Origin of the sequence: Macrococcus brunensis (assembly GCF_004359615.1) — a bacterium.
Lineage (GTDB): Bacteria > Bacillota > Bacilli > Staphylococcales > Staphylococcaceae > Macrococcus > Macrococcus brunensis.
The window spans coordinates 1-53,591 of the sequence record NZ_SCWA01000015.1 but is presented as its reverse complement, the minus strand read 5'-3'; the positions used below and the strand labels follow the sequence as shown (position 1 = coordinate 53,591).

Genomic DNA, 53,591 nt, shown 5'->3' with positions numbered 1-53,591 from the left:
TGATGAGAACAAAATAAAGAACATGAATTTCAAAATTCATGTTCTCTAAAAGATTTTTATTCAATTGCGATTCTTCTTTAATTATCAGAATAATCGTAGATTATTAAAGGAGATTTTCAGTGACCTCAGCCTGAGCTCTGTGTTTTTTTGAGGAGGAAAATAGATGGATAACATTAAGACAAATCTTTTTAAAATGCTCGATAAACGAGTTCAGAAAGTGACGACTTATACTGGCTATAATAAGGCAGCGCTTCAATTATTCCAGACGATAACAGCCTATATCGAGCAACTTAATCAGGAAATCAGTGCAAACGTCAAAAACAGTGAAGCGGTCAAAATTAAAGTGGAAGGTGGTTTAATTGAATGGCTCGGCATCTACTACCAGCTTTCTATGAATGAGTCAGGTACTGTTAATATCATTTCGATTGATCCTGTTACCAACGATACGCAGCGTATTGATATCATTATAGAATTAGACGGGGCATTATTTTCCAGCAAATTTAATACTAGAATAAGCGAAAATGAAGCGATTATACTGAAATTGCTCACTTCTCATGAACGATTTAATAATCTCGAGCTCTAATGTAATATAAATCACATTAATCACATCATTTTGAACGTTTCAGTACAGTCTGTCCATACTCCTTTTAAATACTATATATAGATGTATAATATTGTTGTTAACACTATATATTGTGAAAGAAGTGATTGGATGTCGCTGGAAACTCAAATGGAAAGATTACAGAATAAAGAGAAGTCCATTATTAACGAGAATGCTAACAAAGATTCAAATGTGTTCAACACGCTTAGAGATTTAACTGCAGGTACTGTTGCTAAATATTATGGATTGAAATGGCTGCCTGCACATATCAGAGAGTCTCATATCAAAGGTGAAGTTCATTTTCATGATCTGGATTATCATCCCTATATGCCCATGACAAACTGCTGTTTAATCAATATTGAAGATATGCTGAACAACGGGTTTAAAATAGGTAATGCAGAAGTAGAACCCCCTAAATCAATACAGACAGCTGCTGCCCAGATTGCTCAGATTATAGCGAACGTCGCCAGTAGCCAGTACGGGGGGTGTTCGGTAGATCGTCTTGATGAAATACTCAGTAAATATGCTGTCTTAAATGCTGACAGACACCATCAGGATGCAGTCACCTATCATATCAGTGAGATTGATTCATACGTAATGAACATGACCCGACGTGATGTATATAGCGCTATGCAATCACTTGAGTATGAAATTAATACACTCTATTCTTCGAACGGTCAGACACCTTTTGTGACTTTTGGATTTGGCCTTGGCACCGATGATTATAGTAGATTGATACAGCAGGCGATACTGGATATCAGAATAAAGGGCTTAGGAAAAGAGGCAGCGACAGCTATTTTTCCGAAACTGGTTTTCTCTTTAAAAAAAGGGGTTAACCTGATGCATGACGATCCTAACTATGATATTAAAAAGCTTGCTATTGAGTGTTCGACAAAAAGAATGTATCCGGATGTGCTTAATTACAAGGCTTTAACAGATATGATTGGTGACTTTAAAGTGCCGATGGGCTGTAGAAGTTTTCTAAACAGTTTTGAACAGAACGGTGAGTACATCAATAGCGGACGGTTTAATTTAGGTGTCACCACTTTAAACTTGCCCAGAATCGCCATCGATAGCGGAGGAAGTCTGGAAGTCTTTATGACCATACTGGAAGAGAGAATGCAAATAGTGAAAGACGCGTGTCTATATAGAATCAAAAGAGTGAAAGAAGCACGTCCAGAGAATGCGCCTATTCTGTATCAATATGGTGCACTTAGCAGACTTGATAATGGTGAAGAGATAGACCAGTTATTCTATAACAGAAGATGTACAGTGAGTGTGGGTTATATCGGCCTTTACGAGGTAGGCGTGCTGCTCTTTGACAACGACTGGGAGAGTGATGATGAAGCGGTCAGTAGCCTGGTCTCTGTTGTTAAATTCATGTATGAACAGACTGAGACGTGGAGCCATATGTATGATGTACAGTTCAGTGTTTATGGCACGCCTAGCGAGTCGCTGACTGATCGTTTCTGTCAGTTAGATAGAGAACAGTTTGGTGACATAAAAGATGTCACAGATAAAGGATACTATACTAATTCTTTTCACTATGATGTACGCAAAAAAATCTCTCCATTCCAGAAGATTCGCCTCGAGCAGTCATTTGCTAGATACTCGATAGGTGGCTTTATCCATTATTGCGAGTACCCTTCGCTGCACCATAATCCTCAGGCGCTTGAAGCTGTGTGGGATTATGCATATGATAAAATTGGATACCTTGGCACAAATCTGCCGATTGACCATTGTTATGACTGCGACTTTGAAGGTGAGTTTAAGCCGACAGCTGAAGGGTTTGTATGTCCTGAATGTGGTAACCATGACCCTTCACGAGCAGATGTTGTTAAACGAACATGTGGCTATCTCGGCAATCCGCTTAAGCGGCCGATGGTTAAAGGTCGTCACCAGGAGATTGCGAGTCGAGTGAAGCATTTATGAAATATGACGGAGAGAACAGAGTCGCTAGAATTATACCGGATTGTGTAACAGACGGTGAAGGCGTTAGAGTGAGCGTGTATTTAGCTGGCTGTCACTTCAGATGTCCTGGCTGTTTTAATGCTTCTTTATGGCGTTTTGATGCGGGAGAAGAATTGACCGATGAACTGCTTAACAGAATCATTTACTTATTGAGGCCGGACTATATTAAAGGTCTGTCTATACTGGGCGGGGAGCCACTTCAAAATCAGCTGGTATTGAAGCGTTTAATCCATGCTGTACGTTTACATTTTGGCAGTACAAAGGATATCTGGATATGGACAGGCTATATGAAAGAATATATCGAATACGATGATCAGTTAAAATGGATTCTAAGTGCGGCAGATGTGTTAGTGGACGGGCCGTTTGTTAAAAGGCTTAAAGCTGACTTAGCTTTTCGTGGTTCACTCAATCAAAGGATACATTATTTATCTAAAAATTAATATAACTATATTATGTAAACTTATAAGTTTAAAATTAAAGGTCACTACTGTAGTGACCTTATTTTATTCTAAGCCTTGTTGGACGTTTATTGAACTTTGATAGGCTTGCATAGTTGTGCCGCCATCCATATGACCAGGTGGAATTACACCACTAGCCACAGCTGCGTTGTAGGCTTGTCTTTTCTCGACCTCAGTATAATTACCGAACATAATCTGCTGAAGCTGATCTGCAGTAGTCACACTGCTAACTGGATTTTCTGTACTCAGTGACTCTGAAGAAGCTTCTTCAGTTGATAATGTTTCTGTAGTTGGCTCCTCTGTAGTAGGAGTAGAAGTGACAGGTATTTCTGTTGTTGGTAATGCTGTAGTTGGCAGTTCTGTAGTTACCTCTTCAGTTGAAACAGCAGGTGCTTCTGTCGTTGGTGGTTCAGTTGAAACTTCTGATGTCTGATTTTCCTGTGAATTACGCTTTTCAGCTTTTATTTGTCCGCGTTTTTTACTTTCTTCGATTGCTTTTTTAGCTTCACTTGAAATCTGATTTGTTTTAGTTTCTGCAGGTTCTTCTTTAGCGCCACAAGCAGTCAGGACAACTGCTGATGTACACAAAATAATCGATATTTTCTTAAGTGACATGCTTCAACCTCTTTTTCTTGGATTTAGATTTAGTTTATCATATCCAAATTGTTTTTTTACATGCTTTTATTCTTTTCAAAAATGATTGAAAATGACGGCTACTACATAAAGATCATAATGAACGGTCATACATATTTATAGTATCCATAATTGAAGTACCATTGCCAGCTTTTTGGTACAATAACATAGGATGAACAGTTAAAGGAGCATAAGATGAGAATTTTATTTATTGGAGATATAGTGGGATCAATAGGCCGTGATATGTTAAGTGAGCATCTCCCGCACTTAAAGAAGAAGTATCAACCTAACTTTACAATTGTAAATGGTGAAAATGCTGCACATGGCCGAGGCATCACCGAAAAGATTTATAAATCATTTATGACTCAAGGGGTGGACTTCGTCACACTTGGTAATCACACATATGGTCAGCGAGATGTCTATGATTTTCTCGATCAGGACATCAAGATGATTCGGCCAGCGAATTACCCGGCAGAAGCACCAGGTGTCGGAATGAAAATTGTTCGCTTCAATCAGGATAAGCTCGCTATCATTAATCTGCAGGGCAGAGCGTTTCTACCTGCTATCGATGATCCTTTTAAAAAAGCGGATGAATTAATTGAGATGGCGCGTAAAGAAACAAATCATATATTCGTTGATTTTCATGCCGAGACAACTTCTGAAAAAGGCGCAATGGGCTATTATTTAGATGGTCGTGTCAGTGCCGTTGTCGGAACGCATACACATATTCAGACATCGGATAACCGTATTCTGCCGCAAGGTACCGGCTTTATCACAGATGTGGGGATGACAGGGGATTATGACGGCATTCTTGGCATCAATAAAGATGAAGTGATTCACCGTTTTATAACAGGTTTACCCGTCAAGCATGTCCTGCATGAAACAGGTCGTGGTGTCCTGTCAGGTGTTTACATTGAACTTGATAAAGCAGGTAAAACAAAGAAAATCGAACGTATCTTAATCAATCCTGATCAGCCGTTTATCGGCCATTAGTATGAATTTAGTTCAAATACCCGCACAAGTCATGTGACTGTGCGGTTTTTCTGTTATATTGAGTGATGAGATAAATTGTAGGAGGATGAAAACTTGAAATCACAAATTTCATGGAAAGTCGGTGGACAGCAGGGGGAAGGAATTGAATCAACGGGTGAGATTTTTTCAACTGCTTTAAATAGACAAGGCTATTATTTATATGGCTATCGTCATTTCTCAAGTCGTATCAAAGGGGGACACACTAATAATAAAATCCGTGTCTCAACTACACCTGTTTACGCGATCAGTGACGATTTAGATATTCTCGTGGCATTTGACCAGGAGACGATCGATCTTAACTATCAGGAACTGACATCAGAAGGTGTTATTTTAGCGGACGGCAAATTCAGTCCTGAGAAACCGGAAGATTTTGAAGGACTGCTGATTGAAATCAACTTCACGGAAATCGCGAAGGAACTGGGTACTGCTCTCATGAAAAACATGGTTGCAGTCGGTGCGACTGTTCAACTTTTAGGTCTCTCACTTGAACCATTTGAAGAACTAGTAGAATTGATGTTCAAGAAAAAAGGCGATAAAATCGTTGCACTGAATAAAGAGGCATTGAAAAGTGGTGTCGCTGAAATATTGAAATACGGTGAAGAGATTGGTGACCGTTTTAATCTTGAAGACAGTGATGGCGTCGGTCATCTCTTCATGATTGGTAATGAAGCCATTTCACTAGGTGCCTTAGCAGGCGGCGCTCGTTTTATGGCTGCTTATCCGATTACACCTGCCTCAGAGATCATGGAGTATATGATTGATAAGCTGCCTAAATTTAACGGTACGGTCATCCAGACAGAAGATGAGATAGCGGCTGCTGTAATGGCGATTGGTGTCAATTATGCCGGTGTCAGAGCGTTCACAGCGTCAGCGGGTCCTGGTCTGTCACTCATGATGGAAGCGATCGGTCTTTCAGGTATGACAGAACAGCCGCTCGTCATCGTCAACACAATGCGCGGCGGCCCGTCAACAGGTCTGCCGACAAAGCAGGAACAATCCGATTTAATGCAGATGATCTATGGTACACATGGTGATATTCCGAAGATTGTTATCGCGCCGACTACTGTTGAAGATGCCTTTTATTTATCAATGGAAGCCTTTAACCTTGCTGAGGAATATCAATGTCCGGTTATTCTCTTAAGTGACCTGCAGTTATCACTCGGTAAGCAGACGGTCCCTGAGCTGGATTACAACCGCATCGATATCCGCCGCGGCAATATTGTCAGTGACGTACCGGATGCAGAGACGAAAGATTACTTCAAGCGCTATGAAGTGACAGAAACAGGTGTCTCTCCACGTACATTGCCTGGAACGAAAAACGGCATCCATCACGTAACAGGTGTTGAGCACGCTGAAGATGGTAAGCCATCTGAATCACCTGTTAACCGTATTAAACAGATGGAAAAACGTATGCGTAAAATTGAAGCGCTGAAAATTGAACAGCCTGTTGTAGAAAGCGGGGGTCACGCCGACGCTGATATCCTTGTTATTGGTTTTATTTCTACTCATGGTGCGATTGAAGAAGCAATGATGCGTACAGATCTTAAAGTCAACCACATGCAGATCAGACAGCTGCACCCGTTCCCGACAGAAGAAGTACAGTCTGCGCTTGATAAAGCGAAAAAAGTCATCGTAGCAGAAAACAACTATCAAGGTCAGCTTGCTCAGATCATCAGAATGAATACACAGCATCAGAATAAAATAACTAGTTTCGTCAAATATGACGGAACACCATTCCTGCCGCATGATATTGAAGATAAGATCAATACAGTGGTGAATGAAGGAGTCGACAAATAATGGCAACATTCAAAGATTTCAGAAATACAGTAAAACCTAACTGGTGTCCGGGCTGCGGAGATTTCTCTGTGCAGGCCGCTATCCAAAAAGCAGCAGCAGGAGTCGGCCTTGAGCCGGAGAACCTCGCTGTTATTACCGGTATAGGCTGTTCTGGCCGTTTATCAGGGTATATCAATTCATACGGCTTCCACAGCATTCATGGTCGCGCATTACCGCTTGCTCAAGGTGTGAAGATGGCCAACCAGGAACTGACAGTCATCGCTTCTGGTGGTGACGGAGATGGTTTCGCGATTGGTATGGGTCATACGATTCATGCGCTGCGCCGTAACATTGACTTAACTTACATTGTCATGGATAACCAGATTTATGGACTGACAAAAGGACAGACTTCACCGAGTTCAGCGCACGGTTTTGTGACGAAGACGACACCTAAAGGCTCTATTGAAAAGAATGTATCGCCTCTTGAACTGGCAATCACAAGTGGTGCAACATTTATCGCACAAAGTTTCTCATCAGATATTAAAGAACTGACGGCGATTATTGAAGCGGGTATTCAGCATAAAGGATTCTCTTTTATCAATGTTTTCTCACCATGTGTCACTTATAACAAAATTAATACGTACGACTGGTTCAAGGAAAACCTGACTAAAATCGCTGACATTGAAGGTTACGACCCTACTAATAAATCTCAGGCGTTATCAACCGTAATGGAGCATGACGGCCTCGTGACAGGTATTGTCTATCAGGATACAGAGACACCAAGCTACGCAGAACAGATCGACGGCTATAGCCCGAATTTATCTCAGGCAGAGATGAAAATTACACAGCCCGAATTCAATGATCTTATGTTACAATTTAAATAAATCATAAAAACACTAGGGGAGCTTCGTGCTGAGACTGGATTTTATCCTAAACCCTTTTAACCTGGTCAGATAATGCTGACGGAGGGAAGTGTCTCAAACACAACCTCAGCAGGTTGTGTTTTTTTAATGGAGGAAAACTGATGAAGAAATTATTAGTAGGCGCAAGCTGTCTAATCTTATTAGCAGGCTGCAGTGATCAAGGCGAGAAGAAAGATTCAAAAGAACTGAAAAAAGTAACACTGATGCTTGACTGGACACCTAACACGAATCACACAGGTATTTACGTGGCTAAAGACAAAGGCTATTTTAAAGAACATGGTCTTGACGTAACGATTAAAACACCTGGAGACGTGACAGCAGACCAGCTCGTTGCTGCCAACAAAGTTCAGTTTGGTATCAGCGCGCAGGAACAAGTTACTCAGGAACGTACGGAAGGCGTGCCGGTCAAATCAATCGGAGCGATTATTCAGCACAATACGAGCGGGTTTATGAGTCTTGCCTCTAAAAATATTAAATCACCTAAAGACTATGCCGGTAAGACTTATGGCGGCTGGGGTGCGCCGATTGAGAAACCGATTATTGATGCCGTTATGAAAAAAGACGGAGCAGATGTTAAAGACGTCAAAGTCGTCAATATGGGTAATACCGATTTCTTCACAGCCTCTAAGAAAAATATCGATTTTGCCTGGGTTTACTATGCCTGGACCGGTATTGAAGCAGAGACACGCGGCGAAAAAGTCAACATGCAGTATTTAACAGATTACGACAAAAACCTCGATTACTATACGCCGGTCATCATTGCAAATGAAAAATATATCCAGTCTGATAAGGAAACAGTCGATGCCTTTATGGCGTCTGTTCAGGAAGGCTACGAGTTTGCGATTAAAGACCCAAAAGCAAGCGCTGATATTTTACTTAAAGAAGCACCTGAATTAAAAGAGAGTAAAGAACTGGTTTATAAGAGTCAGGAATACTTGAAAGATAAGTATCAGGACGATGCAAAAGAGTGGGGCGTACAGGATAAGAAAGTCTGGGAGAACTTTGCACAGTTTATGAAAGAGAATAAAATCATTAAAAAAGATTTCAATGCTGAAGAAGCATTTACCAATGAATTTGTGGAGGGGAACTAATGGCTAATACATTGATGAGCATCCAGATTATACCGAAGACACCGAACGGTGAAGATGTGATTCCTTATGTCGATAAGGCCATTGAAATCATTCAGGCGAGTGGTCTGCCTTATGTCGTGAATCCGCTTGATACAACAATAGAAGGGAATATGCCGGAACTCCTGCAGCTCATTGAAGAGATGAACAACAAGATGATGGCTGAAGGTATTGTCAGTGTCATCTCTCAAGTCAAGTTCTATCATGCTGAAGTTGCATCGATGACTGAACTCGTCAAAAAATACAGATGAAATACTATTTAAAGTTTACTCTTTTTATTGTGGTGCTGCTGGCACTATGGGAAGTGCTCGTACGACTACTCAATGTAGACAGTTATACACTACCAGCACCGAGCGCTATTGCATCAGCATTTGTTACAGCTTTTCCGGATTATAAAGATGATCTTATACCGACTGTACTTCTTGTGCTGGAGGGTTTAGGGATGTCGATTGTGTTTGGCGTCATGATGGCTGTCATTCTGCATCTTGTGCCTGCGCTTGAGCCGTTCATCTATCCGCTGCTTGTGGTCAGTCAGAATGTACCGGTCATTGTTATAGCACCGCTTCTCGTCATCTGGTTTGGTTTTGGCCTTCTGCCAAAACTTATCGTCATTACACTCGTCTGTTTCTTTCCAGTGACGGTCAGTCTTCTTGAAGGATTCAAATCGGTCGATAAAGATCTGAAGAAGTATATGCTGATTTCAGGTGCGAGCCGTATGCAGATTTTCAGAAAACTGGAGTGGCCTGGTAGTATGCCATTTTTGTTTAATGGCCTCAAGATTGCGGGTACCTATTCCGTTATGGGGGCCATTATTTCAGAGTGGTTGGGCAGTGATAAAGGCCTCGGCAAATATATGATTATCGCGCAGCGTGCCTTTCAGGTTGACCGGGTCTTTGTTGCGATAGTCTGGATTGTTATATTTGCGCTTATCATATTCGGCGTGATCAGGTTCTTAGAGAAGCTGACAGTGAGGTGGAAACATGACTAAGCTTATTCTGAAGGATATCAGTCATATGTTTGGCACTAACCAAGTCTTATCTCAAGTGAATCTGGAAGTTCAGGAAGGTGAGTTTGTCACCATTTTAGGGTCTTCCGGCAGTGGTAAATCGACGATATTCAATATTATTGGCGGACTATTAGTGCCGGATACAGGGGAAGTAATTTTAGAAGGTCGAAGTGTTGTGGGTCGTACTGGTCATGTTGCCTACATGCCTCAGACACCGTCTCTTATGCCTTGGCGGACAGTAGCCGATAATATCGCACTTGGCAGTGAAATCAAAGGAGATACAGCTGGACGACTGGATGAACTATTAGAACGAAGCGGCTTTGACGAAATCCGAGAACATTATCCGGATAGTTTAAGCGGTGGTATGAAGCAGCGTGTTTCGTTTCTGCGCGCACTCAATACACCAGGCGAATTGATGCTACTGGATGAACCTTTTTCTGCGCTGGATGAAATCACACGTTACGACATGCAGGCATGGCTGAAAGAAATACTGGCAGTAGAAAAACGGACCGTGCTCATGATTACACATAGTATAGAAGAAGCAATCAAACTTTCTGACCGGATTGTGGTGCTGGAGGGTAAGCCTGCAAGTATCCGTCATGTCATTGATGTACGTCATATGAGAGAACAGGAAATAGTGTCGCTGAAAACACAGTTGCTAGAAATGCTGAGATGAAAATGACGAATGCTGTTCAACTTTAATGAAAAGTTGAGCAGCATTTTGATTTGTTGCTCGAGTTGTTTTAAAAGTTGAGCAGTAAAATGATTTGCTGCTCATGTTAGATCTGAAGTTGAACAGTAACCTCAAACTTTAGGCACGTAGCTGGGTTTTTTCGAAGCTCCAAGTCGTATAAAATACTTTGCCAGCACTCTTTGCACCGAAGATCGGTGAATTTCTGGGAAAAATAGCTGAATATCGCGCATATCAATTGGGGCATTCTTTAGTACATAGAGTTCCTCTAGATTGAAATGGATAAGATCAGCGTTTTTACCAGTCGTATTACAAAGAACACATTTAAATTTAATTATCTCTGTCTTAACTGCATTAATCTTCATACAACTTGGACATTTAAGGCCTTTTCTAATGTGTTCGATCGGCACGCGTTTAAATATTTCTTCTTTTTCAATATGTTGTCTGATTAAATAATCCGCTAGCAATCGATTATTTGCCGAATTACTATTCGCTACTTTCAGTTCATCAAGTTTATGGAATATCTGCGGACGCATCAGCCAGTGTGGGTACTTCGGCGGCGCTTCCATATAGAATGTTTCATTGACAAAACAGATATAGCTCTCAACACTGTAGATAGAATCAAACTGATTGATCACATGACTTAAGTATTCGTGTGCGCGTTGTAGCTGTAGTTCAGGATTTTTGATGATGCGCCGGTAACTGTTCTGCAAATTTTCATTAACATAGTGATATTGCCCTTTGTAATTTTTAACGTCAAAATGATAGACAGTCAGTTCATGGTTCACAATAAAGTCATATTGTACTTCACCTTTATATTTAGGACTCAAGTGAATGTCCCATAGAACACAGGCATTCGGCAGATTATATAGCCACTCTGCAAACAAAGCTTCACCATCATAACCGATGATGCTGTTCGATATTTCAAATGAAAACCGATTTTCAAGCGCTTCTGAATAGATTATTTCCTGTGGTCTCGGTCTTGTTTTATAGGCCATTCGCCACCTCCAAGTACAATGTAGCACATCCATATTAAATAATTGTAAAAAAATAAAAGTCATTCATTAAGAATGACTTCTTTTTTCTCGCCAGGCCTTAAATGCACTGATAACTGCTGGTAAGACTGAGATGACAATAATGAGTATTAAGACGATTTCAAAATTATCTTTGACGATAGGTATGTTACCGAAGAAATAGCCAAGTCCGAGACAGACACCTACCCAGAGAAAGGCACCTACGACATTATAGATAATGAAATAGCTATAATGCATACGGCTGGCACCTGCTACGAAAGGAATGAAAGTACGGATAAACGGCATAAAGCGGGCCATCACTATTGTTTTACCGCCATATTTATTGAAGAAACTTGTTGCTTTCAGTAAATGTTCTTCTTTGATAAAGCGGCCGAAACGAGGATGTTTCGTAACGCCAAGGCCAGCCCATTTACCGATATGATAGTTCAGCGTATCTCCTAATACAGCAGCTACAAAGCAGACAAGAAATAATAACCAGATATTAAGTGCGCCTTGCGGTGCTAGTGCCGCTGCTGCAAACAGCATGGAGTCGCCTGGCAGGAACGGCATGATGACGAGTCCTGTTTCAATAAAAATAATTAAAAACAAAATACCATAAGTCAGCGTGCCATACTGGCTGACGATGCTGATTAGATGTTTATCAATGTGCAGAATAAAATCCATGAGCTGAGAAAAAAAGTTCATTATTTGCTCCTATCTAATTTAGTAACTCTTTTATTATAATAGGCTGCATACTTTCAGGCAAACTATTGATTATTTTTAGTGCCGATATGGCATAATTAAACTAATTCGGAATACGAAAGAAAGGGGTTTTTCAATGCAAACAGTCATCAAGTTCACCCGTCCTTATCTCGGTCTTATGTTATTTGCGCTTATTTTGATGCTGTCAGAGCTATTTGTCGATATGTATGCACCTATCCTCATGAAGAATATTATTGATAACGGCATTCTGCAGAACGATATCGGCTATATCCAGACTTATTTGCTCATCATGCTCGGCATCAGTTTAATTGCTTTCTTTGCGGGTGTGTTGAACTCATTTATCTCTTCTCACGTCTGTCATATGTTTTCATATGATCTGCGTAATGCAATTTTCAGAAAGATCCAAGGCTTCTCGCTGAAAACACTCAGCCAGTTTAAGACATCGAGTCTGATCACTAGGCTGACGAGTGATATTATCGCGAATGAAATGGTGCTCTTTATGAGTCTGCGTATTATGCTGAAAGCGCCTTTATCTGTGATCGGCAGTATCATTATGAGTTTTGTGATAGCACCAGAAATCGCTATCTATCTCGTAATTGGTACGCCGCTCCTGGCTATTTTTCTGTTTTTCACAGCCCGAAGTGGCATGAAAATTTTCCTGCGTATCCAGAAGAGGACCGATCATCTCAATCGCTTCGTTCAGCAGAACCTGGAAGGGGTACGTCTGATTAAGTCTACTTTAAATGGACCTTATGAAACAGAGAAGTTTGATGACGTTGCGACGCCTATTAGAAAAGATACGGTTTATGCGCTTAGACTGATGGAAAGTATCATGCCCGTACTCCTCATTATCATGAATTTATCCATGCTTCTCGTCATCTGGTTCGGAAGTGATATGATTCAGTCAAATGCACTCGAAGTCGGCTCTTTAGTCGCGGTCATCAACTACGCACTGCGGATGCAAGGTGGCTTCTCTATGTTCGCGTTTATTATCATCGCATTTTCTCGTGCGAAAGCAAGCGCTGACCGCATCAGCGAAGTCCTGAACACACCAGTAGATGAGAAACTAGCGACAGATGAAATTGCGACAGTTAAGCTGAACAACACCGTTGAGTTTAAAAATGTTTCTTTTAAATATCCGTCGGCACAGGATTATGTTTTACAGGATGTCTCTTTTAAAGTGAACAGCGGCGATAAGTTCGTCATTATGGGACAGACAGGTGCAGGTAAATCTGCATTGCTCTCACTGATTCCAAGGATGTATGAAGTTTCTGCTGGAGAAGTTCTGGTCAATGAACAGGATGTGCGTCACTGGGACATGAAAACGCTGCGTGAATTTATCGGTTATGTGCCGCAGAAGACGACGCTCTTTACCGGTTCTATTATCGACAATGTACGCTGGGGTGATAGTGAGGCAAGTGCCAAGGAAGTCTATAGAGCAGCTGAAATCGCTCAGATCCATGATTCAATCATGAACTTTGATGATGATTACAGCACAAGAGTGGGACAGCAAGGTGTCAACCTGTCAGGAGGCCAGAAACAGCGACTGGCCATCGCCCGTGCGCTGATTAAAAAGCCCGGAATCCTCATTCTGGATGATAGTACGTCAGCTCTCGATATCCATACGGAAGGCCGTTTGTTCGATTCACTTAAGGAACTGGATATGACGCGTATCATCGTCACTCAGAAAATCCATACCGCTAAAACAGCTGATCAGATTCTGCTTCTTGAACATGGCCGGATAGTGGCTAAAGGGACACACGCGGAATTAATGAATACTAGCAGCCTCTATCAGGATATCGCACGCAGTCAGGAGGAATCTCATGATTAAAGATGTATTTTCTCATCAACCTGTCTTAAAGAAAGAAGATATCGGTCGTAAAAAAGATAAGAAACGAGCAGATAACTGGCAGCACACAGTCAGTCGTATCTGGCAATTGATGGCACACCGCAGATGGATGGTCTTATTGGTCATCATACTCGTCATCATTACATCTTTGCTCAGTTTAGTCGGTCCTTACTTGATCGGTCATATTATTGACCATAATATTATGACGAAAAGTTTCGATTTATTGCCACAGAAGATTATATGGCTCCTCATTATCTTTGCTGCATTGTCCATTCTGACTTACCTCGCGGCTTTCATCATGGTCAATATCGCCCAGGAAACGGTTTACAAGTTACGCATGCAGCTCTTCAGTCATATGCAGCAGCTGCCGATTCGTTTCTTTGATGAACGTCAGCATGGTGATATCATGAGCAGAATGACAAACGACATTGAAAATATATCGAAAGTTTTAAACTCTTCGTTCATCCAGTTCACATCAAGTATTGTGACGCTTGTGGGAACAGTTATAGTCATGCTGACTCTGAGTCCCGTGCTGACACTTCTGACGATGACTATCATACCTGTTATGTTTCTGGCGACCCGCTGGATTACGAACCGTACGGGTCCACTTTACAAGATGCGCCAGCAGGCATTAGGGGATATGAACGCCTATATTGAAGAGATTGTTTCAGGTCAGTCAGTGGTTAAAGTTTTCTCACAGGAAAAAGAAGTAACACAAGGCTTTGAACAAAAAAACCGAGCGGTACGTGAACGGGGCTTCTGGTCAATTAGCTACTCCGGTACAATACCGAAAGTCATGAATACATTAAATAACGTATCATTTGCCATCGTAGTCGGAATTGGCGGCATACTGGCGCTGAACGGACAGGCGGTAACCGTCGGCACGATTGTTATTTTTGCTGAATATGCCCGTCAGTTTACAAGACCTTTATCAGACCTTGCCAACCAGTTCAACGAAGTGTTATCAGCACTGGCTGGAGCGGAGCGCGTTTTCGCTATTATTGATGAGGAAGAAGAACCAGATACTGTAGAAGGTGCCATTCAAATTCAAGGCCATATTCAGTTTCATGACGTAACCTTTAAATATAATGACAGTCAGCAGAAGATTGTCATCAATCATGTATCTTTTGACCTTGCTGCAGGAGAATCACTTGCACTTGTCGGCGCGACTGGTGCAGGCAAGACGACGATTATTCAGCTGCTCAATCGATTCTATGATATTAAGGGTGGTGACATTCTGATTGACGGTGTTTCTGTATCCCGCATGCCTCGCCGTACGTTACGGCGTCAGATTGCCTACGTACTGCAGGATCCGATTCTTTTTGATGGTACAATCCGTGATAATATCAAATACGGTAATCACATGGCGACAGATGAAGAAGTGATTCAGGCAGCTAAAGATGCGAATGCACATGACTTTATCATGCGCCTGGAAGAAGGATATGACACAGTGATATCAGGTGAGGAATCAAGGCTTTCACAAGGCGAAAGACAGCTCCTGTCAATCGCGCGTGCTCTTGTGCAGGATCCTAAGATTTTACTGCTTGATGAAGCGACGAGCTCGATTGACACCGTAACTGAAATGAAACTGCAGGAAGCAATCGATCGATTGATGGCAGGTCGTACAAGTATCGTCATTGCCCACCGACTGAATACGGTCAAGAAAACGGATAAAGTCATCGTACTGGCACAAGGTGAAATTATTGAACAGGGTTACCAGCAGGAGCTCCTTCAGACGAATGGTCTTTACAGTCAGATGGTTCATTCATCAAATGGTGATTTTGACGAGCTCCTGGACTAATAAAAACCTTTGAAAATGTCTGGTATAAGTAATATACTAAAAAGATGATAAATGACTAGAGAGGGTTTTTAAATGAACGAAGAAAGTCGAATCCTAAGTTCTCAGGCGAAGACAGAGAAAAAGCCTGAGAAGGATTACAGTAAATATTTTGAGCATGTTTATCAGCCGCCAAGCCTGAAAGACGCAAAAAAACGGGGTAAAGAAGCGGTCAATTATCACAGTGACTTTACGATAGAAGAAAAATATCAGAGTCTTGGTAAAGGGCGTAAATATTATATTAGAACTTATGGTTGTCAGATGAACGAGCATGACACAGAAGTGATGGCAGGTATTTTTGAAGCACTCGATTACACAGCAACAAATGATGTCAACGATGCAGATGTTATTTTACTGAATACGTGTGCCATCCGTGAAAATGCCGAGAATAAAGTCTTCGGTGAAATCGGAAATTTGAAGCATCTGAAGCTTGAGAAACCGGATGTCCTGATCGGTGTCTGCGGCTGTATGAGTCAGGAAGAATCAGTTGTTAACAAGATTCTGAAGTCTTATCAGAATGTCGATATGATTTTTGGCACACATAACATTCACCGTTTACCGGCTATTTTAGAAGAAGCCTATATGGCTAAGGCGATGGTTGTGGAAGTATGGTCTAAAGAAGGCGACGTTATAGAGAACTTACCGAAATCTCGTCTAGGCGAAACAAAGGCATGGGTCAATATTATGTATGGCTGCGATAAATTCTGTACGTACTGCATCGTACCGTTTACACGTGGTAAAGAACGAAGCCGTATGCCGGAGGAAATTATCAGTGAAGTAAGAGATCTCGCAAGACGCGGCTACAAGGAAATCACGTTACTGGGTCAGAACGTCAATGCATACGGCAAAGACCTAGACATCAGTTATGGTCTCGGCGATTTAATGGCTGATATACAGAAAATTGATATTCCTCGTGTCCGCTTCATGACGAGCCATCCATGGGACTTTGATAATCGACTGATTGAAGTGCTTGCTGAAGGTGGCAATATTGTGCCCCATATTCATCTCCCGGTGCAGTCTGGTAACAATGAAGTCCTGAAAATTATGGGTCGTAAATATACACGTGAAAGCTATCTGGAACTGGTTGAAAAAATCCGTGCCCAGATGCCTGACGTCGCACTGACGACAGATATTATTGTCGGTTATCCAAATGAGACAGAAGAACAGTTTTTAGATACAATGGACCTGTACGAAAAAGTGGGCTTTGAACATGCTTATACGTATATCTATTCACCGCGTGAAGGAACACCGGCAGCAAAGATGAAAGATAACGTACCGATGCGCGAGAAGAAAGACCGCCTACAACGATTAAACAAACTTGTTGAAAAATATTCTGAAGAAACGCTGCAGAATTATTTAGGTCAGGAAGTGATTGTTCTTTGTGAAGGACCGTCTAAAAAGGATGAAGAGGTTCTTGCTGGTTACACAGATAAGAATAAACTCATTAACTTCCGTGCGCCGAAAGAAGCAATCGGCCAGCTTGTTAAAGTAAAAGTAACAGAAACAATGCGCTATTCAATGAATGGTGAATTAATCGCCATTTTAGACCAGGTAGGAGTGACTCATTAATGTATACAAATGACCAGATTTTAGAACATGCTAAACAACTTGGCCGTATGATGGCTGAAACAGATGCAGTAGAATTCTTTAAACGTGCAGAAGCACAGATTCATGAGAATCAGACCGTTCGCGAGAAAATGGCTTCATTGAAATCACTGCAGAAACAAGCGGTGAATTTTGAACAGTATGGCAAAGAGAAAGCGCTGCAGATGACAGAAGAAAAAATCGCTAAAGTAGAAGCAGAACTGGATGATATGCCTTTAGTCGATCAATTTAAAGAAGCACAGGGCGAAGTCAATTCACTGCTTCAGATGGTCTCTCATGCAATCAGTCAGACAGTGACAGATGAAATCATTGTTTCTACTGGTGGAGATGTATTAAAAGGTGAGACTGGCGCTCAAATAGCCAATGGTGCACCGGGCTGCGGTAACTAATAGACAAAAGTCGGTTCTTGAATGAATCGACTTTTTTTAACGAAAGGATGACTCAAATGAAAGATAATCAGACAAGAAAACTGACATTAACAGCTATTATGACAGCCCTCAATGTAGTACTGAGCCAGATTATTTATGTTCCAATTGGTCCTATTAAAGCATTTCCAGTGCAGCACTTCATCAATGTCTTAAGTGCTGTCCTTGTAGGACCCTGGTATGGACTCGCACAGGCTTTTCTGACTTCTGTCATCAGACTGATGTTTGGGACAGCGACACCATTTGCATTCCCCGGCAGTATGATCGGTGTCCTGCTAGCAGGATTCTTATATCAGCGTTATCGTAAAATCGGTATAGCTGCGATCGGTGAAGTTATCGGTACGGGTATTATCGGCAGCCTGGCAACCATTCCGTTGATTTATATGCTGAATCTGGACATCAGCAAATTCTATGTCATCGCGCCTCTTTTCCTGGCAAGTACACTCGTCGGCAGTATCATCGCTTATATACTTTTACTCGCACTCAACAGACGAAATTTATTGAAATAAAGGATTGATTGTATGAAACCGACCCCTATGATGGCTCAATATCTTGAAATTAAATCACAGCATGACGATTGCATTCTGTTCTTCAGACTCGGCGACTTTTACGAGATGTTCTACGATGATGCAGTCACAGCTGCACGGGAACTGGAAATAACACTGACACGTCGAGACAAGAAGAATCCCATTCCGATGTGCGGTGTTCCTTATCATTCTGCAAAAGGCTATATCGAGAAACTGATTGATAAAGGCTATAAAGTCGCAATCTGCGAACAGATGGAGAATCCTCGAGAAGTCAAAGGAATGGTTAAACGTGAAGTTGTCCAGATTATCACCCCGGGCACGGTGATGGATGGTTCACTTGACGAATCATCTAACAACTATCTGATGGCAATACTGAAAGACCGTGATTATCACATTGCTTATGCGGATATCTCTACAGGTGAACTGAAGGTGACCACATGTACTGAGGAGATATTACTGAATGAACTGGCGAGTATCAAACCGAGTGAAATCATTCTCCGTGAACCTCTGACAGAAGAGCTGCTGATGAAAGTGAATCAGATTACGACGGTTGTTTCTGTACACGCGGCTGAGGGGACTGTGCCGGAGCAGGCAGCAGGACTGACACCGCTTGCACAGGAGGTCACAGCACTTCTCTTTGATTATGTCACGGAAACTCAGAAACGAGATCTCACTCATATCGAGCAAGCCGCTATTTATCAGGCGATTGATTATATGCGCCTTGATCTCTATGCAAAACGCAACCTGGAACTCACAGAAAGTATCCGTCTGAAGACCAAGAAAGGCACATTGTTATCCATTTTTAATGAAACAAAGACACCCATGGGTCATCGTTTGCAGAAAGAATGGATAGAGCGGCCACTGATCAATGAAACTGCTATCACTCATCGTCATGAGCAGGTTGAACTCTTGAATGACCGATTTATAGAGCGGGATGCACTGCGTGAGCATCTTGCAGAAGTCTATGATATTGAGCGGTTAGTCGGACGCGTGAGCTTCGGTAATGCGAATGCCAAGGACTTAATTCAGTTGAAATACTCAGTCGAACAATTGCCGAAAATCAATCAGGTCCTCCAGTTAATAGGCCTTGAACAGATTGATGACCGGCAAGTAGAAGGTCTCAATCAGATGCTGGATGCACTGGAAGAAGAAGCGCCGATTTCCATTAAAGATGGCGGCATCTTTAAAACAGGCTATCATGAGGAATTAGATGAATATCGTGATGCTTCTAAGAATGGCAAACAGTGGCTCAGTCAGATGCAGCAGGCAGAACGAGAACGTACAGGTGTCCGTTCTTTAAAGGTCGCATTTAACAAAGTATTCGGTTACTATATTGAAATTTCAAAAGCGAACTTACATCAGTTTAATGCAGACGAATTCGGCTATATGCGTAAGCAGACGCTGACGAATGCTGAACGTTTTATCACAGAAGATTTGAAAGAAAAAGAAGCACTGATTCTAGGTGCAGAAGAGAAAATGATTGATTTAGAATATCAGCTATTCATCGAACTACGTGAGCAAGTAAAGGCGTATACAGTGGAACTGAAACGTATTGCGAGACGTATTGCAGAACTTGATTGTCTACAGAACTTCAGCCAGGTTGCCATGAAAAATGATTACGTGAGACCGACATTCAATAAGCGAAAACTTCAGCTGACTGATTCGAGACACCCAGTTGTTGAAAAAGTGATGTCGAAAGAAGAGTATGTACCGAATGACTGTCACCTGGATGATGATCAGTATATTGATCTGATCACCGGGCCGAACATGTCAGGTAAAAGTACGTATATGCGTCAAGTTGCGTTGATCAGTATAATGGCGCAGATGGGCTCTTTTGTTCCTTGTGCAGCTGCAGAGATGCCGATTTTCGACCAGATCTTCACACGCATCGGGGCAGCAGATGATTTAGTATCTGGACAAAGTACTTTTATGGTTGAAATGCTGGAAGCACGGAATGCCCTGAAGAATGCAACAGCCGACAGTCTGATTATTTTTGATGAGATTGGGCGCGGGACTTCTACATATGACGGTTTAAGTCTGGCACAGGCGATGATTGAGTATGTTCATGATCATATCAAAGCAAAAACACTTTTTTCAACGCATTATCATGAACTCGTTCAACTGGAAGACACATTGCCGGCACTTGAGAATATTCACGTTGCAGCAAAAGAATATAACGGCGAGCTCATCTTTTTGCATAAGATTATGCCGGGTGCTGTTGAAAACAGTTACGGTATTCATGTTGCGCGTCTTGCTGATCTGCCGGCAGAAGTCATCAGCCGTGCGAGTGCGATACTCGACCAGTTTGAGAAAACTGAGTCAAATGTTCAACCGGTCAAGACTGAACAAGTAAGGGAGCCGCAGATGTCATTTGATCTTTTTGGCAGCAGTGTAGAAGAAGAACTCAAGCAGCTTGATATTGCACGTATGACGCCGATAGAAGCACTCCTTAAATTACAGGCATTACAGGATCAACTGAAGTAGGTGAAAGTATGGGTAAAATACAGGAACTGGATAGACAGTTAGCGAATAAAATTGCAGCAGGTGAAGTGGTTGAGCGTCCTGCATCGGTCGTCAAGGAACTTGTAGAAAATGCGATTGATGCAGGTGCGACTGAGATTACAGTGAAAGTGAAAGAAGCAGGTCTCGTTTCGATTGGTGTCACGGATAACGGCAGTGGTATATTAGAAGAAGACATTCCGCTAGCATTTGGTCGGCACGCCACGAGCAAAATTCACAACAATCATGACCTCTTTCATATTCGAACACTTGGTTTTCGCGGGGAAGCTCTGGCGAGTATTACATCTGTCAGTCGCGTCACACTGAAGACCTGTGCCGATAATGCAGTCGGTCACCTGGTAAAAATAGAAAATAGCGACATGATAGAAAAAACACTTACACGTGCAAAAAAAGGGACAGAAGTCCTTGTAGAAGACTTGTTTTATAATACACCTGCTCGTCTGAAGTACGTGAAAAGTCTGCATACAGAGCTCGGCAAAATTACAGATATCATGAACCGGTTTGCGATGAGCCATACGCATATTCGTTTTAAACTGGAGTCGGATGATAAAGTGCTTCTTCAGACAACGGGCAGCGGGCGTTTGAACGAGGTCATGGCTCAAGTTTATGGGATGACGATTGCGCGCGATTTAATTGCAATTAATGGACAGACGGGCGACTATGAAGTGACAGGTGAAATCGCACGACCTGAACATACCCGGGCGAACCGCCACTACATGTCTCTATTTATCAACGGCCGTTATATTAAGAACTTTGTACTGACGAAAGCGATTCTGGAAGGTTATCATACGCTCCTGCCGATAGGACGATATCCGGTCGTCGCGATTGATATCAAAATGGACCCGGGGTTAGTAGATGTCAATGTGCATCCGACCAAGCAGGAAGTCCGTCTTTCAAAGGAACCGGAGCTGATGGAACTGATTACGCGCCTCATCAAAGAAGCACTGCTTGGTCAGAGTCTGATTCCAGAGATCACAGTGCCGAAGAAAAATAAAGTGCTGGAGAAGTTTGAACAGCAGCGATTTATTTATGAACAGACAAGCCCTGTTCAGTCAGAGGATAAACCCGTTGTCCAGGAAGAGAAGCCTCATTTTCCTGAAAATATAGCAAGTCCTGATGTCTCTCAAGATGAAGCTCAGACAAGACCTTTTACAGTCCATGAGGAAATGGCGGTAAAAGATGAGAAGCCTGTTAAAAGAGAGGCTGCAGATAATGAGACACCGGCAGTGAGCGAACCGCCTGCAGAACCAGTGAATGTACCTGTACGCAAGTTACCGATGATGGAAGTGGTAGGTCAGGTGCATGGTACTTATATCATTGCCCAGAATGAAGAAGGCATGTTTATGATTGACCAGCATGCCGCTCAGGAACGTATCAAGTATGAGTATTTCAGAGAACGTATCGGCCTTGTCGAACAGCAGGTACAGCCTCTTCTTGTGCCGATTACGCTCAGTTTTACACGTGACGAGGCACTCCGTATCGAGAAGCATCGGGATGAACTGGCTGGAGTCGGACTGGAGCTGGAATCTTTTGGTGGCAGTGATTATTTAGTTCAGGCTGTACCTACGTGGTTTCCAAGTCACGCTGAAGAGACGATCAAGGATATAATTGAATATTGTCTGACGCATCAGTCAATCAACCTGAATAAATTCAGGGAAGACACCGCTATTATGATGAGCTGTAAGAAATCAATCAAAGCAAACCACTATCTGCGTCAAGAAGATATGGCGCGTCTTCTGGAGGAACTGGCATACACAAGCGAGCCCTACACTTGTCCGCACGGGCGTCCTATCACCATCAAATATTCAACATATGAACTGGAAAAAATTTTTAAGCGAGTGATGTAAATGATATTACCGGCAGTAAGAGATTTTAAAGATATAGAAAAACTCAGTCAGTCCACTTACAAGCAATGTGTCATCCTGGATACTCATATCGGACACCTTGGCAACATACTAGGTATGCTGAAAGACAAGGAAGTCTTTATACATTTAGACTTGATCAAAGGATTATCCGGGGAGGAAGCGGCTGTCGAGTATATCGTTCAGAAATATAAACCTTACGGTATTATCTCGACAAAAACAAAAATTATAAAAAAAGCGAGGCAACTTAGCGTAAAAACAATTCTACGGGTATTTATTATTGATTCAAGCGCATTAAAACGTTCTATCGCGATTATTGATCAGTGCGATGCTGATTATGTCGAAGTGCTGCCTGGTATTGCGTCGAAAGTCATACAGGAAGTCAGACAGAAAACGGGTAAACCGATTATCGCTGGCGGCTTGATTGATCAGGAAGAGGAAGTGAAGCAGGCACTTGCTGACGGCGCATTTGCTGTGACGACGAGTCGACGCGAATTGTGGCAGAAATTTGAATCAAAGAATTGACAGCGGTTTCACATTTCTGTAACATATAGAACAAGTTAATAAAAGACATGAGACTTGAGACCCTTATTTTAAGAACAGGGTCTCTTTTTGTCTTTTTTTATTGACTATAACGAAGGGAGTGGAAACAATGACTGAATTTTTAGCTGAACTGGTTGGTACAGCGATACTCATTCTGTTCGGTGCAGGGGTCTGTGCGAACGTTAATTTAAAAGGGTCTTATGCTAAAGATGGCGGCTGGATTGTCATCGCACTTGGCTGGGGGCTGGCAGTCGTGATGGGGGTCTATGCAGTAGGTAGTATTACAGGTGCGCATTTAAATCCAGCTGTGACAATTGGTCTAGCTGTCGATGGTGCTTTTGACTGGGATAAAGTGCCGATGTATATTCTCGCGCAGATGCTCGGTGCGATGCTTGGTGCTCTTCTTGTCTGGCTGCATTTCATGCCACACTTTAAGGCAGAGGAAGATCCAGGAACGAAGCTTGGCGTCTTCAGTACAGGTCCTGCCTATCCAAACTACGTCGCAAACTTAATATCAGAGATTATCGGAACGATGATTCTGATGATGGGTCTTCTCTTTATAGGCGCGAATAAGTTTACGGACGGCTTAAACCCTTTAATAGTTGGTGCGTTAATCGTGGCGATTGGTCTCAGTCTCGGTGGTACAACAGGCTATGCCATTAATCCTGCTCGTGACCTTGGACCTCGTCTTGCTCATGCCATTTTACCGATTCCGGGCAAAGGACCGTCTAACTGGGCTTATGCTATCGTACCCGTCATTGGGCCGATTGCAGGTGGGATGCTGGGTGCGACACTCTATCATCTTCTATTTAAAGGTGAGATTGAAATGATTGGCTGGATTTCAATACTTGTGACGATACTGACTATTGTACTTGGCTTCATCATGAACAAGACTATTTTACGCGGCCAGGAATCTAAATTATTTTAAGGAGTGTATGAGATGGAACAATATATTTTATCAATTGACCAAGGTACAACAAGTACACGCTCAATGATTTTCAATAAAGCAGGCGAAGTAGTAGGGGTTGCTCAGCGTGAGTTTAAACAGTACTTCCCAAAATCAGGGTGGGTTGAACATAATGCCAATGAGATCTGGCAGACAGTACTTTCCACTATGTCAGATGTATTAGTAGACACGGATATTAAAGCGAGTCAAATCGCGGCAATCGGAATTACGAACCAGCGTGAGACAGCTGTCGTCTGGGATAAAAACACAGAGCGCCCTATTCATAATGCGATAGTCTGGCAGTCACGTCAGACACAGGACATCTGTGATGATTTGAAATCGCGTGACCTTGAACAGGAATTCCGGGATAAAACAGGTCTGTTACTTGATCCTTATTTCTCTGGTACAAAAGTAAAATGGATTCTGGATAATGTTGACGGTGCTCGTGAAAAAGCGGACAAAGGCGATCTGCTTTTCGGTACAATCGATACATGGCTCGTCTGGAAGCTTTCTGGTGGCAAGGCACATGTCACAGATTATTCCAATGCAAGTCGTACACTGATGTACAATATTTATGATCTTAAATGGGATGATCAGCTGCTTGACTATCTGACTGTCCCTAAAGAAATGCTGCCAGAAGTTAAAGAATCCAGCGAGGTTTATGGCGAAACGGTCGGCCATCATTTCTTCGGTCAGCAGGTGCCGATCGCAGGAATCGCAGGCGACCAGCAGGCAGCACTCTTCGGTCAGGCTTGTTTTGAAGCCGGAGAAGCTAAGAATACTTACGGCACAGGCTGCTTCATGTTAATGAATACAGGTGAAAAAGCGGTTAAATCTGAAAGTGGTCTGTTAACAACTCTGGCTTACGGATTAGACGGTAAAGTTAATTATGCGCTTGAAGGTTCTATCTTCGTTGCCGGAAGTGCTATTCAGTGGTTACGTGACGGTATGCGTATGGTCAGAAATGCACCTGAATCAGAAATCTATGCGAATCGCGTCACTTCAACAGAAGGCGTATATGTCGTTCCGGCATTCGTCGGTCTCGGAACTCCGTACTGGGATTCAGAAGCACGTGGAGCTGTCTTTGGTCTGACTCGAGGCACTGAGAAAGAACATTTTATTCGTGCGACGCTTGAGTCACTTGCTTACCAGAGTCGCGATGTCCTGGATGCGATGGAAAAAGATTCAGGCATTCAGCTCAAAGCACTCCGTGTAGACGGTGGCGCTGTTAAAAATAACTTCCTGATGCAGTTCCAGTCAGACCTCTTGGATGTACCGGTCCAACGACCAGAAGTCAATGAAACAACAGCACTCGGTGCAGCTTATCTGGCAGGTCTTGCAGTAGATTTCTGGACTTCTAAAGAAGAGATTCGTGACCGCTGGAAACTGGAAAAAGAATTCTGTCCTGAAATGGAAGAAACAGAACGCGAAGAACTCTATGAAGGCTGGCAGACAGCTGTAAAAGCGACACAAGTCTTCAAACGTAAAAAACAGGCAAAATAAGGGTTTAACTGTCTAAAGAGTGGTATACTGAATACAAGTTAATAATTACAAGAGATACGAGACTTTGAATACAGGAATGTAGGCGAAGTCTCTATTTTTTTAAACAGGAGGAAACAAAATGACTTTTTCTAATCTTTATCGTAAACAGATCGTCCATAATCTAAAACATAATGAATATGATTTAGTAGTGATTGGTGGTGGGATTACCGGTGCTGGAATTGCGCTTGATGCGACGCAGCGTGGCATGAAAGTCGCACTCGTTGAGATGCAGGACTTTGCGGCTGGAACAAGTTCGCGTTCGACTAAGCTGGTCCATGGTGGACTGCGTTACCTGAAACAGCTGCAGATTGGTGTCGTAGCTGAAACAGGACAGGAACGTGCGATTGTCTATGAAAATGGTCCTCATGTAACAACACCTGAATTTATGCTTTTACCGATGCATAAAGGCGGTACATTTGGACCAGCTACAACTTCAATTGCTTTAAAAGTTTATGATTTCCTGGCAGATGTCAAAAAAGAAGAAACAAGAAAAATGCTGAGTCGTGAGCAGACGATTGAACGTGAACCGCTTGTCAAAAGAGATGGACTTAAAGGTGGCGGATATTACGTAGAATATCGTACAGATGATGCCCGTATGACGATTGAAGTGATGAAACGTGCTGTTGAAATGGGCGCTGAAGTTATCAACTATACGAAATCGACAGGTTTTGTTTATGACAAGAATAAAAAAGTCATCGGTATCAATGCTGAAGACTTACTGACAAATGAACAGTTCGAAATTCTTGGTAAGAAAGTCGTCAATGCATCAGGACCTTGGGTAGATGCCGTACGGGAAGAAGATTACAGTAAAAATAACAAACAGCTGCGCTTGACTAAAGGGGTTCACTTAGTGTTTGACCAGAGCGTATTTCCGTTAAGACAAGCCGTTTACTTTGATACTGAGAAAGATAAACGGATGATTTTTGCGATTCCGCGTGACGGCAAGACGTATGTCGGAACGACTGATACGTTCTACAATCGTGATAAAGCACATCCAAAAGTCACACAGGAAGATAGAGATTACGTCGTAGATGCTATCAACTACATGTTCCCGACGGTTAAAGTGACAGATAGAGATATTGAATCAACTTGGGCTGGTATTCGTCCGCTTATTCTGGAAGAAGGTAAAGACCCTTCTGAAATTTCTCGGAAAGACGAAATATGGGAAGGTAAGTCAGGACTCTTAACGATTGCAGGTGGTAAGTTAACGGGTTACCGCCACATGGCTGAAGAGATTGTTGACCGCGTTGCGCTTCGATTAAAAGAAGAGTTTGGTCTGACATTTGCTGAATGCCGTACAAAAAATACGACCATATCTGGGGGTAGTGTAGGCGGTTCTAAAGGATTCGACCTTTACAAAAAAGAACTGCTGCAGTCGATGCCGGAAGTAGGGTTAAGTCGCGAAGAAGTCGCTGGTCTCATTGACCGTTACGGCTCGAATACACCGCTCATTCTGAATATCGCTCAAGCACAGCGCAGCGATACAAAAGGACTGCCACTGAAAGTTTATAGCCAGCTCGTCTATAGCATTCAAAATGAAATGGTGCAAAAACCTTCAGACTTCTTTGTGCGACGTACAGGGGCACTTTATTTTGATATTCATTATGTGAATCAATATAAAGAGGCAGGGATTGAAGCGATGACAGAACTGCTTCACTATAATGAACAGAAAGTGAAAGACTATACTGCGGAATTAGAGCAATTAATTGAAGAAGCGACACATCCATCTGTTCAAGTATCAAAAGAATAATGAGAAGAGGCTGCGGCCTCTTTTTTTATGCGATTAATCATCAAATTAATAGTATAATAGTGCCAAGGAGTGAAATCGATGGAGAAGTTTACAGTTACATTAGCAGATAATCATCAGACAGAAGTCATGACTTTCACACCCAAGCATCCAGTTGGCACACTGCAATTTTTGCATGGTATGGCGGAGCATATGGACCGTTATCAGGATTTAGGTCAGTATTTTAAGGCACTCGGTTATAAAGTCATTATGCATAATCATGCTGGTCACGGCGGGCTTGTACAAGATGATGCAAGAGGACATTTTGACAGCATGCAGCAGTTAGTGCGGCACAGTGAAGAAATCCTTGAGACATTTAGAGTACCAGACAGACCGGCCATTCTGATGGGTCACTCTATGGGTTCATTAGTAGCAAGACGTTACGTCACGATGTATCCTGACCATTTCTCGGCGCTGATTTTAAGCGGTACAAGTTTCTTTGATGCCAAGATGGAGGCAGCTCTCAATATACTGAGAGGTATGATTGCAGTCAAAGGTGAAAATCATAAAGGTGATTTAGCGAACAAAGTGACGCTGCAGCAGTTTAACAGGAAGTTCAGACCACTGACGACTCAGGCAGACTGGCTAAGTGCAGATCCAGAAAAAGTGCAGCAGTTTGTTGATGATCCACTTACTGGTTTCAATATGTCTTTGAATGCTTATAAAGAAATATTAAAATCCATGAAACAGACGCAGCAAAAACGTCTGCTGAAGAAAATGAATAAAAGAATGCCGATTCTCCTAGTGTCAGGAAAAGAAGATGCTTTTTCTAACTTCGGTAAAGGCATTGATCAATTAGGTCATCTCTATAAAGGTGCGGGTATCAAACATGTGACTGTACAGCTCTATAGCTATTCGCGTCACGAAGTACTGTTTGAATCCAATCAGACGGAGGTCATGGACCGTATAGCGCTATGGCTTGAGCAGGTGCACCATGACTAAGATACCGTTAGTCATTATCGTCGGACCGACTGCTGTCGGCAAAACAGCGTTCAGTATTGAAGTGGCTAAACGCATCAGCGGAGAGATTATCAGTGGCGATGCCATCCAGGTCTACCGGGGCATGGATGTCGGTTCAGCAAAAATCACACCAGAAGAAACAGAAGGTGTGCCTCATCATTTAATTGATATTTTAAGTCCCGATGAAAGTTATTCTGCTGCCGCCTTTAAAAATATGGCTGAAGATCTGATCAGAGATATCCACGCGCGTGGTCATATCCCGATGATTGTCGGTGGTACGGGGCTTTATATTCAGTCAGTAATCTACGAGTACGGTTTTTCAGATGAGAATCCAGCTGAAACGAAAAAATACGAGGAACAGTTTGAACAACTGTCTCCAGAGGAGCGCTATACTTTACTGGAACAAACCGATCCTCTTGCCGCTGCTGACATACATCCGAACAATCAGCAGCGCGTTCTTCGTGCGCTGGTCTATTATCATGTACACGGTCAGTCCATCACCCAGCAATCAAAAAGTGCTGAGCTGTCAGAGCGATATGATGTGACATTAGTCGGTCTAAATATGGAACGGAGTCATTTATATGACCGTATCAATCAGCGTGTGGACATGATGGTGGATGCAGGGCTGATAGAAGAAGTGGAACGGTTAAAGGAAGCAGGCTATGAAGATGCACGCAGTATGACAGCAATTGGCTACAAAGAAATTATCAGCTATTTAAATGGTCATTTAACGCTGGACGAGGCTCTGTCTCAACTTAAGCAGAATTCCCGTCGTTTTGCCAAACGTCAGCTGACCTGGTTTAGAAACCAGCTGAGCTTGACGTGGTATGATACAGAACACCAGACAACAGAAGAGATTGTGAATGATGTTGTCAGAAGAATGACAGAAAAAGAGGTGTGAATTTGACAAAAATGAATGAAACGAAAAAACAGCGTGAACGTGCCATCATACTTGCTGTTCAGCTGAAGTCACAGGATGATTTTGAGTTCAGTGAATCATTGAGCGAAATAACGTCTTTATGCGAGACAGCTGGCCTTGATGTAGAAGTACACTATACACAAAACAGAGAGCGCTCAGATAGTGCCACTTATTTAGGTAAAGGACGTATAGAAGAAATTGTCGAGCTCAGTGAACGTGAGGATATTGATTTTGATGTTGTGATTGTCAATGATGAACTGACAACAAGCCAGTCTAAACACCTGGCAGAAATATTTGATGTGAAAGTGATTGACCGGACGCAGCTGATTCTGGATATCTTTGCTCAACGTGCGCGTTCACGAGAAGGTCAGCTGCAGGTGGAGCTTGCTCAGAATGAGTATCTGCTGCCACGTCTGTCAGGACACGGTGTGAGCCTGTCGCGTCTAGGTGGGGGGATCGGTACGAGAGGGCCGGGGGAAACAAAACTCGAGACCAATCGCCGTCACATCAGGTCCAGAATCCATGATATCAAAATCCAGTTAGAAGAAATAAAAAAACACCGGGCAAGATACCGTGAGAACCGCCGAAAAAATGAAGTCTTTCAAGTGGCTTTAGTCGGCTATACGAATGCAGGTAAATCTTCATGGTTCAATCAACTGACAGACAGTAAGACGTTTGAAGAAAATCTGCTGTTCGCCACGCTTGATCCGAAGTCTAAGATGCTGTCTATCAATGACGGCTTTCAAGTCCTATTATCAGATACAGTTGGATTTATTCAGCACTTACCGACTCATCTAGTAGAAGCTTTCAGTTCCACACTGGAAGAAGCGAAGTATGCTGATGTCCTGATACATGTAGTAGACCGCAGTCATCCAAACTATAAAGGTCATATAGAGACTGTGCATACACTCCTTAAATCACTTGAGATGAGTGATATTCCTGTCCTGACCTTATTGAATAAACGAGATCTGGTCAGTGATGCCCATTTAGAGGATACCTTTGATACCCGCTATGTGTCGTCACGCAGTGAGAGTGACGTTGCGGTCGTCAAAGAAGCACTGAGCGACTTCATCCGCACCCAGTTGAATCCTTATGAAACCAGCCTGCCAGCTGACAGCGGTAAAATCATCAGTCAGCTGAAACAAGAGACGCTGATTGAGACGGTGGAGTTTGATGAGGAAACAGAACGATACGCAGTAAAAGGTTATGCACGAGATAACAGTAGTATTGTCGGCAGAATAACAGAAAAGAGAGAAAGCAATGAATGAATTAATCAATGAAATAGAAAAGAAAATAAGACCAATCCATGAAGCGATAGAAGCACGCGCACTGAGTAATCAGGAAAAAGTACTGACAGCGTTTCAGGAACAGCAGATAGCTGAAAGTGATCTGATTGGTACTTTCGGCTATGGCTATGATGATACCGGACGTGACCAGCTTGAAGCCCTTTATGCCAAAGTCTTCAAGACAGAAGATGCAATCGTCCGTCCGCAGGTGATTTCAGGTACGCATGCGATTACGCTCGCTTTGTTCAGTCATTTAAAGCATGGAGACGAACTTCTTTACATTACAGGTGAACCTTATGATACGCTGCTTGAAGTGATCGGTGTGAACGGCAGTGGTATCGGCTCATTAATAGAGAATGGCGTTCGTTACCGTGCGATTGAACTGAAAAACGGGACGATTGATATCACGACGGTACTGGACGCTATTACAGAACAGACGAAAGTCATCGCTATCCAGCGTTCAAAAGGATACGCATCGCGACCTTCTTTGACCATCAGTCAGCTTGAAACAGCTATCCAGGCGATTAAAGAAAAACATCCGGATAAAATCATTTTCGTTGATAACTGTTACGGTGAATTTGTGGAAGAACGTGAACCGACAGAAGTGGGGGCAGACCTGATTGCAGGTTCTCTGATCAAGAACCCGGGCGGCGGTATCTGTAAGATTGGGGGCTATATAGCAGGTCGGCGTGAGCTGATCGAACGCATTGGTTACCGACTGACAGCTCCAGGTATCGGCAAAGAAGCGGGTGCATCTCTTTATAGTTTACATGAGATGTATCAGGGCTTTTTCCTGGCACCGCACGTCGTCAGCCAGAGCTTAAAAGGTGCCGTGTTTACAGCGGCGTTGTTAGAAGAACTGGGCATGACGACGAGTCCAAGGTTTGATGACCAGCGCACAGATTTAATTCAGTCTGTAACATTTAATGATCCTGAGAAAATGATTACATTCTGTCAGGCGATTCAGAGTGCGAGCCCTATCAATTCTAAATTTGCACCGATGCCTGCTTATATGCCAGGTTACGAAGACGATGTGATTATGGCAGCGGGCACCTTTATACAAGGTGCATCTATCGAACTGACAGCAGATGGTCCTTTACGTGCTCCATATGAAGCATATGTCCAAGGCGGTCTGACATATGAACATGTCAAACTGGCTATTATCAGCGCAGTGAAAACCATGCAGAACAAAGGAATTTTGTCGATCTGATGACAATCTTTAGAATCCATGTCAGGAAAGCTGACATGGATTTGTTTTTTGAAAAAAAGTATGTTAGATTATAACCAAGCAAGGAGGAGATACTGTGTCAGATAGATTAAGAAGACAATTACCCGTATTTCCTATCAGCGTTGTGATGAAACTGACAGAGCTTACTGCTCGCCAGATTCGTTACTATGAGACGCATGACCTTGTGACACCACAGCGGACAGAAGGTAACCAGCGACTATTCTCAATGAATGATTTAGATAAACTGCTGGAGATCAAACTGCTGCTCGAAAAAGGATTTAACATTAAAGGCATCAAGCAGATTATGCTTGAGAAGAACGAGAATCTGTCGAAGGACGAACAGAAATTAAGAGAAAATCTTTATGATGACATCTTTAAACCAACCGGCAGAATTCCACTGAACCGCGGGGATTTATCTAGATTTTATCAATAAAAATATTGGAGGCTATTATGGCTAAGTTTACGAGAGAAGATATCATCCGTTTTGCAAATGAAGAGAATGTACGTTTCTTACGTCTGCAGTTTACAGACATTCTGGGAACAATCAAGAACGTTGAGATTCCAGTCAGCCAGCTTGAAAAAGCACTTGATAACGAAATGATGTTCGATGGTTCATCTATCGAAGGTTTCGTACGTATTGAAGAATCAGACATGAAACTTTATCCAGACCTTGATACATGGGTGATCTTCCCATGGACATCAGACAAAGGGAAAGTCGCACGTTTAATCTGTGACATCCATAAACCAGACGGTACACCATTCTCAGGAGATCCGCGTGCGAACTTAAAACGCGTCTTAAAAGAAATGGAAGAAATGGGCTTCACAGACTTCAACTTAGGGCCAGAACCAGAGTTCTTCTTATTCAAATTAGATGAAAAAGGCGAACCGACTACAGAACTGAATGACAACGGCGGATACTTCGACTTAGCACCAACAGACCTTGGTGAAAACTGCCGTCGTGATATCGTACTTGAATTAGAAGACATGGGCTTTGACATCGAAGCATCTCACCACGAAGTAGCACCAGGTCAGCACGAAATCGACTTCAAATATGCAGATGCAGTCACAGCATGTGATAACATCCAGACATTCAAATTAGTAGTCAAAACAATCGCTCGTAAACATAACCTTCATGCAACATTCATGCCTAAACCAGTATTCGGTTTAAGCGGGTCAGGTATGCACTTCAACGTGTCACTCTTCAAAGGACCGAAAGAAAATGCATTCTATGATCCAAACGGCGACATGGAATTATCAGATGACGCACGTCACTTCATCGCAGGTGTGATGAAGCACGCAAGAGGATTCACAGCAGTGTGTAACCCACTTGTTAACTCATACAAACGTTTAGTACCAGGCTACGAAGCACCTGTATATATCGCATGGAGTGGACAAAACCGTTCACCACTTGTACGTATTCCAGCATCACGCGGCATCTCTACACGTGTAGAAGTACGTTCAGTAGACCCAGCAGCGAACCCATACATGGCGCTTGCGACAATCCTGCAGGCTGGATTAGATGGTATCAAGAACAAACTTGAAGCACCAGCACCAATTGACCAGAACATCTATGAAATGAACCGCGAAGAGCGTGAAGCGGTTGGTATTGAAGACTTACCATCAACACTGTATACAGCAATCAAAGCGATGAAAGAAGACAGCGCAATGAAAGAAGCGCTTGGCGATCACATCTACCGCCAGTTCATCAACTCAAAATCTATTGAGTGGGATATGTATCGTATGCAAGTATCTGAGTGGGAAAAAGAGCAGTATCTGAAGCAGTACTAAAGATTAAAGCCCACAAAGCTGAATAGCTTTGTGGGCTTTATTAATAGCGATAAATTATTCTGGCTTTACTGTATAAATCGCTTTTTCACCACTTAAAAATGGTTCAAACTCAAGCTCAATTTCTTTAGGATTGCCTACTACTGCAAAACCTTGTTTACCACTAATTGAACGACCAGATGATAAACCATCCATTAGAGTATCGTTAATAGGATATGACTCTAATTTTTTACCGTCAGCGTAAGCAGAAACATCAGTTCCTACAGGTATATCTTCTTTACCATTATTTTTGATATCCATTTCAACCACTAATACTTTATCTGCTTTAGTTTCTGCAAACTCGTTTCTTTCATCGGTATAGTATGCTTTTGTAGGTTTAAAAGTCACATTTTTCTTAGTAACTTCATCACCAATTTTATATTTCTTCTCAGCTTCTTTACTATCTGATTTCTCTGTAGTTGATGTAGACTCTTTAGTATCAGTGGATGAATTTTCATTATCATTACCGCCACCCATTGCAGCAACACACGCACCTAATAAAATCATTAGTAAGAGTAGACCTAAACAACCAATTAAAAAAGGATTTTTCTTTTTCTTCGGTTGACGTTCTACATACACTATACGTTCTCCGTTTTCAGTGTACTGTTCACGACCTTGCTCGCTGCTGTAAACTACTTCTTTGTCTTTTCGCGCCATGTAAAAAATTCCTCTTTTCACTTATATTTTATATTCAATGGCCTTATGCCAATAAATATTAGAATTGTAAAACTTATAACATCCTTAAGTTAAAATATTCAAAATATTAATTATTACAACTTTTTATATAATACCATTGCTAAAATAAATTGACAATTGTATGTAATATGAATTAATAAATTAATTAAGTTGACAATTTGATAAATACTATTAAAAAAATAAGAAGTTTATCATCCTTTTATAGTGACTAATGTTAAAATAAAAACTAATGATGAAAGTTGACTGAATTAAGGAAGTGATGTTTTGAATAAGTTTAAAATAAACCGCTATGGCGAGATTAATCTTTTCAGCAATTCGATTGAATATGTCTCACCACTTGAAAATTTTAAGGATATACATACCAACAAAGAGAAGCTGATGGAGGACTATCAGGCGTTTTCAAATGATTTCAAACATAATAATGTGTTCTGTCAGATCACTCGTTTTAATGACTGGGGTAAATATATTTCGTTTGATTATTTTCTGCAGGATGCGACGATGTATGCTGCTATTCGTAATTATGATTTTATGACTCAGCTTGATCTTTTTTCTTCTTTAACAGATGTAGCAGAGTTTCAGGAGCAGCACCAGGTACGTGTTCTCTGGGACTTCAATAATTTTGTGATCGCTCATCATAAAGATGACAAGGATAGAGTGAAGGCGGTCCTGCACAATTTTGGTGACCTGGTCGTCTATGATGATACGACGCCCCTTAACGGTCTTAAGCGTCTAATTATACTGGGTCTCACTCAACTAAAGTCAGGTGATGTAAAGCCGCTTAAAGCTGATTTTATACATCAGGATGACGATGTTTTTCAATTTGCTGATGAGGTTCTGCGTGCTAAGGATATTCAGTCTATCCGCCGTAGTATCGATAAGCGTCTCGGTCAGGTTAAAGAAATGGGCACTGTGCCGGTAAAAAAGGAAAAGAACAAGAGTCCTAATAAGAGTCCGCTTCGTTATATTTTAATGGGTTTAGCTGCTCTTTTACTGATTGCGGCTGTATTCTTTGTTTTTCAAAATATGTCTCAAAAATCAAAAGAATCCGAAGCACTGAATCAACAGCTTAAGCAGCAGCAGAGAGTGAATGATATTTTCAGTGAATATATCAGTGGCGATAGACAGCAGGCTAAAAAACAGATGTCGACACTCAACTATGATGACTTAAACAGTGATAAGCAGCGCTCAATTTATATTAAGTGGCTAGTTGAAGAAGAACAGTATGATAAAGCACTCAGTCTTGATAAAGATGCTGCTTATTTATTAGGCCAGGATATCCATAAAAGCAAACAGTCTGCGATTACAGATCTTGCAAAAGAAAAAGATAGCGATGTGTTAAAGTTCTTTGTGGCGAGTAAAGAAGGACGGTATGATGATGTCGTCAAGCTGAGTGACAAGATTGACTTAAAAGAACGTTCTGCTGCAAATGAGCTTGTAAAAGCCTATCTTTTAACTGATCAGTCGCAGAAGCTGAAAGAAGTCATTAATAAGTCACAAAAGGATAGCCAGGAAACAGAGAATCTGACAACTGTGCAAAAGTATTATCAGCCTTATGAAAAGTCATTAAAGGATGCGACAAATCAATATGACGATAAACGTAAAGAAATTAAAGCGCTGAAAGAAACTCTAAAGAAGAAAGCAAGCAATGCCAAAGCTAAAAAGCAGCTGACACAGGCACGTAAAGAGCTGAAGAGTATAAAAAATAATCTAGTAGAAGTAAAAGCGAAGATTGCTGATATTGATGTTGAAGACATTCAATAAAAACAAGAAGCTAATAAGCCGCAGAATCAGTGATTCTGCGGCTTTAATTGAAGGAGGTATATTGTTAATGGAAGAGAGTTGTATTTTTTGTCATCACCTTAAGAAAGAACAGATACTGATGGCCTCTGCTGACTATAAGGTCTTGTTTGATATAGATCCTATTCAATATGGACATCTGCTGATTGTGGCGAGACGTCATGTCATGAATTTTAATGAACTGACAGAAGAAGAGATCGCAGATTTAGTGAAACTACAAAAAGTTTTAATCACACTGTTTGAAGATGAATTAGGGATTGGAGTGACAGTTGTATTTAATAACGGTAAGATGATGGACCAGCATACGCATTTTCACGTCCATCTTATTCCAAGATATAGTGAGGATGGTTTCTGGGATAAAGTTGAAGTTGAAATGCGAGACTCTCATATAACGTCTGCCATAGAACATATTATAAAAGAGCTCTGGACTAAGTTCAGAGCTCTTTATTCGTGTCCTGATACTTTATAAAGTGCTTTTTGACCGTTTAAGTCAAATAAAGGACCGATCTCTACTTCGAATTGTCCGAGACTCGGATTCAGTCTGAATGACTGGCTGACTTCAGCGGTTTCACCAGGCTTAATAGTGGCTGATTTATCAGAAGCGAGTGCGTATGCATCTGCTGTTTTACCATTGTAGTAAATCGTAGCGCTCTGTCCAGCATAGTAGGGTGTATCCGATGTATTTTTAACTGTGTAATAAAGCGTGACAACATCTTCAGGCTGACTCGCATCAATTTCCTGCGCTGCTTTCACTTTTGTTAAGGTAAACGTCAGATTATGGATATCTCGACTTTCACCAATTTCAGCAGCATCTGCAAGAGATTCATGAGGCAACTGCTCAGGTCCATTAATGACACTATCCATCTCTTGTTCTATTGTATAAACGGTATGACTGATGGTTTTCTCCAGCGCATGCGCGGGTGTCGTATTGCTGAATGCTGAGAGTATAATAGCTGATGTCAGGACTGTGCCTGCTAGTACTTTATTGTTCATTTTAATTCCGGCTTTCTTATTTTAATGATTGAATCTGTGTTAGTGATTTTCACAGAAGAATAGTCCTATTATAAGACCGAAAACTATATTGTCAAAGGAATATGCTTATAAAAAATATTAATCTTTTGTAAGTAATGATAAGTTTTACATTTACTCTATTTTATAATTTACAGCATTCAAAGTGAGATATAAAATAATCTTAGCATTTATCTAACATGAAGTGAGGCACATCATTGAATATCAGACCTGGAGAATTAAAAGACCTTTCAGCTATTACAGCGATATATAATCAAGGAATAGAAGATGGTATAGCAACTTTAGAAGTAAGAGGTAAATCAGAAGAAGAAGTGCGTATCTGGTTATTTGACCGTTCAGAACGCTATAGTGTATTAGTTATTGAAGAAGAAGGTGTGATTGCAGGCTGGACAGCTTTGCAGCCTTATCGTTACCGAGCTGCTTATGAGGGCGTTGCTGAACTTTCTATCTATATTGATCGCAATCAAAGAGGTAAAGGAATTGGGCGAAAACTACTAAATGCACTGGAAAAAAGCGCTCAATTAAATAACTTTCACAAACTGATGCTGATGGTGTTAGAGATTAATGAGTCAGCACACCAGCTTTATCTAAAATGTGGTTTCAGAGATATCGGTATTTTTGAAAACCATGGTTATCAGCACGGGCAGTATTATAATGTGAGAATTATGGAAAAACTGATTTAAGCATACTGAAGTATGCTTTTTTTATTTCTCTATCTTGTTAGGGAGTTCTATTGTTATTTATCTAGAATAAAAGGTTTGTTTAATAATTAATAAGTGTTTATAATATAAGTAAATAGATTAAAAAGAGAGGTCATTTTAATGAGTGATGGATTATTAGCGATTAGAAACTTGCAGAAGCTCCAGTCCGAATGGACAACCTTAAGCCGTAAAATATTGAAAAGTTATGATATCACATTCCCGCAGTTCAGAGTTTTAAACGGCATGCATGAGCTGCAGGCTTCGGGTAAAAGAATGACACAATCGATGGTAAGTGAACATACGGGGATTGATGTCATGACGCTTTCGACTATCATCCGCAATCTTGAAAATCGCAGACTGATTAGAAGACAGGAGTCACGGTCTGATACACGTGCTAAAAATGTTTATCTGACGACGATTGGTCTTAGCTTTATAGAGGAAATGGAACCTATCATAGAGCAGGCAGCTGATAGTTTTTTTGAAGAATTTTCATCTGACTTAAAGAATCAATTTTGTCAACTTTATTAATCCGATTTTCTTTCTTTTCATTATTTTTTGTAGTATGATTACACTTCAATAAAACAGCCGTTAGGAGAAAATAACCATCATGGCTTTAAAATATAAAGAAATCATGCTTGCTTACAGTAATGCTGTCGCAGAGAAAAGCCCTTTTTATCATCAATTAGGTCAGCATATGGCAGAAGATAAAGAACTAAAAGAGATTCTGAGTCCGTTTATTAGCGATAGACAGTTTATTCCGCTTTTTATGACTGCCGTCTTAACTACTTTATATCATACTGAAGATGAGCTGAGAAATTATTATTTAAATTTTTCAGATCACCCTCTGGAAATGGATTTAGAAGGTTATAAAGTGTTTAAGTCATTTGTCACTACTCATCTGGATGAAATCATGATTCTTGCGCGAAATGGTGATCTGAAGAAGAACATCGTCGAGCGTTCTGCACTTTTAATTCCTATTTTTCACTATATTATGGAACAATCCGATAAAGAAAACTTCAACGTCATTGAACTCGGTACTAAAGCCGGTCTACTGCTTAATTTTGACTGGTATGGCTATACGTTTAATAAGGACCATAAAGTAGGTCTGACTGATGATATTAATATCAAGATGAAAATTAAAGGTTATCCGTATGATACGCTCAGACCTTTGACTCATCCACGATTAAAATATGGTTTATCATCAGATGTTGTTCGACTTGAAGAAGAAGAGGCTTTTCACTGGATGATGAGTCTATTCTATCCGGAAGAAGTCAAGCGTCGTAATAATATGAAGAAAGCGCATGATATTTTGCTGGCCCACCCAGTAGAACTACTTGAAGGTAGTGAACTGGAATTACTGGAACAGACTTTAATGATAATGCCGGATGACGAACCCGTTGTTATTTTTCATATCCATCACACTAAGAACTGGTCTGACGAAAAAAAAGTGGCATTGCTTGAACTGATTCAACGTTTCTCATCTACTAAGGAGATTTACCATATTCATCATCAATTGTTTGGTCAGGACATTTTTATCGACTATACACATCATAATGTCATCAAACGAGAGAAACTCGCTAATCTTGAGCTTGATAAAATGAAAATAGAGTGGCTGCTTGGACAACCACTCAAACTTTAAGACACCTTTTAAGGTGTCTTTTTTATTGGAAAAATGCCTGATAGACGGCTCTGACTGCTGTTTCAGCTTGACCAGCGTCAATGCCGAACATCATCGAGATCTCTGATGAGCCTTGGTTGATCATTTTAAGATTGACCTGATGGCTGCTTAAAGACGACGTTGCTTTGTTAGCCGTCCCGATGGCAGTTTTCATGCCTTCGCCGACTATCATTAAAATAGCCAGATTTTCTTCCACGGAAATTTCATCTACACTGAGTTCATGTTGAATTCTGCTGATCAGTGTTGTCAGTTTACCGGATAACTGATGACTTCTTAAGACGATACTGATGTTATCAATACCAGAAGGCATATGATCATAAGAAATCTGCATCTCTTCAAGAATCGTTAATAGTTTCCGTGTAAAGCCAATCTCTCTATTCATGAGATACTTCTTCATATTGATACTCGTAAAACCTGTATCACAGCTGACACCTACAACGCCAGTAAGTGCATGAGTAGAAACAATTCGAGTGCCCGCTGCATCCGGCTCATTCGTGTTTTTAATGACAACGGGTATTGCTGTATTGATGAGTGGCGCCACTGCTTCGTCATGAAAAACTTTAAAACCTGCATAGGAGAGTTCCCGCATCTCATCATATGTAAGTTCATCGATTTTTCTCGGTTCATGGATAATATTCGGATTTGCGCTGTAAATACCGCTGACATCAGTGAAGTTCTCATAGAGTTCTGCGTGAAGTGCTTTCGCAATGATCGCCCCAGTTAAATCCGATCCTCCACGCGAGAATGTGATGATATCCTGTGTGCTGGAAACACCGAAGAAGCCAGGCACCACGATTTTTTCCTGATAGCCTGATAAACGTTCACGTATCCGGTGGTAGCTTTCCGGAAGTATCATTGCATTGCCGGGTTCATCTGAGACCGTGAGTCCTATTTCTCGCGGCGACATATAGCGGGTAGGAATGCCTTGCTCATTGTTATACTGTGCAATGAGTTTTGCATTAAAATTTTCTCCGCAAGATTTCAGCGCATCAAGCAGGTAAAGAGGTCTGCTGTGCAGGGAACTGATGAGTCGAGTCAGTTCATGTCTGATTTCATTGCTGAGCGATTGCTTGACATTAAGCTCTTGTTCTATATCTTCAAATCGTTTAACAACCGCTTCTATCTGGCTTGAATAATCTGCGCCACTTATGACTGCATGATAGATCTGGATGAGTAGGTCAGTCACCTTAATATCGTTTTCGTTTCTTTTACCGGGTGCTGAGACGATAATCACTTTTCTATTTGGATCATCATTAACAATCTTTAAGATTTTTTTAATCTGCTGAGCATCACTGACTGACGAGCCACCAAACTTACTTATTTTCATGTGAAACCTTCTTTCCACTTGATTAGTCTATAGATTCAGTTATACTATAACTAACAATCCATTACAAGAGGACAGTTGTTTATACTGAAAGTACAAAGGAGTGACGACATGATCAATATAGCGTTATTAGGACTGGGAACAGTCGGTAGTGGTGTGATTAAAATACTGGAACAAAATCAGCAGCAACTGAAAGACTATATGAATATAGAATTTAATATCAAGCATATCTATGTCAAAAATATCAATAAGAAACGGGATATTGATATTTCTAATTATCATCTGACAGACAATATGGATGACATCCTGAATGATGACCTTGATATTGTGATAGAGGTCATGGGTGGTATAGAACCGACTGTTGATTATATTCGTCATTTCTTAAATAGAGGGATTCATGTGGTGACCGCTAATAAGGATATGCTGGCCGCACATCTTGAAGAATTAGAGACACTGGCGACTAAACAGCAAGTTGCATTAAAGTACGAAGCAAGTGTAGCGGGGGGCATTCCAATAGTGAACGCCATTAACAATGGACTCAATGCCAATGCCATCCATCACTTTATGGGTATCTTTAACGGCACATCTAATTTTATATTAAGCAAAATGACACATGACAATCTGTCATTTGAAGAAGCGTTGCAGCTTGCAACAGAATTAGGGTTTGCAGAAGCGGACCCAACTGCAGATGTCGATGGTATAGACGCTCAGCGTAAAGTCGTCATCACTAGTTATCTTGCTTTTAATACTTTCATTCATTTAGAAGACTGTGAAGTAACAGGTATACGGGATGTCACGCTGACAGATATCAAGCTGGCAGAAGCGCTCGGATATCGGATCAAACTTATTGGACAGGCATCTTATGACGGTAAACGTGTTCAGGCTTCTGTTAAGCCTTGCATGCTAAGTAATCAGCATCAGCTCGCACATGTGGAGAATGAATATAACGCAATTTATGTCGACGGGGATGCTGTGGGAGATACGATGTTCTATGGACGTGGTGCAGGTAGTCTGGCAACAGGCAGTGCTGTTGTCAGTGATGTCATGTACATCATCAGTCAGCTGGAGACAAAGAAACATACATTACCGCCTCATTTTACACTCGGTGAAAGTCAGACTGCAGACAGAAAACGTGTTGTCGTCATCAGTGAACAGCCAGTTGAAGGATTAGCAGGACCACACGCTGAATATCAGGGCTCTCACGCCTATGAAGTAAATACAACTGATCTCGAGAAGTTGAACCTCACTCACGTAAAAATATATCAGATAGAAGGTGCAGAATGATGAGATGGCAAGGATTAATACATGCATATAAAACGTTTTTACCCGTTACTGACGAGACACCACTACTGACACTGAACGAAGGGAATACTCCCCTTATCCATCTGCCATATTTATCTGCTCAAATGGATATAGAGCTTTATGCAAAGTATGAAGGGGCTAATCCAACCGGCTCATTTAAAGACCGCGGTATGGTGATGGCAGTTGCAAAGGCGAAAGAAGCAGGACGGAAGGTTGTCATCTGTGCATCTACAGGCAACACTTCCGCTGCAGCTGCAGCGTATGCTGCACGAGCGGGGCTGAAAACCATCGTTGTCATACCTGAAGGTAAAATAGCCCTCGGTAAACTTGCGCAGGCCATGATTTACGGAGCTGATATCGTCTCTATTAAAGGCAACTTTGATGAAGCATTAAACATTGTGCGTAAAGTTGCCGAAAAGAGTGAAGATATTGAACTGGTCAACTCTGTCAATCCTTATCGTATAGAAGGGCAGAAGACCGCGGCATTTGAAATTGTAGATCAGCTGGACGGTGCGCCAGATGTACTGGCTATACCAGTCGGTAATGCGGGTAATATCACTGCTTACTGGCAAGGATTCAATGAGTATCACGAGCAGAAAGGGACTGCTTTACCGAAAATGTTTGGTTTTCAGGCAGAAGGTGCATCGCCTATTGTTCAAAACAAGGTGATAGAGCAGCCTGAGACTATTGCAACGGCTATCCGTATCGGTAACCCAGCTAGCTGGCAGCGTGCTGATGAAGCACGAGATTTATCAGGAGGACTGATAGATAGTGTGACTGATGAGGAAATCCTTGCTGCATATCAGCTGATGACTTCTAAAGAAGGTGTGTTTGCTGAACCGGCGAGTAACGCATCTATTGCCGGCCTCATCAAACTTCATAAGCAAGGTAAACTTCAAAGCGGGCAGAAAGTTGTAGCGGTTCTGACAGGCAATGGCTTAAAAGATCCTCAGACTGCAATTGACCAGGTCGAGCAGGTGCCAGCTGTGCTGGATAATGATGAGGAAGCCATTATCAATTATATTGAAAGACAGTTATCATGATTCGTGTCCGTGTCCCTGCATCTACTGCGAATCTAGGACCTGGATTTGATTCGTTAGGCATGGCACTGAATATTTATCTGGACATAACTGCTGAAAAAGCAGATACTTGGCATTTTAAACATTTGGGGAATGAAATAGCTTCATTGCCATCAGATTATACACATTTCATCGCACAGAAGGTCACTCAGTTCTGTCATGAACTGAATGTTAAGCCTTTCTGTCTGAATGTGACGATGAAGTCGGACATTCCTCTTGCAAGAGGTCTCGGCAGTTCCGGTACTGCGCTTATAGCAAGTCTACTCTTAGTCAATTACTACGGGAAGCTTAATCTAAGCACACAGGTTCTGGTAAATTTATTATCGAAAGAAGAAGGGCATCCTGATAATGTTGTTCCGTCATTAGTTGGCGGAGTTATTGCAGGCTGTTATTACGATGAAACATGCAGCTATGTGACACTTCCAGCTATAGACTGGCCACTCTATGTGGTTATTCCGCCTTACGAGCTGAAGACAGAAGATGCCAGACGTGTTCTTCCGTCTTCTCTCGCACTCGCTGAAGCAGTAGAAGCAAGTGCTATTTCAAATGTACTTGTTGCTGCACTCGCACAGAAAGATTATGTTCTAGCAGGACGCCTGATGGTGCAGGACCGTTTTCATGAACCTTATCGTTCTGCGCTGATTCAGGACTATCAGACGGCTAAAAGGGTTGTTCAGGATAAAGGGAGCCTGTTTATTAGTGGTGCAGGATCCACGATTTTTGTCATGGGTCATCCTGAATATACGGATTTAGATGAAAAACTGAAAAGTGAGCTGCCACATTGTGCCGTCAGAACAGTATCAGTTGATACAACAGGGGCTATCTGTGCTAAGATAAGGTAAAAAACTTAGGAGTGACACAATGTATAAACTGATTGCACTGGACATGGATGATACACTGATGACATCAGAAAATGTGATTTCTGATCGGACGAAAGAGACACTGATTCAAGCTCAGTCGTTAGGTGTCAAAGTGATCCTGGCTTCAGGTCGGCCGACGTCTGGTATGACTCAAGCAGCAAAACTGCTGGAACTTGATAAAAGAGGTTCTTATATTTTGAGTTATAATGGTGCAAGTCTGACCAGTATGAAGGATATGACAGTCGCTAAAGAGAATCTTCTTTCTAAAAGTCAATTCGATGAAGTTTATGACTACTGCAAAGAGCATGATTTCTTTGTTCTGACTTACATCAACGAGACGATTGTCTATGAGGGTCATCATCCCTATATGAACGTTGAACATGAACTGACGGGTCTGCCGATGAAAGAAGTCTCTAATCTTAAGGACTATGTAAAGGGCAGTGTACCAAAGGCAATGGCAGTTGATTTTGAGGAAAAAATAGCTGCAGCTGACCACGATCTTGACGGTAATCTGAATGGTCATATTCATGCGACGACTTCTAAACCTTTTTTCCTGGAGTTTATGGCCATGGGCGTTTCTAAAGGCGTTGCACTCAAGGAATTTGCTGAATCAGAAGGTATTCGTCAAGATGAAATCATGGCATTCGGTGATAGTGATAATGATAAAGATATGCTGGAGTATGCAGGACTCGGAGTCGCGATGGGGAATGCCAGAGAAAGTATCAAGCAGATTGCAGATATAGTGACTCATGACCATAATCATGATGGCATAGCAGAAATCATCGATCAATATATTTTAAAACACTAGAGCATGCTCTAGTGTTTTTTGTATTGATAGGCAGATAGGAGTATACAGCAAGTATCAAGTACAGGTGTCTTCAATTGATAATGGCGTGCAAGTCTATAAAATTCACCTTGAATAAAGTCATATTCAAGCAGGCGATTTTCAAGCGTATCATAATACATGCTCGTACCCATCTGAGGTGGATAGCCGTCATAGATCGCCATGATTTCATCAACGACTTCATGAGTGAACGATTCACCATGAGTATTGGCAATTAATATACCTTCTTTAAGCAAGGACTGTACTAATTCTCTGAGTTCAGGTATTTCAACTATCTGTGCTGTGTTTTTAGACAGTGCAGTCACCGTATTGATACCTAGATTGACGAGCATCTTGTACCAGAGAATCGTCAGCTGATTGGAACTGACCTCAATGACAAGTTCTGTGTCACTCAGTTCTTCTTTTAGCTGATGCATCAGCTGATGTTCAGGCAGAATCAGTTTTTTGTCCCTGAAATGCGTGACTTGCAGTCCGTTTTTCTGGCCGCTGATATAAACAGCTGCTTGAAAAGACTGAGCCATATTAAATTGAAGAAGCTGGCCGATTCCATTCTGGCAGACAATAATAATCGTATCCGGATGGCACATTTTGATTAATGCACTTCTGATTTCTGCTATTCGAGTCGCTTTGACAGCGACAAAAATGTAATCAAACTTTTCCTGATTGACGACGAGGGAGGTCACATTCAGTTTCACCTGCTGCGGCATTGATAGAATGATCTGTTGTTCTTGTCGTCCGAAAAGTCGGACATTTTTGCCGGCACTTTTCAATTCGTTTGCAATGACACTACCGACTGCTCCATTACCGATGACTGCGAAATTTGTCATAACATTCTCCTTTTCGTTGTAGTCAGATCACTCATACTTGATTATAATAAATTCAGCTCGTAAGAAGGAAGTGGTAATAATGAAAAATCTTAAAGATTTAATGACGATGAAACAAGAAGGCATCAAAATCTCTATGATGACGGCCTATGATTATCCAAGTGCTAAGCAGGTAGAAGCGGCGGGTATTGACATTATTCTCGTCGGTGACAGCTTAGGTATGACAGTGCTCGGGTATGACAGTACTATCTACGTCACACTCGAAGACATGATTCATCATGGTAAAGCAGCACGTCGTGGTGCACCTGATACGTATATCGTTGTCGATATGCCATTTGGTAGTGTCGGAATCAGCCATGACAAGGATATGCAGCACGCCATCACGTTATATCGTGAGACAAAAGCAGATGCCATTAAAATAGAGGGTGCTCATTTTGAGCTGATAGAAAAATGCAAGCTGATCGGCATACCCGTTGTCTCTCATCTCGGCCTGACTCCTCAAAGCGTCGGAATTATGGGCTACAGCGTACAAGCGAAGTCAAAGGAAACGGCAGAGCAGCTGATTCAGGATGCCATGGCAGCAGAGCGCGCAGGCGCTGTAATGCTTGTGTTAGAAGCTGTGCCGAGTGATCTCGCTGCGCATATTGCAGAACGATTGACGATTCCGGTCATAGGGATAGGTGCGGGAATAGAAACCGATGGACAAGTATTAGTCTATCATGATGTTCTGCAGTACAGTACGGAACGTAAACCAAAATTTGTTAAAATTTATGGTGACTTCAGACCAGGTGTTGAAGCATTAAAAACTTATCATGATGAAGTAAGACAGAAAAGATTTCCGACTGAAGACTATATTTATAACATACAGGTAATGGGTGAGAACAATGACTGAAATCATCAGAACAATTCAAGAAATGACTGCGATAAGCAGAGATAATAAATCAGCAGGTAAGTCTATCGGTTTTGTGCCGACAATGGGTGCCCTGCACGACGGTCATAAGGCTCTGATGACACAGGCCCGCAAAGAAAATGATATCGTGGTGATCAGTGTATTCGTCAATCCGCTGCAGTTCGGACCTAACGAGGACTATGATGCATATCCGAGACAGCTGGAACAGGATCTGACTTTAGCTGAATCTGCAGGCGTTGATTATTTATTCCATCCTGAAGCAGAAGAGATGTATCCAGAACCGGCAGCAGTCACGCTGCATGTAGGGGCTTTAGCAAATGTACTTGAAGGCGCGAAACGTCCCGGCCATTTTGACGGTGTTGTCACTGTCGTGAACAAACTTTTCAACATAGTCAAACCGACTACCGCTTACTTCGGTAGAAAAGATGCCCAGCAGCTTGCCATTATTGAGGCGATGGTTAAAGACTTCAGTCACGATATAAAGATTGTCGGCGTAGATATTATCCGGGAGGAAGACGGCCTCGCAAAAAGCTCACGCAATGTTTATCTGACAGATACAGAACGTCAGGAAGCGGTTCATTTATCCAAAAGTCTTGAAATGGCGCATCAGATAATTGCTGAGGGTACAAGAGATTCAAAAACAATTGAAGATGCGATTGAAAATTATTTAAAAGAACACACAAATGGTGTAGTCGATGAAGTGGCGGTCTATCGTTATCCGGAACTGACACAGACTAAGATTATCGACGGTCAGTGCTTTATCTCACTTGCCGTTAAGTTCAGTCAGGCACGCTTAATCGATAATACGATAATAGGAGGAGTAGAATGATCAGAACAATGATGCATGGTAAGATCCACCGTGCAAGAGTGACACAAGCAGATCTGAATTATGTCGGCAGCATCACAATTGATGCAGATATTCTTGATGCAGTGGATATTTTACCCAATGAAAAGGTAGCAATTGTCAACAACAATAATGGTGCACGTCTTGAGACTTATGTAATAGCTGGAGAAAGAGGCAGTGGTGTCATCTGTCTGAACGGTGCAGCAGCACGGCTCGTTCAAGTTGGAGATATTGTCATCATCATGAACTATGTCCAGCTGACGACTGAAGAAGCGCGTCTGCACCATCCGAAAGTCGCAGTGATGAATGAAGACAATCAGATTGTTGAAATGATTGAAGAAAAAGAGGCAACGATCATCTTATAAAAAATAAGAGGCCGTGGCCTCTTATTTACTTGTATGAGTCCATTCGTCACCTGGATGACGATGACGTTTAGTATGGGCATAGATATTGTCTGCGGCATAGTCCTCATTCGTGTAGACAGTGATGTCAAAAAATGCCTGGTCTGTGTCAAAAGGTTCAGTCAAGTACTGATCTTTTAGATGTTCGAATAGTCGTCTCATCGCTATATGATCGAGGCTTGGGTATTCTCTTAAAATCTTCTTGATCAACAGACCATTCTTATTGTATACGCCTTGAACGACAATGACGAAAGTTTCATTCTCTTTTATGACATCATCAAAAATATTAATTTGTCCATTAGCCATAGGAATCCTCCTTGTTAGCGTTTTCTTTATTATAACTGAAAAGCAGGGAACTGACATCAGTTCCCTGCTTTTTATTTATTTATATGATGTTTAGAGAGGTCGATTTCATTAAGTGGAATGACTTTTGTTTTTCGAACGACTTTATAGATAATATATGAGCCGACCGCAATGATAATCGGTGTCACAGACTCAACCAGTTTAGGCCAGTTCAGAGCCATAATATCAGCGGATGATTGTCCGATCAGTAGGAAAAGAACCGTGCCGATGACAAGAATATCACCAATAGGATGCAGGGGTGCTTGATAACTGAGCAGCTCATGAATATCTCTATTTTGCGCTTTAATAGCGGCCCGGAGTCTGAAATGACTGAAGACGCTGATTGCCCAGACGATAAGGACAAGTGTACCGAGCATGTTTAGAAGCTTAGAGTATCCACCCATATCAATATGCGCGTAAATAATGGTGATGATGATTAATGCAGTTGTTAAGAGCAGTGCGTTAAAAGGCATATTGCGTTTATTGAGTCTGCCTAAAAAAGCTGGCGCCTGTTTGTCCTGACTCAGTGAGTGAAGGAGACGGCTCGTCGCATATAATCCAGAGTTACCTGCTGATAAAACCGCTGTTAAGATAACCGCGTTCATTATAGAAGCTGCAAATAAAATACCGATTTTTTCGAAGATGAGTGTGAATGGACTCATCGCTACGTCAGATGCTTCGTTTAACAGTCTTGGATCGGTATAAGGAAGCAGGGCACCGATGACGAAAATCGAACCGATATAGAAGATGAGGATACGCCAGAAGACCTGCTTGATAGCTTTAGGCATAGACTCCTGTGGATTATCTGATTCCCCGGCAGTGACAGCAACGACTTCAGTACCCCCGAAAGAGAATCCCGCTACTACAAGAACACCGAGTAATCCAAGTGTTCCATTGACGAACGGTGCTTCGCCGACTGTGAAGTTTTTAAGACCTACAGGCTCTCCGCCAATAATACCGAAAATCATAAGAACACCCATTATAAGGAAAAGAATAATCGTAATTACTTTTACGAACGAAAACCAGTATTCCGCTTCACCGAAAGATTTTACAGAAAACGCATTTAACAAGAATAGAAGCACTAAAAAGACAAAACACCAGACGAGTGAACTGACGCCGCTGAATGTGTCCCAGTAGGATAACACTTTGGCAGCCGTAATGATATCTATACTCGCTACAAGTGACCAGATGATCCAGTACATCCATCCCACTGTAAATCCAGCAGCTGGATCAATAAAACGCTGTGCATATGCACTAAAAGAGCCGGATACCGGATAAAAGGTAGCAAGTTCCCCTAGAGAAGTCATCAAGAAATAAATCATGACCCCGATCAGCATATAAGCCACTAATGCACCGCCAGGACCTGCCTGACTGACAATAGCACCACTCGCCATAAAGAGACCCGTTCCAAGCGATCCTCCTATAGCAATCATAGAAATATGACGTGTCTTTAAATCTCTGTCCATTTGTTTTTGTTCCATTAGATTCACTTCCTTTTTTAACTATGTCTAAGATTGTATAATGATACGCCTAATTTAGCAAGTAAAAGTTTTAACGCTTAAAACCTTCGACGCGTTAAAGTGATATAAATAACAGATACACCCTTGCATTATCATAAGAATGAGTCTAATATAATATATCGAAATGATTACGATTAGGAGATGCAAATATGAAAAAACTTTCAACACTTTTATTGATGGGTACACTGGTTCTTGGTGCATGCGGACAAAACAGCAGTGATAAAGGAGAACAACTTGAGGTCTATACGACTGTCTTTCCATTTAAATCAATGACCGAGCAAATTGGTGGTGATCATGTAGAAGTAAAGAGTATTTATCCGAATGGCACAGATATCCATACGTTTGAACCGACTCAGCAAGATACGTTGAATATTGCGAAAGGTGATCTCTTCATTTATTCAAGTGATGAACTTGATCCTGTTGCTGCAAAGATCAACAAAGCAGCTAAAAATAAAAATACGTTAGCAGTTGCCTCAAATCTTGAAGAAAAACAGTTACTTGAGCACCATCATGACCACGGAGATGAGCATGAACATGAACACGAGCATGGCCATGAAGAGAGTGCACATGACCCACATGTCTGGCTGGACCCAGTGATGAATAAAACATTCGCTAAAGAAATTAAAGATAAACTCGTTAAACTTGATCCAGAGAACAAAAAGGACTATAGCAAGAACTATGAAAAATTAGTTAAAGAGATTGATGACATAGATACTCAACTAAAACAAATCACAAAAAACCCCAAAAGGGACACTGTTTATATTTCTCATGAGTCGATCGGCTACTTAGCTAATCGTTACCACTTTACTGAAAAAGGTGTTTCAGGTATGAACAATGAAGAACCTTCACAGCAGGAGATTGTGACGATAATCAATGATATCAATGACTTAAAAGTGCCTTACATTTTATATGAGCAGAATATTCCTTCTAAGATTACGGATGTAATCAAGGACAAAACAAAAACAGAGGCACTTAAGTTTCATAATATGTCTGTACTGACAGACGACGATGTTAAAAATAAAGATGTGACTTATCAAACAATCATGAAGCAGAATATTGAATCACTTGATAAAGCATTAAATCAATAAAATATTAAAAAACAGTATTTTTCACTTTACAAAGTTATCATTAACCGGTAAATTACCCTATGGACGAATTATTTTATCAAAAGTCTAATTAAAAGTTCGTATTTGAAAAGAGGGGTAATAATGGAAGAAGTATTTGATTATGAAGATATTCAATTGATTCCGAACAAGTGTATCGTGACGAGCAGAAGTGAATGTAATACATCTATAGAATTTGGTCCTAAAACTTTTAAGATTCCTGTAGTCCCAGCTAATATGCAGACTGTTATGAATGAAGAACTGGCTGAATGGTTTGCGAGTCAGGATTATTTCTATATTATGCACCGCTTTGACGAAGCGGCACGTATTCCTTTCGTCAAACGCATGCAGGAAAAAGAGCTGTTCGCCTCTATTTCAGTGGGTGTTAAAGAAGGAGAATATCGCTTTGTTGAGCAGCTGGCAGCAGAAGGTCTAGTTCCAGAGTATACGACGATTGATATCGCGCATGGACACTCTGACCAGGTCATCAATATGATCAAACATATTAAAGAGCATATTCCAGGTACATTCCTGATTGCAGGTAACGTCGGTACACCTGAAGCAGTTCGTGAACTTGAGAACGCTGGAGCTGATGCTACGAAGGTGGGTATTGGGCCAGGACGTGTCTGCATCACTAAGATTAAGACAGGCTTTGGTACAGGCGGCTGGCAGTTAGCAGCAGTTAAACAATGTGCGAAGGCAGCACGTAAACCGATTATCGCTGATGGGGGTATCCGTACGCATGGTGATATCGCGAAGTCAATCCGCTTCGGTGCTTCTATGATCATGGTCGGTTCATTATTTGCTGCTCACGAGGAATCTCCTGGTGAGACAGTTGAACTTGACGGTAAACTGTATAAAGAATACTTCGGCAGCGCTTCAGAGTTTCAGAAGGGCGAGAAAAAGAATGTTGAAGGTAAAAAAATGTTCGTTGAGCATAAAGGTTCATTAAAAGATACATTAATTGAAATGCAGCAGGACCTTCAGTCTTCTATCTCATATGCAGGCGGAAAAGATCTTGAATCCATTCGCAAAGTCAATTACGTCATTGTTAAAAACTCAATATTTAATGGTGATACGGATCGCTAAAAAATACATGACTTCGGTCATGTATTTTTTGTTTGATGTCATTTATGCTATAATCGTATTTATTTCTGGAGTGAAGTCATGAAAAAACTGCTATTATTCTGCATACTTGCAGCTGTACTCTTCTTGGTGCCTGTTAACTTCTCGACACTTCCTGATCACGCGACATTATCCGTTAAAGAAAGCTTGAGACATCTGACAGCACAAGAACGACCTGAAAAAACAAAGGCAGTATCAGTTGGTCGTATCAAGATGAATATGTCCAAAAGTCAGGTCAATCATATACTGGGTAAAGAAAAACGAGTGCTGCGCAATCCTTATTGGAGTTGGACGCTCTATCATCAGCAGTATCAGCATTTCGTTATGGTTGGGTTTATGAATAACCGGGTCGCTGCTCTATATTCAAATGATCCACAGTATATAGATAGTCAGGGAGTACTAACAGCAAAGTCACTAGAACAGGTAAAAAAGTTAAAAGGAACACCATTATCAGTAGAAGCGGGTTCAAATTATCGTTTCAGGTTAAGCGATAAACATGTGCTGAGATATCGAGCAGAAGGTATTAGATCGACCTATTATTTTGATCAGTTTAATCGGCGAGTGGATGCACTGATAATAATGTCTGACAGCTATTTCAATCAGAAACAGCAGTTCTATGGTCATCCATCCGTACAGCTGGCGAGAAGCTACGAGCAGCTTGATTTCGAACTGATCAATGCATCACGTGTGAAGCGAGGGTTATCAGCGCTTCAATTTAATGATAAAATAAGTCATACTGCACGACAACATTCAATAGACATGGCTGAAAATCATTTTTTCAGTCATGTCAATCAGCAGGGGCAGACACCATTCGACCGGATGAAGCAAGAGGGACTTCACTTTTCTACCGCGGGCGAGAATATCGCTTATGGACAGGTTTCCTCTATAGAGGCGCATCACGGACTGATGAATTCAAAAGGACATAGACAGAATATATTGAATCGTCACTATCTTGAAGTAGGTACAGGCGTTGCATTCAATGAGAAAAACGCACCGTATTATACCGAAAATTTTATAACTGAGAATTAGGAGATTATATGGCTAAAGAGAAAATTTTTTCATCATTGCTCGTTACGACAGAAGAAAGTATTTTAGTAGAGGACATTGGTAATAAACAGATGAAGCTTCCTTCTGTAATGAAGAGAAGTAATCAATCGATTCAGCAGAGTGCTAACAACTTTGCTGCCAGTCTGCATAAACAGCTGAAAGTTGGGGGGATTCTTTTTGTAGTTGAAGACAAGAAGTTGATGAAGACTTTCTTATCAGCTTCTACAGTCAATGCAACATCATTTGTATTTAACGTAAGAAATCATGACGAATTCAAAGTGAAAAAACCTTATGTCTGGTTATCTTTTGATCATCTGGACCAACTGGATATAGCTGATGAACTGAAAAAGATTATTATTTCAAATCAAGTCATCAAATCAAGTGTCCCGCTTGTTAATCTGCACTAAAAAAACCGATGGAAAAAACGGACTGACCCCAATTAATGGGACAGAATAAAAAACACTCTTGTTGAATTCATATAAAATGAATTTGATAGGAGTGTTTTATTATGCAGAGAATTGCTTATTCAAGTGAAGTTAAATGGAAATGTGT

52 protein-coding genes and 1 riboswitch are annotated in these 53,591 nt (G+C 41.5%); of the genes, 43 read left to right on the top strand and 9 right to left on the bottom strand.

The features are described 5' to 3' along the window. The first annotated feature begins 163 nt into the window (after positions 1-163). From ERX27_RS08705 to nrdG, 3 genes are all read left to right on the top strand, one after another. Positions 164-583: a hypothetical protein gene (locus ERX27_RS08705; protein WP_133432452.1), complete on the top strand. Its 420-nt coding sequence runs from the start codon at positions 164-166 to the stop codon at positions 581-583. A gap of 81 nt (positions 584-664) precedes the next feature. Then, on the top strand, positions 665-2,533 hold the full coding sequence (gene nrdD / locus ERX27_RS08700; RefSeq protein ID WP_133432451.1) for an anaerobic ribonucleoside-triphosphate reductase: 1,869 nt from the start codon (positions 665-667) through the stop codon (positions 2,531-2,533). Continuing rightward, complete coding sequence (gene nrdG / locus ERX27_RS08695) at positions 2,530-3,012, top strand: anaerobic ribonucleoside-triphosphate reductase activating protein (RefSeq protein ID WP_133432450.1); 483 nt, start codon at positions 2,530-2,532, stop codon at positions 3,010-3,012. Before nrdD ends, nrdG begins: the two co-directional genes overlap by 4 nt. 63 nt (positions 3,013-3,075) lie before the next feature. On the opposite strand, the gene ERX27_RS08690 is transcribed toward nrdG, so the two are convergent. Next, positions 3,076-3,645, bottom strand: coding sequence for a hypothetical protein (locus tag ERX27_RS08690; RefSeq protein ID WP_133432449.1), 570 nt, complete (start codon positions 3,643-3,645; stop codon positions 3,076-3,078). A gap of 213 nt (positions 3,646-3,858) precedes the next feature. On the opposite strand from ERX27_RS08690, the gene ERX27_RS08685 reads away from it, so the two are divergent. The 7 genes from ERX27_RS08685 (at position 3,859) to ERX27_RS08655 (ending at position 10,203) form a co-directional block, all read left to right on the top strand. Beyond that, entirely contained in the window at positions 3,859-4,656 is a 798-nt protein-coding gene (locus ERX27_RS08685; RefSeq protein ID WP_133432448.1) for a TIGR00282 family metallophosphoesterase, read from the top strand. A 93-nt stretch (positions 4,657-4,749) separates the two neighbouring features. Continuing rightward, positions 4,750-6,492, top strand: coding sequence for a 2-oxoacid:acceptor oxidoreductase subunit alpha (locus ERX27_RS08680; RefSeq protein ID WP_133432447.1), 1,743 nt, complete (start codon positions 4,750-4,752; stop codon positions 6,490-6,492). Then, the gene (locus ERX27_RS08675; protein ID WP_133432446.1) at positions 6,492-7,355 is read left to right on the top strand and encodes a 2-oxoacid:ferredoxin oxidoreductase subunit beta; all 864 of its coding nucleotides are present in this window, start codon (positions 6,492-6,494) and stop codon (positions 7,353-7,355) included. The genes ERX27_RS08680 and ERX27_RS08675 overlap by 1 nt, the downstream gene beginning before the upstream one ends. Before the next feature lie 4 nt (positions 7,356-7,359). Then, a riboswitch (TPP riboswitch) is annotated at positions 7,360-7,459 on the top strand. A 36-nt stretch (positions 7,460-7,495) separates the two neighbouring features. Next, complete coding sequence (locus ERX27_RS08670; RefSeq protein ID WP_133432445.1) at positions 7,496-8,485, top strand: ABC transporter substrate-binding protein; 990 nt, start codon at positions 7,496-7,498, stop codon at positions 8,483-8,485. After that, positions 8,485-8,772 (top strand): thiamine-binding protein, encoded by a 288-nt coding sequence (locus tag ERX27_RS08665; protein WP_133432444.1) that lies wholly within the window; start codon positions 8,485-8,487, stop codon positions 8,770-8,772. The genes ERX27_RS08670 and ERX27_RS08665 overlap by 1 nt, the downstream gene beginning before the upstream one ends. Continuing rightward, positions 8,769-9,509 carry an ABC transporter permease gene (locus tag ERX27_RS08660; RefSeq protein WP_133432443.1) on the top strand — a complete coding sequence of 247 codons (741 nt, stop codon included), beginning with the start codon at positions 8,769-8,771 and terminating at the stop codon, positions 9,507-9,509. Before ERX27_RS08665 ends, ERX27_RS08660 begins: the two co-directional genes overlap by 4 nt. Continuing rightward, complete coding sequence (locus ERX27_RS08655; RefSeq protein WP_133432442.1) at positions 9,502-10,203, top strand: ABC transporter ATP-binding protein; 702 nt, start codon at positions 9,502-9,504, stop codon at positions 10,201-10,203. Before ERX27_RS08660 ends, ERX27_RS08655 begins: the two co-directional genes overlap by 8 nt. A gap of 128 nt (positions 10,204-10,331) precedes the next feature. On the opposite strand, the gene ERX27_RS08650 is transcribed toward ERX27_RS08655, so the two are convergent. Together ERX27_RS08650 and ERX27_RS08645 are read right to left on the bottom strand one after the other, a co-directional pair. Then, positions 10,332-11,216 (bottom strand): nuclease-related domain-containing protein, encoded by an 885-nt coding sequence (locus ERX27_RS08650; protein WP_165983136.1) that lies wholly within the window; start codon positions 11,214-11,216, stop codon positions 10,332-10,334. Positions 11,217-11,282: 66 nt separating this feature from the next. Next, on the bottom strand, positions 11,283-11,936 hold the full coding sequence (locus ERX27_RS08645) for a VTT domain-containing protein (RefSeq protein ID WP_133432440.1): 654 nt from the start codon (positions 11,934-11,936) through the stop codon (positions 11,283-11,285). A gap of 133 nt (positions 11,937-12,069) precedes the next feature. Here ERX27_RS08645 and ERX27_RS08640 point away from each other — a divergent pair, with 133 nt between their 5' ends. The 17 genes from ERX27_RS08640 to glnA all read left to right on the top strand — a co-directional run bounded on the left by ERX27_RS08640 (position 12,070) and on the right by glnA (position 33,577). After that, positions 12,070-13,785, top strand: a complete 1,716-nt coding sequence (locus tag ERX27_RS08640) for an ABC transporter ATP-binding protein (RefSeq protein WP_133432439.1) — start codon at positions 12,070-12,072, stop codon at positions 13,783-13,785. Continuing rightward, entirely contained in the window at positions 13,778-15,604 is a 1,827-nt protein-coding gene (locus tag ERX27_RS08635) for an ABC transporter ATP-binding protein (protein ID WP_133432438.1), read from the top strand. The genes ERX27_RS08640 and ERX27_RS08635 overlap by 8 nt, the downstream gene beginning before the upstream one ends. Positions 15,605-15,676: 72 nt before the next feature. After that, complete coding sequence (miaB, locus tag ERX27_RS08630; protein WP_133432437.1) at positions 15,677-17,209, top strand: tRNA (N6-isopentenyl adenosine(37)-C2)-methylthiotransferase MiaB; 1,533 nt, start codon at positions 15,677-15,679, stop codon at positions 17,207-17,209. Continuing rightward, positions 17,209-17,634, top strand: a complete 426-nt coding sequence (locus ERX27_RS08625; RefSeq protein ID WP_133432436.1) for a YlbF/YmcA family competence regulator — start codon at positions 17,209-17,211, stop codon at positions 17,632-17,634. Before miaB ends, ERX27_RS08625 begins: the two co-directional genes overlap by 1 nt. 56 nt (positions 17,635-17,690) lie before the next feature. Beyond that, positions 17,691-18,179 (top strand): energy coupling factor transporter S component ThiW, encoded by a 489-nt coding sequence (gene thiW, locus ERX27_RS08620; protein WP_133432435.1) that lies wholly within the window; start codon positions 17,691-17,693, stop codon positions 18,177-18,179. 12 nt (positions 18,180-18,191) lie between these two features. Next, positions 18,192-20,681, top strand: a complete 2,490-nt coding sequence (gene mutS, locus ERX27_RS08615) for a DNA mismatch repair protein MutS (protein WP_133432434.1) — start codon at positions 18,192-18,194, stop codon at positions 20,679-20,681. Between the two features lie 8 nt (positions 20,682-20,689). Next, positions 20,690-22,564, top strand: a complete 1,875-nt coding sequence (mutL, locus tag ERX27_RS08610; RefSeq protein ID WP_133432433.1) for a DNA mismatch repair endonuclease MutL — start codon at positions 20,690-20,692, stop codon at positions 22,562-22,564. Then, positions 22,565-23,104 (top strand): glycerol-3-phosphate responsive antiterminator, encoded by a 540-nt coding sequence (locus tag ERX27_RS08605; RefSeq protein ID WP_133432432.1) that lies wholly within the window; start codon positions 22,565-22,567, stop codon positions 23,102-23,104. Positions 23,105-23,231: 127 nt separating this feature from the next. Then, entirely contained in the window at positions 23,232-24,050 is an 819-nt protein-coding gene (locus ERX27_RS08600) for an MIP/aquaporin family protein (RefSeq protein WP_133432431.1), read from the top strand. Between the two features lie 12 nt (positions 24,051-24,062). Then, the gene (gene glpK / locus ERX27_RS08595; RefSeq protein WP_133432430.1) at positions 24,063-25,571 is read left to right on the top strand and encodes a glycerol kinase GlpK; all 1,509 of its coding nucleotides are present in this window, start codon (positions 24,063-24,065) and stop codon (positions 25,569-25,571) included. Positions 25,572-25,689: 118 nt separating this feature from the next. Then, the gene (locus tag ERX27_RS08590) at positions 25,690-27,360 is read left to right on the top strand and encodes a glycerol-3-phosphate dehydrogenase/oxidase (RefSeq protein WP_133432429.1); all 1,671 of its coding nucleotides are present in this window, start codon (positions 25,690-25,692) and stop codon (positions 27,358-27,360) included. A gap of 78 nt (positions 27,361-27,438) precedes the next feature. Then, positions 27,439-28,338, top strand: coding sequence for an alpha/beta fold hydrolase (locus ERX27_RS08585; protein WP_133432428.1), 900 nt, complete (start codon positions 27,439-27,441; stop codon positions 28,336-28,338). Beyond that, positions 28,331-29,257, top strand: a complete 927-nt coding sequence (gene miaA / locus ERX27_RS08580) for a tRNA (adenosine(37)-N6)-dimethylallyltransferase MiaA (protein ID WP_133432427.1) — start codon at positions 28,331-28,333, stop codon at positions 29,255-29,257. Before ERX27_RS08585 ends, miaA begins: the two co-directional genes overlap by 8 nt. A gap of 11 nt (positions 29,258-29,268) precedes the next feature. Next, positions 29,269-30,543: a GTPase HflX gene (hflX, locus tag ERX27_RS08575; RefSeq protein ID WP_133432454.1), complete on the top strand. Its 1,275-nt coding sequence runs from the start codon at positions 29,269-29,271 to the stop codon at positions 30,541-30,543. Beyond that, positions 30,536-31,771, top strand: a complete 1,236-nt coding sequence (locus ERX27_RS08570; protein WP_133432426.1) for a methionine gamma-lyase family protein — start codon at positions 30,536-30,538, stop codon at positions 31,769-31,771. The genes hflX and ERX27_RS08570 overlap by 8 nt, the downstream gene beginning before the upstream one ends. A gap of 145 nt (positions 31,772-31,916) precedes the next feature. Then, on the top strand, positions 31,917-32,222 hold the full coding sequence (locus tag ERX27_RS08565; protein WP_133432453.1) for a MerR family transcriptional regulator: 306 nt from the start codon (positions 31,917-31,919) through the stop codon (positions 32,220-32,222). A gap of 17 nt (positions 32,223-32,239) precedes the next feature. Further along, on the top strand, positions 32,240-33,577 hold the full coding sequence (gene glnA / locus ERX27_RS08560; protein ID WP_133432425.1) for a type I glutamate--ammonia ligase: 1,338 nt from the start codon (positions 32,240-32,242) through the stop codon (positions 33,575-33,577). A gap of 54 nt (positions 33,578-33,631) precedes the next feature. On the opposite strand, the gene ERX27_RS08555 is transcribed toward glnA, so the two are convergent. Next, complete coding sequence (locus ERX27_RS08555) at positions 33,632-34,270, bottom strand: DUF4352 domain-containing protein (RefSeq protein ID WP_133432424.1); 639 nt, start codon at positions 34,268-34,270, stop codon at positions 33,632-33,634. Positions 34,271-34,573: 303 nt separating this feature from the next. Between ERX27_RS08555 and ERX27_RS08550 the strand changes: the two genes are divergently transcribed. Both ERX27_RS08550 and ERX27_RS08545 read left to right on the top strand, forming a co-directional pair. Further along, positions 34,574-36,070, top strand: a complete 1,497-nt coding sequence (locus ERX27_RS08550; RefSeq protein ID WP_133432423.1) for a hypothetical protein — start codon at positions 34,574-34,576, stop codon at positions 36,068-36,070. A gap of 67 nt (positions 36,071-36,137) precedes the next feature. Beyond that, positions 36,138-36,575: an HIT family protein gene (locus tag ERX27_RS08545; RefSeq protein ID WP_133432422.1), complete on the top strand. Its 438-nt coding sequence runs from the start codon at positions 36,138-36,140 to the stop codon at positions 36,573-36,575. On the opposite strand, the gene ERX27_RS08540 is transcribed toward ERX27_RS08545, so the two are convergent. Next, entirely contained in the window at positions 36,551-37,099 is a 549-nt protein-coding gene (locus tag ERX27_RS08540; RefSeq protein WP_133432421.1) for a DUF4352 domain-containing protein, read from the bottom strand. The genes ERX27_RS08545 and ERX27_RS08540 overlap by 25 nt on opposite strands. Positions 37,100-37,332: 233 nt before the next feature. Between ERX27_RS08540 and ERX27_RS08535 the strand changes: the two genes are divergently transcribed. The 3 genes from ERX27_RS08535 to ERX27_RS08525 all read left to right on the top strand — a co-directional run bounded on the left by ERX27_RS08535 (position 37,333) and on the right by ERX27_RS08525 (position 39,475). Beyond that, positions 37,333-37,818 (top strand): arsinothricin resistance N-acetyltransferase ArsN1 family A, encoded by a 486-nt coding sequence (locus tag ERX27_RS08535; RefSeq protein WP_133432420.1) that lies wholly within the window; start codon positions 37,333-37,335, stop codon positions 37,816-37,818. Positions 37,819-37,956: 138 nt separating this feature from the next. Next, on the top strand, positions 37,957-38,364 hold the full coding sequence (locus ERX27_RS08530; RefSeq protein WP_133432419.1) for a MarR family winged helix-turn-helix transcriptional regulator: 408 nt from the start codon (positions 37,957-37,959) through the stop codon (positions 38,362-38,364). Between the two features lie 79 nt (positions 38,365-38,443). Continuing rightward, the gene (locus ERX27_RS08525) at positions 38,444-39,475 is read left to right on the top strand and encodes a DUF2332 family protein (protein ID WP_133432418.1); all 1,032 of its coding nucleotides are present in this window, start codon (positions 38,444-38,446) and stop codon (positions 39,473-39,475) included. A gap of 22 nt (positions 39,476-39,497) precedes the next feature. Here the strand turns inward: ERX27_RS08525 and ERX27_RS08520 are convergent, their stop codons facing one another. Beyond that, positions 39,498-40,841 (bottom strand): aspartate kinase, encoded by a 1,344-nt coding sequence (locus tag ERX27_RS08520; RefSeq protein WP_133432417.1) that lies wholly within the window; start codon positions 40,839-40,841, stop codon positions 39,498-39,500. Between the two features lie 108 nt (positions 40,842-40,949). On the opposite strand from ERX27_RS08520, the gene ERX27_RS08515 reads away from it, so the two are divergent. From ERX27_RS08515 to ERX27_RS08500, 4 genes are read left to right on the top strand one after another with little or no spacing between them, the layout of a single operon-like run. Next, positions 40,950-42,122 carry a homoserine dehydrogenase gene (locus tag ERX27_RS08515; protein WP_133432416.1) on the top strand — a complete coding sequence of 391 codons (1,173 nt, stop codon included), beginning with the start codon at positions 40,950-40,952 and terminating at the stop codon, positions 42,120-42,122. Then, a complete protein-coding gene (thrC, locus tag ERX27_RS08510; protein ID WP_133432415.1) occupies positions 42,119-43,183 on the top strand; it encodes a threonine synthase in 1,065 nt (354 codons plus the stop codon). Before ERX27_RS08515 ends, thrC begins: the two co-directional genes overlap by 4 nt. Beyond that, positions 43,180-44,061, top strand: a complete 882-nt coding sequence (gene thrB / locus ERX27_RS08505; protein WP_133432414.1) for a homoserine kinase — start codon at positions 43,180-43,182, stop codon at positions 44,059-44,061. Before thrC ends, thrB begins: the two co-directional genes overlap by 4 nt. Positions 44,062-44,080: 19 nt before the next feature. After that, positions 44,081-44,887 (top strand): Cof-type HAD-IIB family hydrolase, encoded by an 807-nt coding sequence (locus ERX27_RS08500; protein ID WP_133432413.1) that lies wholly within the window; start codon positions 44,081-44,083, stop codon positions 44,885-44,887. A gap of 8 nt (positions 44,888-44,895) precedes the next feature. Here the strand turns inward: ERX27_RS08500 and ERX27_RS08495 are convergent, their stop codons facing one another. Beyond that, positions 44,896-45,750, bottom strand: a complete 855-nt coding sequence (locus ERX27_RS08495; RefSeq protein ID WP_133432412.1) for an oxidoreductase — start codon at positions 45,748-45,750, stop codon at positions 44,896-44,898. 79 nt (positions 45,751-45,829) lie between these two features. On the opposite strand from ERX27_RS08495, the gene panB reads away from it, so the two are divergent. Genes panB through panD form a run of 3 tightly spaced genes read left to right on the top strand, consistent with a single transcriptional unit; the run spans position 45,830 to position 47,866 of the window. Next, positions 45,830-46,639, top strand: coding sequence for a 3-methyl-2-oxobutanoate hydroxymethyltransferase (gene panB / locus ERX27_RS08490; protein ID WP_133432411.1), 810 nt, complete (start codon positions 45,830-45,832; stop codon positions 46,637-46,639). Continuing rightward, positions 46,632-47,486: a pantoate--beta-alanine ligase gene (gene panC, locus ERX27_RS08485; RefSeq protein WP_133432410.1), complete on the top strand. Its 855-nt coding sequence runs from the start codon at positions 46,632-46,634 to the stop codon at positions 47,484-47,486. The genes panB and panC overlap by 8 nt, the downstream gene beginning before the upstream one ends. Then, a complete protein-coding gene (gene panD, locus ERX27_RS08480) occupies positions 47,483-47,866 on the top strand; it encodes an aspartate 1-decarboxylase (RefSeq protein WP_133432409.1) in 384 nt (127 codons plus the stop codon). The genes panC and panD overlap by 4 nt, the downstream gene beginning before the upstream one ends. Positions 47,867-47,887: 21 nt before the next feature. Here the strand turns inward: panD and ERX27_RS08475 are convergent, their stop codons facing one another. Then, positions 47,888-48,208 (bottom strand): hypothetical protein, encoded by a 321-nt coding sequence (locus ERX27_RS08475; RefSeq protein WP_133432408.1) that lies wholly within the window; start codon positions 48,206-48,208, stop codon positions 47,888-47,890. Between the two features lie 71 nt (positions 48,209-48,279). Next, positions 48,280-49,725: an amino acid permease gene (locus ERX27_RS08470; protein ID WP_133432407.1), complete on the bottom strand. Its 1,446-nt coding sequence runs from the start codon at positions 49,723-49,725 to the stop codon at positions 48,280-48,282. Between the two features lie 188 nt (positions 49,726-49,913). Here ERX27_RS08470 and ERX27_RS08465 point away from each other — a divergent pair, with 188 nt between their 5' ends. The 4 genes from ERX27_RS08465 (at position 49,914) to ERX27_RS08450 (ending at position 53,446) form a co-directional block, all read left to right on the top strand. Beyond that, a complete protein-coding gene (locus ERX27_RS08465) occupies positions 49,914-50,852 on the top strand; it encodes a metal ABC transporter solute-binding protein, Zn/Mn family (RefSeq protein ID WP_133432406.1) in 939 nt (312 codons plus the stop codon). Positions 50,853-50,972: 120 nt separating this feature from the next. Beyond that, entirely contained in the window at positions 50,973-51,956 is a 984-nt protein-coding gene (gene guaC, locus ERX27_RS08460; protein WP_133432405.1) for a GMP reductase, read from the top strand. A gap of 78 nt (positions 51,957-52,034) precedes the next feature. Then, positions 52,035-53,021, top strand: coding sequence for a CAP domain-containing protein (locus tag ERX27_RS08455; protein ID WP_133432404.1), 987 nt, complete (start codon positions 52,035-52,037; stop codon positions 53,019-53,021). An 8-nt stretch (positions 53,022-53,029) separates the two neighbouring features. Then, a complete protein-coding gene (locus ERX27_RS08450; RefSeq protein ID WP_133432403.1) occupies positions 53,030-53,446 on the top strand; it encodes a hypothetical protein in 417 nt (138 codons plus the stop codon). The last annotated feature ends 145 nt before the right edge of the window (positions 53,447-53,591 follow it).

What these genes read in the sequence shown, in the direction of transcription:
- ERX27_RS08605 (WP_133432432.1), top strand. Translation starts at nt 22,565, where the DNA reads ATGATATTACCGGCAGTAAGAGATTTTAAAGATATAGAAAAACTCAGT.
- ERX27_RS08590 (WP_133432429.1), top strand. Translation starts at nt 25,690, where the DNA reads ATGACTTTTTCTAATCTTTATCGTAAACAGATCGTCCATAATCTAAAA.
- ERX27_RS08500 (WP_133432413.1), top strand. Translation starts at nt 44,081, where the DNA reads ATGTATAAACTGATTGCACTGGACATGGATGATACACTGATGACATCA.
- miaB (WP_133432437.1), top strand. Translation starts at nt 15,677, where the DNA reads ATGAACGAAGAAAGTCGAATCCTAAGTTCTCAGGCGAAGACAGAGAAA.
- ERX27_RS08665 (WP_133432444.1), top strand. Translation starts at nt 8,485, where the DNA reads ATGGCTAATACATTGATGAGCATCCAGATTATACCGAAGACACCGAAC.
- panD (WP_133432409.1), top strand. Translation starts at nt 47,483, where the DNA reads ATGATCAGAACAATGATGCATGGTAAGATCCACCGTGCAAGAGTGACA.
- ERX27_RS08670 (WP_133432445.1), top strand. Translation starts at nt 7,496, where the DNA reads ATGAAGAAATTATTAGTAGGCGCAAGCTGTCTAATCTTATTAGCAGGC.
- ERX27_RS08465 (WP_133432406.1), top strand. Translation starts at nt 49,914, where the DNA reads ATGAAAAAACTTTCAACACTTTTATTGATGGGTACACTGGTTCTTGGT.
- ERX27_RS08555 (WP_133432424.1), bottom strand. Translation starts at nt 34,270, where the DNA reads ATGGCGCGAAAAGACAAAGAAGTAGTTTACAGCAGCGAGCAAGGTCGT.
- ERX27_RS08650 (WP_165983136.1), bottom strand. Translation starts at nt 11,216, where the DNA reads ATGGCCTATAAAACAAGACCGAGACCACAGGAAATAATCTATTCAGAA.
- thrB (WP_133432414.1), top strand. Translation starts at nt 43,180, where the DNA reads ATGATTCGTGTCCGTGTCCCTGCATCTACTGCGAATCTAGGACCTGGA.
- ERX27_RS08675 (WP_133432446.1), top strand. Translation starts at nt 6,492, where the DNA reads ATGGCAACATTCAAAGATTTCAGAAATACAGTAAAACCTAACTGGTGT.
- ERX27_RS08545 (WP_133432422.1), top strand. Translation starts at nt 36,138, where the DNA reads ATGGAAGAGAGTTGTATTTTTTGTCATCACCTTAAGAAAGAACAGATA.
- ERX27_RS08660 (WP_133432443.1), top strand. Translation starts at nt 8,769, where the DNA reads ATGAAATACTATTTAAAGTTTACTCTTTTTATTGTGGTGCTGCTGGCA.
- mutL (WP_133432433.1), top strand. Translation starts at nt 20,690, where the DNA reads ATGGGTAAAATACAGGAACTGGATAGACAGTTAGCGAATAAAATTGCA.
- panB (WP_133432411.1), top strand. Translation starts at nt 45,830, where the DNA reads ATGAAAAATCTTAAAGATTTAATGACGATGAAACAAGAAGGCATCAAA.
- ERX27_RS08570 (WP_133432426.1), top strand. Translation starts at nt 30,536, where the DNA reads ATGAATGAATTAATCAATGAAATAGAAAAGAAAATAAGACCAATCCAT.
- ERX27_RS08600 (WP_133432431.1), top strand. Translation starts at nt 23,232, where the DNA reads ATGACTGAATTTTTAGCTGAACTGGTTGGTACAGCGATACTCATTCTG.
- guaC (WP_133432405.1), top strand. Translation starts at nt 50,973, where the DNA reads ATGGAAGAAGTATTTGATTATGAAGATATTCAATTGATTCCGAACAAG.
- ERX27_RS08455 (WP_133432404.1), top strand. Translation starts at nt 52,035, where the DNA reads ATGAAAAAACTGCTATTATTCTGCATACTTGCAGCTGTACTCTTCTTG.
- ERX27_RS08520 (WP_133432417.1), bottom strand. Translation starts at nt 40,841, where the DNA reads ATGAAAATAAGTAAGTTTGGTGGCTCGTCAGTCAGTGATGCTCAGCAG.
- ERX27_RS08470 (WP_133432407.1), bottom strand. Translation starts at nt 49,725, where the DNA reads ATGGAACAAAAACAAATGGACAGAGATTTAAAGACACGTCATATTTCT.
- ERX27_RS08515 (WP_133432416.1), top strand. Translation starts at nt 40,950, where the DNA reads ATGATCAATATAGCGTTATTAGGACTGGGAACAGTCGGTAGTGGTGTG.
- ERX27_RS08450 (WP_133432403.1), top strand. Translation starts at nt 53,030, where the DNA reads ATGGCTAAAGAGAAAATTTTTTCATCATTGCTCGTTACGACAGAAGAA.
- miaA (WP_133432427.1), top strand. Translation starts at nt 28,331, where the DNA reads ATGACTAAGATACCGTTAGTCATTATCGTCGGACCGACTGCTGTCGGC.
- ERX27_RS08625 (WP_133432436.1), top strand. Translation starts at nt 17,209, where the DNA reads ATGTATACAAATGACCAGATTTTAGAACATGCTAAACAACTTGGCCGT.
- nrdD (WP_133432451.1), top strand. Translation starts at nt 665, where the DNA reads ATGTATAATATTGTTGTTAACACTATATATTGTGAAAGAAGTGATTGG.
- ERX27_RS08685 (WP_133432448.1), top strand. Translation starts at nt 3,859, where the DNA reads ATGAGAATTTTATTTATTGGAGATATAGTGGGATCAATAGGCCGTGAT.
- ERX27_RS08640 (WP_133432439.1), top strand. Translation starts at nt 12,070, where the DNA reads ATGCAAACAGTCATCAAGTTCACCCGTCCTTATCTCGGTCTTATGTTA.
- ERX27_RS08635 (WP_133432438.1), top strand. Translation starts at nt 13,778, where the DNA reads ATGATTAAAGATGTATTTTCTCATCAACCTGTCTTAAAGAAAGAAGAT.
- ERX27_RS08655 (WP_133432442.1), top strand. Translation starts at nt 9,502, where the DNA reads ATGACTAAGCTTATTCTGAAGGATATCAGTCATATGTTTGGCACTAAC.
- glnA (WP_133432425.1), top strand. Translation starts at nt 32,240, where the DNA reads ATGGCTAAGTTTACGAGAGAAGATATCATCCGTTTTGCAAATGAAGAG.
- ERX27_RS08690 (WP_133432449.1), bottom strand. Translation starts at nt 3,645, where the DNA reads ATGTCACTTAAGAAAATATCGATTATTTTGTGTACATCAGCAGTTGTC.
- hflX (WP_133432454.1), top strand. Translation starts at nt 29,269, where the DNA reads ATGAATGAAACGAAAAAACAGCGTGAACGTGCCATCATACTTGCTGTT.
- ERX27_RS08525 (WP_133432418.1), top strand. Translation starts at nt 38,444, where the DNA reads ATGGCTTTAAAATATAAAGAAATCATGCTTGCTTACAGTAATGCTGTC.
- ERX27_RS08565 (WP_133432453.1), top strand. Translation starts at nt 31,917, where the DNA reads ATGAAACTGACAGAGCTTACTGCTCGCCAGATTCGTTACTATGAGACG.
- ERX27_RS08645 (WP_133432440.1), bottom strand. Translation starts at nt 11,936, where the DNA reads ATGAACTTTTTTTCTCAGCTCATGGATTTTATTCTGCACATTGATAAA.
- thiW (WP_133432435.1), top strand. Translation starts at nt 17,691, where the DNA reads ATGAAAGATAATCAGACAAGAAAACTGACATTAACAGCTATTATGACA.
- ERX27_RS08530 (WP_133432419.1), top strand. Translation starts at nt 37,957, where the DNA reads ATGAGTGATGGATTATTAGCGATTAGAAACTTGCAGAAGCTCCAGTCC.
- ERX27_RS08705 (WP_133432452.1), top strand. Translation starts at nt 164, where the DNA reads ATGGATAACATTAAGACAAATCTTTTTAAAATGCTCGATAAACGAGTT.
- glpK (WP_133432430.1), top strand. Translation starts at nt 24,063, where the DNA reads ATGGAACAATATATTTTATCAATTGACCAAGGTACAACAAGTACACGC.
- panC (WP_133432410.1), top strand. Translation starts at nt 46,632, where the DNA reads ATGACTGAAATCATCAGAACAATTCAAGAAATGACTGCGATAAGCAGA.
- thrC (WP_133432415.1), top strand. Translation starts at nt 42,119, where the DNA reads ATGATGAGATGGCAAGGATTAATACATGCATATAAAACGTTTTTACCC.
- ERX27_RS08475 (WP_133432408.1), bottom strand. Translation starts at nt 48,208, where the DNA reads ATGGCTAATGGACAAATTAATATTTTTGATGATGTCATAAAAGAGAAT.
- ERX27_RS08540 (WP_133432421.1), bottom strand. Translation starts at nt 37,099, where the DNA reads ATGAACAATAAAGTACTAGCAGGCACAGTCCTGACATCAGCTATTATA.
- ERX27_RS08585 (WP_133432428.1), top strand. Translation starts at nt 27,439, where the DNA reads ATGGAGAAGTTTACAGTTACATTAGCAGATAATCATCAGACAGAAGTC.
- nrdG (WP_133432450.1), top strand. Translation starts at nt 2,530, where the DNA reads ATGAAATATGACGGAGAGAACAGAGTCGCTAGAATTATACCGGATTGT.
- ERX27_RS08495 (WP_133432412.1), bottom strand. Translation starts at nt 45,750, where the DNA reads ATGACAAATTTCGCAGTCATCGGTAATGGAGCAGTCGGTAGTGTCATT.
- mutS (WP_133432434.1), top strand. Translation starts at nt 18,192, where the DNA reads ATGAAACCGACCCCTATGATGGCTCAATATCTTGAAATTAAATCACAG.